Origin of the sequence: Streptomyces sp. AM 2-1-1, assembly GCF_029167645.1 — a bacterium.
Taxonomy (GTDB): domain Bacteria; phylum Actinomycetota; class Actinomycetes; order Streptomycetales; family Streptomycetaceae; genus Streptomyces.
The window spans coordinates 2,755,292-2,811,910 of sequence record NZ_CP119147.1; the positions used below are offsets into that span (position 1 = coordinate 2,755,292).

Below are 56,619 nucleotides of genomic sequence, written 5' to 3' on the forward strand. Positions count from 1 at the left end.
ACCGCATGCCGAACTACGTCATCCGGCGCAGCGCCACCCTGCTCAACGAGCACGGCAAATCGGTGCGGGGCGCCCGCATCCTCCTGCTCGGCGTCACCTACAAACCGGACAACGCCGACCAGGAGGCGGCACCGGCCCGCGAGATCGCGAGCCGGCTGACGGACCTGGGCGCCCAGATCGGCTACCACGACCCGCACGTCCTGGACTGGCGCGTCCGCGACGTCCCCGTCCCCCGGGCCGACTCGCTGTACGAGGCGGCGGCAGCGGCCGACCTGACGCTGCTCCTCCAGCACCACCGGACGTACGACCTCCAGGGCCTCGCGGTGAAGGCGCAGCTGCTCCTCGACACCCGGGGCGCCACCCCTGCGGGGGCCGCGCACCGGCTGTGAGGCGGAGGGAGCGGGTGCGGGCGGCAGAAGGGTCGGGATTTCACTGGGCGGTGTCGTAAGGGGCTGCTAGCCTGCGGCGTCACCTTTCGCACAGTCGTGCGCATCCGTCGCACACTCGTGCGCGCATTCGTCCCAGGGGGGATCTCCACCATGAGCCAGCCCGTGCCGCCGTCCCACCAGCCCCAGCAGCCCGCCGACGGGCAGCCCGTCGCCGGCAACCCGTACGCGGCCGAGCAGCCCACGGCACCGACCACCGACGCTCCGCCGGCGCCTCCGCACGGCGCGCCGGCCGCCCCCGCCCCGGGCGCCCCCACCGGAAACCCCTTCGCCGCCCAGCAGCCCGGAGCGCCGACCGGAAACCCGTTCGCGGGCGGTCAGCCGGGGCAGAACGGCCCGTTCCCCGGCGCGCCCTTCGCACCGGCGGCTCCGGCCCGCAACAACCTGGGCCTCGGCCTGCTCGGCGCCCTCGTCGCGGCCGTCGTCGCCGCCGGCCTCTACGGCGCGATCATCGGAGCCACCAAGCACGAGATCGGCTACGCGGCCATCGGTGTCGGCTTCGTCGTCGGCCTCGCCTCGGGCAAGCTCGGCGGCCGCAACCCGGTGCTGCCGGTGGTCAGCGCGGTCTTCGCCCTCGTCGCGGTCTACTTCGGCCAGCTGCTCGGCGAGGCGATGATCGCCGCCAAGGACCTTCCGGTCACCGTCTCGGAGCTGTTCTTCGACCACTTCGCCCTGCTGAACGAGGCCTGGAAGGCCGATTTCGACTTCATGGGCCTCGTCTTCTTCGTGATCGCCGCGTTCGCCGCGTTCTCCGCCGCCAAGAAGGTCTCCGACTGACCCGGCGGGCACGGCGAGGAGGGCCCCGACCATCTGCGGTCGGGGCCCTCCTCCGTGCGGATGCGGTGCGGGATCAGCGGCGGTGCTGCGAGTCCGCCACGGTGACCTCGACGCGCTGGAACTCCTTGAGGTCGCTGTAGCCGGTCGTGGCCATCGCGCGGCGCAGGGCGCCGAAGATGTTCATCGAGCCGTCCGGGGTGTGCGACGGACCGGTCAGCACCTCCTCGGTCGTACCGACCGGACCCAGGTCCACCAGCTTGCCGCGCGGCACGTCCTCGTGGACGGCCTCCATGCCCCAGTGGCGGCCGCGGCCCGGAGCGTCGGTGGCGCGGGCCAGCGGGGAGCCCATCATGACAGCGTCCGCGCCGCAGGCGATGGCCTTCGGGAGGTCGCCGGACCAGCCGACGCCACCGTCCGCGATGACGTGCACGTACCGGCCGCCGGACTCGTCCATGTAGTCGCGGCGGGCACCCGCCACGTCCGCCACCGCGGTCGCCATCGGCACCTGGATGCCGAAGACGTTGCGGGTGGTGTGGGCGGCGCCGCCGCCGAAGCCGACCAGCACACCCGCCGCGCCGGTGCGCATCAGGTGCAGGGCGGCGGTGTACGTGGCGCAGCCGCCGACGATCACCGGGACGTCGAGCTCGTAGATGAACTGCTTGAGGTTGAGCGGCTCGGCGGCACCGGAGACGTGCTCGGCGGAGACGGTCGTGCCGCGGATGACGAAGATGTCCACCCCGGCGTCGACGACGGCCTTGGAGAACTGGGCGGTGCGCTGCGGCGAGAGCGCGGCGGCGGTGACGACACCGGAATCGCGCACCTCCTTGATGCGCTGCCCGATCAGCTCCTCCTGGATCGGCGCGGAGTAGATCTCCTGGAGGCGGCGGGTCGCGGACTCGACCGGCATCTCGGCGATCTCGTCGAGCAGCGGCTGCGGGTCCTCGTGGCGGGTCCAGAGACCTTCCAGGTTGAGGACGCCGAGTCCGCCGAGCTCACCGATGCGGATGGCGTGCTGGGGGGACACGACGGAGTCCATGGGAGCGGCCAGGAACGGCAGCTCGAAGCGGTAGGCGTCGATCTGCCAGGCGATCGAGACCTCCTTCGGGTCCCGGGTCCGGCGGCTCGGTACGACAGCGATGTCGTCGAATGCGTATGCCCGGCGGCCGCGCTTGCCGCGCCCGATCTCGATCTCAGTCACGATGTGTGGCCTTTCCCTCTACGTCTGCGCTGACCAGTATCCCCGACACGTGTCGGAGGCGGCGTCCGGCCATGATCCGCCAGACACCGCTGAGGGGCGGCCCGGGAAACCCGGCCGCCCCTCCCGCACCCCGTCGGTGGGTGCTACTTCCTGCTGTAGTTCGGCGCCTCGACCGTCATCTGGATGTCGTGCGGGTGGCTCTCCTTGAGACCCGCGGAGGTGATGCGGACGAAGCGGCCCTTGCTCTCCATCTGGTCGACGGAGGCGGCGCCCACGTAACCCATCGTCTGGCGGAGGCCGCCGACGAGCTGGTGGAGGACGTTGCCCAGCGGACCGCGGTAGGGCACCTGTCCCTCGATGCCCTCGGGGACGAGCTTGTCGTCCGAGGACACCTCGGCCTGGAAGTACCGGTCCTTGGAGTACGACCGGCCCTGACCGCGGGACTGCATGGCGCCCAGCGAGCCCATGCCGCGGTACGACTTGAACTGCTTGCCGTTGATGAACATCAGCTCGCCCGGGGACTCCTCGCACCCCGCGAGGAGACTGCCCAGCATCACGCTGTCCGCTCCCGCGGCGAGCGCCTTGCCGATGTCGCCGGAGTACTGCAGGCCGCCGTCGCCGATCACGGGGACCCCCGCGGCGCGCGCGGCGAGCGCGGCCTCGTAGATCGCGGTGACCTGCGGGACGCCGATGCCGGCGACCACGCGGGTGGTACAGATCGAGCCGGGTCCGACGCCGACCTTCACGCCGTCCACGCCGGCGTCGATCAGTGCCTGGGCACCGTCGCGGGTGGCGACGTTGCCGCCGATGACGTCTATGCCGACGCTCGACTTGATCTTCGCCATCCAGGAGAGGGCGTTGCTGTTGTGGCCGTGCGAGGTGTCGACGATCAGGAAGTCCACCCCGGCGGAGGCGAGCGCCTGGGCGCGGTCGAGCGCCTCGGGGCTCGCGCCGACCGCCGCGCCGACCAGCAGACGGCCTTCGGCGTCCTTGGCGGCGTGCGGGTACTGCTCGGCCTTCTTGAAGTCCTTGACCGTGATGAGGCCCTTGAGGATGCCGGCGTCGTCGACCAGCGGCAGCTTCTCGATCTTGTGGCGACGGAGCAGCTCCATCGCCTCCACGCCGGAGATGCCGACCTTGCCGGTGACGAGCGGCATCGGCGTCATGACCTCGCGCACCTGGCGCGAACGGTCGGACTCGAAGGCCATGTCACGGTTGGTCACGATGCCGAGGAGCTTGCCCGCGGCGTCGGTGACCGGCACCCCGCTGATACGGAACTTCGCGCAGAGCGCGTCCGCCTCGCCGAGGGTGGCGTCGGGGTGCACGGTGATCGGGTCGGTGACCATCCCGGACTCGGACCGCTTCACCAGGTCGACCTGGTTCACCTGGTCCTCGATGGAGAGGTTGCGGTGCAGTACGCCGACGCCGCCCTGACGGGCCATCGCGATGGCCATCCGCGACTCGGTCACCTTGTCCATGGCGGCCGACAGCAGGGGGATGTTCACGCGCACGTTGCGGGAGATGAGGGACGAGGTGTCGACCGCGTTGGGCAGGACCTCGGACGCGCCCGGCAGCAGCAGCACGTCGTCGTATGTCAGCCCGAGCGTGGCGAACTTCTCAGGCACTCCGTCGACGTTTGCAGTCATGACACCTTCCCCAAATGGTCTTGATCGGTGCGGATGTCCATGCTAACGGCCTTCCGGGGTGTCTCATTCCACGAGCAAGATCACCCGCGCTTTCCGTAGCTTCCTACGGGGAGCCGGGCGCCGTGCGTGCCCGGGCCCGCTCCCGCCGGGCACCCACCGGTGAGGTGGGGATCACTGCTCCGCGAGGGCCCGGAGCCGGCTGAGCGCGCGGTGCTGGGCGACGCGGACCGCGCCGGGGGACATGCCCAGCATCTGTCCGGTCTCCTCGGCGGTCAGGCCGACCGCGACCCGCAGGACGAGCAGCTCGCGCTGGTTCTCCGGGAGGTTGGCGAGGAGCTTCTTGGCCCAGGCCGCGTCGCTGCTGAGCAGGGCGCGCTCCTCCGGGCCGAGGGAGTCGTCGGGGCGTTCGGGCATCTCGTCGGACGGGACGGCCGTGGAACCCGGGTGGCGCATCGCGGCGCGCTGCAGGTCGGCGACCTTGTGCCCGGCGATGGCGAAGACGAACGCCTCGAAGGGGCGGCCGGTGTCACGGTAGCGGGGCAGCGCCATGAGGACGGCGACGCACACCTCCTGCGCGAGGTCCTCGCCGAAGTGACGGGCGTCACCGGGCAGCCGGTTCAGCCGGGACCGGCAGTACCGCAGGGCGAGAGGGTGGACGAGGGCGAGCAGATCGTGGGTGGCCTGCGCGTCGCCGTCCACGGCCCGGTGCACCAGGGCAGCGATCACCGTCGTCTCGTCGTCACGCATCGGACCATGGTGCCCCGGTGCCGACCGGTCCGCGTCATCGCGTTCCGAGTTGTGCACCGAAGCGTTACGAGCGGGTGCGCCGGATGTCATGTCCTGCGCCCTCCCCTTCCGCTGGATCCGCTGGACCGAATCGTTCCCGAGGAACTCCACAGTTCAAGGATGCGTCATCGGCCGGGAAGCGTCACCCATCGCCTCCGCGACCGTTCCGCCACGGGTGGGCCGCCCCGTCCGCGCCGTCCGTGGCCCCGTCCGCGGGTCGGCGGACGGGGACGGCTCCGGCACGGGGGACGGTCACGCCCAGAACCTGTCGGGTGGCCTCCGACCGGCCGGCCGCGCCCGGGCACGCACGCTTCCCACCGGGTCGAAAAGCCCTGATGGCTCCGGCTACGAGGCCGTCCCGGCGCCTCGGCCCCGTACGCACCCGACCGCGTCCACCACCCGGTCGGAGGGCGCCCGACAGTCTCAGCGCACCAGACCCCAGCGGAATCCGAGGGCCACCGCGTGGGCGCGGTCCGAGGCCCCGAGTTTCTTGAAGAGTCTGCGGGCGTGGGTCTTGACCGTGTCCTCGGAGAGGAAGAGCTCGCGCCCGATCTCCGCGTTGGATCGGCCGTGGCTCATGCCCTCGAGCACCTGGATCTCCCGCGCGGTGAGCGTGGGGGCCGCGCCCATCTCCGCGGACCGCAGCCGGCGCGGGGCGAGCCGCCACGTCGGATCGGCCAGCGCCTGGGTCACGGTGGCCCGCAGCTCGGCACGCGAGGCGTCCTTGTGCAGGTAGCCGCGGGCGCCGGCGGCGACCGCGAGCGCGACCCCGTCCAGGTCCTCGGCAACCGTCAGCATGATGATCCGCGCCCCGGGGTCGGCGGAGAGCAGCCGCCGGACGGTCTCCACTCCCCCCAGGCCGGGCATGCGCACGTCCATCAGAATCAAATCCGAACGGTCGGCTCCCCAGCGGCGGAGGACTTCCTCGCCGTTGGCCGCCGTCGTCACTCGCTCGACGCCGGGCACGGTCGCAACCGCACGACGGAGCGCCTCTCGGGCGAGCGGGGAGTCGTCGCAGACGAGGACGGATGTCATGACCGTCCTCCGCAGCTGATGCGCGTCACCTTGAGCCTCCAGGCTGATACAAGTCGTCACCTGTGCGGTTGACCCCCTCGGACATGTGCCCGAGCCGGTTCGTCGCCAACCGCCTCCGCACTCTCAACGATGGTCACTCGAAAGAGTTACGGGTCGGACCGTAGGGTTCGGCACTCTACGTGAAGGGCCGCACACGGAGCGGATCGGCGCGGGCCCTTCACTCTTCAACCGAAACTTCACGGGTCGGCGTGCCCTATTTGGCGGCTTTTCTTCCCTTTTGCTGGTGTCTGTGACTAGATTCGCAATCAGTCATATTTACATCTACTACGACCGTAGATGTGCGGTCGCGGCTCGGTCACTGAGGAACTGAGGAACCGAGGAACCGAGGATCGGCCACCGACGGACGACGACGGACTGCGATTGCCGGGACGACGTCTCCGGCAGAGCACGGTTTCGAGGGGACAAGCAATGGCAGATTTCTCCCGCCTTCCCGGGCCCAACGCGGACCTGTGGGACTGGCAGCTGCTCGCGGCCTGCCGAGGGGTCGACAGCTCACTCTTCTTCCACCCCGAGGGCGAACGCGGAGCCGCCCGGAGCGCCCGCGAGACCTCGGCGAAAGAGGTGTGCATGCGCTGCCCGGTACGCGCCGAGTGCGCCGCCCACGCGCTGGCGGTGCGCGAGCCCTACGGCGTGTGGGGCGGCCTGACCGAGGACGAACGCGAGGAGTTGATGGGCCGGGCCCGCAACCGGCTGATCACGGCCGCGCACGCCGCCCCGCCCGCTGCGGCCGTGCACGCCGCCGCCGCGGACGACGCCGGCCCGGCCGACGGCGCGCATCAGGACTGACCCGCTCGCCGTCCCGTACCGCAGTAACGTTTCCGCAGTTCCGCGCCCACCCTCCGTGACCGGGCACCCGCACGGCTCGCACGGAAGGGCGCTCCGTCGTGCGTTCAGCGGGCCGCGGCCAGGGAGAGCTGGTCCAGGGTGGCCGCCACCGCCGGGACCCGCGCCAGGTCCGGCAGGGTCAGGGCCACGATCTCGCGCTCGATGGCCGGCTCCACCGTCACGGTCACGGCCCCCTTGGGGCGTACCGACTCGATCGCCAGTGCGGGCAGCACCGCCACGCCGAGACCGGCGCCGACCAGTCCGATCACGGCGGGGTAGTCGTCGGTGGCGAAGTCGATGCGCGGGGTGAAGCCGGACTCCTCGCACACTTCCACGAGCTGGCGGCGGCAGCGGGGGCAGCCGGCGATCCAGGGTTCGCCGGCGAGTTCGCCGATGCCGATCGCGTCCGTCCCGGCCAGCCGGTGGTCCTCGGGCAGCAGCCCGATCAGCCGGTCCGCGAGCAGCGGGCGGACCACCAGGTCGTCCCACTCCACGCCCGGGTCGCCGTACCGGAACGCCAGGGCGATGTCGCAGTCTCCGTCCCGGAGCATCTCCACCGATCGCGGCGGTTCCGCCTCCACCAGCGAGACCTGGGTGCCGGGGTGCTCGGCGCGCAGCGCGGCCAGCGCACTCGGGACGAGGGTGGAGCTCCCACTGGGGAACGAGACGAGCCGCACCCGCCCCGCGCGCAGCCCGGCGATGGCGGCGACCTCCTCCTCGGCGGCGGTCAGCCCCGCGAGGATGCCGGAGGCGTGCCGCACGAGGGCCTCGCCCGCCTGCGTGAGCCGCATCTCCCGGCCGGTACGGATCAGCAGCGGCGTGCCGGCCGACGTTTCCAGCGCCTTCATCTGCTGGCTGATGGCCGGCTGGGTGAAGCCCAGTTCGCGGGCGGCGGCGGAGAACGAGCCGGTGGTGGCGACGGCGCGCAGGACACGGAGATGGCGGGCTTCGATCACCTCTCCACCATAAGCGTCGCTTCTGAACGTCGCGAATAATGGGGAGGTGACTTTGAGTGCCGCAGCGCCGCCGCCTGCGATCCACTGCGGACATACTCAATGGCTCGAAGTTCATGGATCGGCTCGGATGCCGCGTGAAAGGATCTGCTTGCCGCAGGCCACACGGTCGAGATGAGCGCACATGCCCTGGAGACAGCTATGACGACCGGCCCCGGCGGGCTCGACGCACAGCCCACTGCCACCACCTACGAGCTCGGCGACCTGATCCCTCTGGCGTGGGGCGGGCGAATCCGCGTGCCCCACTTCCAGCGCGACTTCCGCTGGCAGAGCAAGGACGTCCTCCGCCTGTTCGACAGCATCGTCAAGGGGTATCCCATCGGCAACCTGCTGCTGTGGGTCCGCAGGCAGCAGTCGGAGAAGTTCATGCTCGGCAAGCTCCGGCTGACGGCTCCGGCGCACGACGAGTCGCTGTGGGTCGTGGACGGTCAGCAGCGCCTGACGAGTCTCGCGAACGCGCTGAGCCCGGTGGGTCACGAGTACAAGCCCTTCAACGTGTACTACGACCTCGCGGAGAGGGAGTTCGTGGAGAGCCCCCACTCCCTGGAAGCGCACCACATCGCTCTCCCCGTGCTTTTCGATCTCAAGAAACTGCTCACCTGGTTCCGGACCGACGGCCTGGGCGCCGCCGATCACTTCGACGAAGCCGAGCGGGTGGCCACCGCACTGCGGCAGTACAAAGTCCCCGCCTACCTCGTCCGCCACGACGACAGAGCTGTCCTGACCGACATCTTCGACCGCATGAACAACTTCGGCCGCAAGCTGAACCGCGGCGAGATCTTCTCCGCCCTGTACTCAGGTGAGGAAAAGGGCTCGGACGAGCGCCTGACTCTGGCCAAGATCTCCGACAACGTGGCCGCCAGGACCGGCTTCGGCAGTATCGATACCGGAACCATCCTCGCGTCGGTCCTCGCGCGTCGCGGCCCGGATCCCATGAGGGACATCCGTGTCGAATTCTCCCTGACCGGCCGCCGCACACAGTCGGAATTCCCGGACGAAGACGAGCCCACGGCCTTCTCCCAGGGAGAGGAAGCTCTGGTTCGCGCAGCCAATTTCCTGATCCAGGAAGCCGGAGTCCCCCACATCTCCCTGTTGCCCTACAGGGCCCTGCTCGTCACCCTCACCCGGTTCTTCGCGCACTTCCCGCATCCGGGAAGGAACAACATCAGGCTGCTGCGAAGGCTGTACTGGCGGCTCTCCCTGGTCGGGCCCATGGTCTTCAGAGGGAGTTTCACGCAGTTCAGTCGCACCCTCGGCGGGAAGATCCGGCCCGGCGACGAGGAGGGCTCTCTCCACGCCATGCTGGCCACGATCGCCGATGCGGCCCCGGTCCGTCCCAGCGCCGATCGCTTCCGCACCAACGAGGCGACGACGAAGATCATTCTGAGTGCGTGGTGGTCGCTGGGCCCGCGTTCGCTCACCACCGGCGAGGAACTGGACGCCCAGAGTCTGAACGCCCTGCTGGAGCAGGACAGGACGGCGGCGAATGCCGCTCCCATGATCTACCCCCGCTTCGGGGATGCGCGGTCCCGGTTGTCGCCCGCCAACCGCCTCTTCCTGCCGACCAACATGGACCCCGTATCAGAACTCCCGGCGGCCCTGGCGATGCAGCCGCCGGAAATCGAGGACAGGGATTGGGACGCGGTACTGGCCTCGCACCAGCTCAACCGCGAGGTCGCGGAGCTGGCCAACCGGGATCGCGATTCTTTTCTGGCGAAGCGCCAGGACACCATCCGGGAACAGTTGGTCCGCTTCATCGACCACATGGCGGAGTGGGACTACGAGGACACGCCCACGTTGGATTCTCTCGACTTGGACGATGAATTCAACGAGAGCGAAGAGCCCGACATTCCGATTGTGCCCGAGGGGTACTGATCGCCGTACGGAGACCGATCGACAACCGAACGGACAACTAGGATCATGGGCGCCACCAGCGAGAATTATTATGCGGTTCTCCTTCATGGGCTACGCGTCGGGACGCTGTGTCAGAAGGGTGACTACACACGCTTCGTCATGAGCGATCGCTACCTTGACGACCCCCAGCGTTCCGTTCTGGGACTGCGATTCGAGGAGAATCTCAGAGCGCCCTACGCATCCGCCCTGCGGCTGCCCAAATGGTTCTCCAACCTCCTCCCCGAGGGTCCCCTTCGCGAATGGATCGCGGACGATCGGGGGGTCTCGCTGGATCGGGAGATGGAGCTCCTGGCCCAGGTCGGCCACGATCTGCCGGGAGCCGTCCAGATCCTGAAGGCGGAGGGGCCCGAAGAGGACTGGGAGTGGCAGGACCCCTCCGCAGGAGGAGACGTGTCCGCGGGAGGAGCGGACGGACCTTCGCCGTGGCGCTTCTCGCTGGCAGGGGTGGCGCTCAAGTTCTCGATGCTGTCGCACGGAGACCGGCTCACGGTGCCGACGGGGGGTGAGATCGGCGACTGGCTGGTCAAGTTCCCCGACTACCGGCACGCCGATGTCCCGCGCAACGAGTACGCGATCATGTCACTCGCCAAGTCCGTCGGCATCGACGCGCCCGAGGTACGTCTGCTCCACCGTGACCAGCTCGAAGGGCTGCCCCATCGCATGTGGCCCAACTCCGAGGTGTGGGCGTACGCGGTGCGGCGTTTCGATCGCACGGCGGACAGGAAGCGCACCCGTATCCACATCGAGGACTTCGCACAGGTACGGGACAAGTACCCGCAGGACAAGTACATGTCGTCCTTCGAAACCGTCGCCGCCATCTCCTACCGCAAGCGGGACGTGGCCTCCCTTCGTGAGGCCGCGCGTCGAATCGCCTTCTCCGTGGCCGTCGGGAACGGCGATGCGCACCTCAAGAACTGGTCCCTCATCTATGCGGACGGCCGCAACCCTTCGCTGTCCCCGGTCTACGACCTGGTCTCGACCGTTCCGTACGCCCCGGGAGACGAGACGGAGGATCTGGGACTGAAATTCGGCGGAAGCAAGCGCTTCGACCGTGTCGGACTCTCCGCCTTCGAGCGGCTGGAGGGCGCCCTGGACCGGAGATTCGGCACCACCGACGCCCATCTCGCCGCAGTCGCGGGCGACGTGGCACGAGCGGTCCGCGAGAACTGGGGCTCCCACGAAGAGGTGCTGACGACCAATCCCTCGCTGCACAGCGCAGTGAGTTCCTGGATCACCGAGTCGACCGCCCGTCTGCTTGCCGTCTGACAGGACGATCGGACGCGGGCGCGGCTCCGCGTCGAGCGCCTTCCGCGATCGAGACGGCACTTCTGAGAAGACGCTCTCCCCAGCGGTCGTCCGCGTGCTGGTCGATGGGTGCGCCCGGCGGGTGGGGCCACCCTGCTCCGAACGACTCACCCCGTACGACGCGCACGGTCTTAGCATCTCCCCATGCAGCTGCTGACCGTGAACCTCGGAACGCCCCGGTACTCCGCGCACTCCAGCGCTCCCGACGGCCTCACCGGCATCGACAAGCGGCCGGCCGCGGGCCCGGTACGGGTGACCGACCCCGGCCCCAAGGGGACCGGCGGCAGCGGTCTGGCCGGGGACGCGGTGTGCGACCTGCGCCACCACGGCGGGAGCGACCAGGCGGTGTACGCCTACGCACGGGAGGAGCTCGACGCCTGGGAGGAGAAGCTCGGCAAGCCGCTGCCCAACGGCATCTTCGGCGAGAACCTGACGACCCGCGGCGTGGTGGTCAGCGAGGCGCTGGTCGGCGAGCGGTGGCGGATCGGCCCGGACCTGGTCCTGGAGGTGACCGACGGCCGTATCCCGTGCCGGACCTTCGCGGGGCACCTCACGGAGGAGCGCTGGGTGAAGCGCTTCAGCGAGGAGGCCGCGACCGGCGCCTACCTGCGGGTCATCACCCCGGGCTCCGTCCGGGCCGGGGATCCGGTCGAGATCGTCCACCGCCCGGACCACACGGTGACCGCGGCCCTGGCGTTCCGCGCGTTCACCGACCGCACCTTGCTCCCGAGCCTCCTCCCGGCGGGCGAGGCGCTGCACGCGGAGGCGCTGGCGGCGGCGCGGGAGTACGTGGCGGAGCAGGAGCTCCGAGGGGCCGTCGGCTGAGACGGAAGGGGTCCCCGCACACGCGGTGTGCGGGGACCCCTTCGTACGGCTGCGGGTCAGGCGGCCTCGACGGCGGTCTTCCCGGGCGAGGCGGCCGGGTCGGTCCCGCTCTCCGCGGCCGGGCGGACGAGGCCCGGGATGAAGGCGGCGACGGCGGCGGCGACGAGGGCGACCGCGCAGCCGATGGTCAGGCCGACGCGGAAGCCGTCCTCGGAGGCGAGCGAGTGGCCGCCCAGGTCGATGGTCATCTGCGCGAGGACCACACCGATGACGGCCGAGCCGATGGTCGTACCGAGCGAGCGCATCAGGGTGTTGAACCCGTTGGCGGCAGCGGTCTCGGAGATCGGGACCGAGCTCATGATCAGGGCGGGCATGGCGCCGTAGGCGAGGCCGACGCCGCTGTTGATGACGATGCCGACGATCATCAGGCCCCAGGCGGAACCCATCAGCAGGAGGGAGATGCCGTAACCCGCGGAGATGACCAGGGCGCCGAGGACGAGCGCGATCTTCGGGCCGCGGGCGTTGATCAGCTTTCCACCGAGCGGCGAGACGATCATCATCATCACGCCGCCGGGAGCCATCCAGAGGCCGCAGGCCAGCATCGACTGCCCGAGGCCGTAACCGGTGGCCTCGGGGAACTGGAGCAGCTGGGGCGCGATCAGCATGAAGGAGTACATGCCGACGCCGACCAGGATCGAGGAGATGTTGGTCATGAGGACGCGTGGGCGCGCGGTGGTCCGCAGGTCGACCAGCGGGTCGCGGGTGCGGAGCTCGTAGAAGCCCCAGACACCCAGCGCGACGACCGCCAGAGCGAGGAGACCGAGCGTGGTGCCCGAGCCCCAGCCCCAGTCGGCGCCCTTGGAGATCGCGAGCAGCAGCGAGACGAGTCCTATGGCGAGCCCGATCGCTCCGGGAGCGTCGAAGCGCTGGCCCTTCGCGGCGGCCGGGACGTCGGGGACGAAGGTGTAGATCATCCCGGCGACGATCGTCGCGAGGACCGCGGCACCCCAGAACAGGACGCGCCAGCTGGCGTACTCGGCGACGGCGGCGGAGATCGGCAGGCCGAGGGCGCCGCCGATGCCCATGGAGGCGCTGACCAGGGCGATCGAGCCGCTCAGCTTCTCGGTGGGGACCACGTCACGGAGCAGCGCGATGCCGAGGGGCACCATGCCCATGCCCATGCCCTGGAGTCCGCGTCCGACGATCATCGGGACGAGGGAGGAGGCCAGTGCGCAGACCACGGATCCGATGATCAGCGGAACGCTGCACGCGAGAAGCATCCGGCGCTTGCCGATGAGGTCGCCGAGGCGGCCCGAGACCGGCACGCACACGCCCGAGACGAGAAGCGTGATGGTGATGACCCAGGCCGCGTTGGATGACGAGGTGTGCAGGATCTGCGGGAGTTCCGCGATCAGGGGGGTCACCAGGGTCTGCATGACCGCGGCGACGGTGCCGGCCAGGGCCAGCGTCGTGATCACGCCGCCTGCGCGGGCCGTGGGCTGGGGGGCGTCCATAACGCGATTCCTCGATGTGGGTCGGGGCCGTGGGCCGGGGCCTGCGGGGTGCAAAGAATGAGCATCGTACAGGCCTATTGCATCATGCATGTGATGTGCCCGATGCATATCTTTGTGCAAAGATATGCCCGGGACGCCCTCGGGGCACGGGGCAGCGGCCCGGCAGGAGACTGGAGGCATCCCGCTCATGGACAGGGCCGTCGAAGACGTCGAGTACGAGCAGATGCTGCTCAACCGCCACGGACTGAACCAGCGGAAGGGACGCCGTGAGAACGGCGTCCTGGAGCGCAGCGCGTACATCCTGCTCAGTCGCATCCGCGTCCAGGGGCCCATGTCCGTCGGGGAGTTGAGCGAGGCCTTCGATCTCGACGCCTCCACGCTCAACCGCCAGACCGCGGCTGCCGTGCGTGCCGGACTCGTGGAGCGCATCCCCGACCCGGCGGGCGGCGTGGCCCGCAAGTTCCGCATCACCGCCGAGGGCAGACGCATCCTCGACGAGGAGCGCGAGGGAACGGTCGCCTCCCTGGGCCGGGTCATGGCCGACTGGCCGTACCAGGACGTCGCCGCCTTCGCCGGCTACCTCCGCCGCTTCAACACCGACCTCGAACGGCTCGGCGGACGACCCTGGCCCAGGCCCTGAGCGCGGGGCGGCACGACGGGGCGCCAGGGCCTGCCGGGTGCGGGGTCCGCCTGCTCCGGTGCGGGGTCCGCCCGCTCCGGTGCTGGGTCCGCCCGCTCCGGTGCTGGGGTTCGCCCGCCGGAGCGCCCTCCTGTCGCTCCCCGTGGTCGATGAGGTGTCGCGGCGATCGGAGGCGCGCGATGCGTCCGCACGGGGCCGCGCCGCCGCGGCTCCGACCCCTTCGGGAGGTCGGAGCCGCGGACGGTGTTGGTGCCCGGAGCCGGACTCGAACCGGCACGCCCCCGAGGGGCAGCGAGGTTTAAGCTCGCCGTGTCTGCGTTCCACCACCCGGGCTGGCGCGCGGCTCCGCGTCGGGTCTCGACCCTATCCGGGGGCGTCCCCCACCAGCGGAGCGGTAGCGCGATGTTGTCTTATTTTATTGACCGCTTGATGGGTCGTCAGACCACGTCCCGAGGTCATGACCATGGACCCGTCCCGATCATGGTCCCCAGCCCCGGCACACGGGATTGACGGAAAGTCGCCGCACTCTTACGGACCAATGCGCCGGATCTCCACCACCGTTCGCCAGGGCCCCGCCACCCCCGCACCACCCCGGTCCCCGCCCCCGTGCTCCCCGGGCGCCCCGACCGCGCCTCCCCGCCGCCCGTCCGGGGACCGCCCGGGGACCGCCCGGGGGCCGTTCAACGGCCCGTCCGGCACCTCCCCGGCACCTCCCCGGCGCCTCTCCCGTCAGCAGCCGACGGTGTCGTTCACGCAGCGCAGCACCGGCTTCCTCGTCAGGGCGTCCGGGTCGGCGAGCCGTGCCCCGGTGACCCGGAAGACGGTGGTCTCGCCGGGGAGCAGGGTCACCAGCATCCTGTCCACCCGGGCTGCCGGGGCCAGGCGGTCGGGGAAGAGCGCGAGGTCGCGCAGGAGGGTGCGGGCGGTCACCCGGACCTCGTACCCCTCCGGGGCCGCGCCGTCCTCGGGGTACGGAGTGACGGTCGCCGTCCAGCGGGCCGGGGGGAGGTCCAGGGCGGTGTCCTCCGCGTAGAACTCCACGGTCCGCTCCTCCCCCAGCCGTACCACCAGGAGTTCGCGCGCCGGGTCGGCCGGCTGTGCGACGGACGGTGGGAGGGGTACCCGGGTGGCGTCCCGGGCGGCCGTGGCGACGGGCAGCCGCTCCTCGGCCAGCACCGTGCCGTCCAGCGCGTGCCGGGTCAGGTGGAGGGTGCCGTCCCAGGGTGCGGCGGCGTCGTTGACCAGGTGAAGGGCGGAGTCGCGGAGGACGGCGAGGCGGTCGGCGTAGACGGAACGCAGGGCGTACCACAAGGGCTTGCGGCGGCCGTCACCGTCGAGGGCGGACCAGGAGACGACCGGCCAGCAGTCGTTGAGCTGCCAGACGATCGCGCCCGTGCAGTACGGGGCCTGGGAACGGAAGTGGCGGATGCCGAAGGCGACGGCGCGGGCCTGGTTGAGCTGGGTGAGCCAGTGCCAGTCGTCGAAGGCGTCCGTACCGGTGCCGCCCGGTCGCGGGAGGTGGTCGCCGAGACCCCGCAGCAGTTTGGCGTCGCCGTCCTCCGCCTTCTGGTGGTGGCGTACGTACGGGGCGTCGGGCGCCAGTTCGCCGCTGACCGCGCGCCGGAGGGTGGCGTACGCGGGCGGGCCCTGGAACCCGAACTCGGCGACGAAGCGGTGGGCGTGGTCGGCGTAGTGCCGGTAGTCCACCCGGTTCCACACGTCCCAGAGGTGGACGGTGCCCAGCGACGGTTCGTTCGGGGGGAGTTCGGGCGACCCGGAATAGGGGGAACCGGGCCAGTACGGGCGGGTGGGGTCGAGTTCGGCGCAGATCGCGGGGAGCAGGTCGTGGTAGTAGCCGTGGCCCCAGGTACGGTCGCCGAGCTCCTCGGCCCAGCCCCAGTCGGCGTGGCCCTCCAGGTTCTCGTTGTTGCCGCACCACAGGACCAGCGAGGGGTGCGGGGCGAGCCGGTCGACGTTCTCCCGGGCCTCGGCGGCGACCTCGTCGTACAGCGGCTGCTCCTCCGGGTAGGCGGCGCAGGCGAAGGGGAAATCCTGCCAGACCAACAGGCCCTTCTCGTCCGCGAGTTCGTAGAAGTCGTCACTCTCGTAGAGGCCGCCTCCCCAGACCCGTACGAGGTTGACCCCTGCCGCGACCGCTTCGTCGAGGCGGTCGGAGAGGTGGTGCCGGGTGATCCGGGACGGGAAGCAGTCGTCGGGGATCCAGTTCACCCCGCGGACGAAGACCGGCTCGTCGTTGACCGCGATCCGGAACGCCTCACGCTCCAGCGAGACCGTGCGGAAGCCGGTCCTGCCCTGCCAGGTGTGGTCGCCGAGCCGGACGGTGACGGTGTGGAGCGGCTGGTCACCGTGGCTGTGCGGCCACCACCGCTCGGCCCGCGGGACGGCCACCACCAGGGTGGCGGCGGACTCGCCGGCCGGGACCGTGAAGGGGTGCCGCTCCCCGGCGACGTCGGCGTACGCGGTGAGGGCCCCGCCCTCCTCGCCCCCGGCACCCCGGCGGTCCACCGTGAGGGTCGCCGAGAGTCTCGGCACCCCGTCCGGGTCCACGTCGCCGAGGAGCTTGACCCCGGCGATCCGGGGGCCGGTCCAGCTCTCCAGGGCGGCCGGGCGCCAGATGCCGGAGGTGACCAGGGTCGGCCCCCAGTCCCAGCCGAAGTTGCACGCCATCTTCCGGATGAAGGCGTACGGCTCCGCATAGGCGCCGGGCCGGTCGCCGAGCCGCTCGCGCAGGGCCTCCGCGTAGGCGTACGGGGCGGTGAAGCGGACTTCCAGGGTGTTGGCCCCCTCGCGGAGCAGGTGTTCGGCCGGGAAGCGGTAGGAGCGGTGCTGGTTGGCGGTGCGGCCGAGCTCGGTGCCGTTGAGGGTGAGCGTGGCGACGGTGTCGAGACCGTCGAAGCAGAGGTCGGCGCGGTGCTCAGCGGCGGCCGGCCGGTGGAAGGTGGTGGTGTACGTCCAGTCGGTGCGGCCGATCCAGCCGAGCCGGTTCTCGTTGTCGTCCAGGTACGGATCGTCGATGAGCCCCGCGGCGAGGAGATCGGTGTGGACGCAGCCGGGGACCGTGGCGGGTACGCCGTCGGCCGGGAGGGACACGGGGACGGGGCCGCCCGCGCGGAGCGTCCAGCCTTCGGCGAGGGGCAGTCGGTGGAGTGTCACGCGGGGGTCCTTCCGCAGTCGGGGAGTCCGGCGCAGGCCACGAAGTGGTCGTCCTCCGCCTCGTGGAGACCGGCGGAGTCACCGGGGTCCGCCGCGCCCCGGTGGTACGCGCAGCTCTCCACCGGCTCCGGCGGGTCCCAGGGGGTGTTGAGCCGGGGGACGGCGGCCAGCAGCGTCCGGGTGTACGGGTGCAGGGGGTTGCCGAACACCTTCTGGGTGTCGCCGCGTTCGACGACCCGGCCGCGGCGGAGCACCACGGTCCGCTCGGCGAGGTAGGTGCCGAGGGAGAGGTCGTGGGTGATGTAGAGGACGCCCAGCCCGCGTTCCTTCAGCCCGGCCAGCAGGTTGAGGACGTCGATGCGGGTGGAGGCGTCGAGCATGCTGGTGATCTCGTCGGCGACCAGGAAGCTCAGGTCGAGCAGGAGGGCGCGGGCGATGAGGAGGCGCTGGAGCTGGCCACCGCTGAGCTGGTGGGGGTAGCGGCCGAGCACCTGCCCGGGGTCGAGGCGTACGTCCCGGACGGCCTTCTCGACGCGCTGCTCCCACTCCCGGTCGGGGACTCCGGGATGGTAGGCGCGGCGGATCATGGCGAAGACGCGGTCGGCCTTGAAGACGGGGTTGTAGCAGGAGAAGGGGTCCTGGAAGACGCCCTGGACGCGGCGGTAGAAGTCCTTGCCGGGGCGGACGGGGGTGCCGTCCAGGGTGAGGCTGCCGCCGGAGACCCCGGTGAGGCCGAGGACCATGCGGCCGATGGTCGATTTTCCGCTGCCGCTCTCGCCGATGAGGGAGACGACCTCACCGGGCGCGGCGTCGAAGGAGACCCGGTCGACGGCGGTGACCGAGCCGCCGCCGAAGGCGCCCGCGCGGTAGGTCTTGGTGACTCGGTCCAGGGTCAGCATCATGCCTTCCAGCACGCGACGGAGTGGCGGGGGGCGATCTCGACGACCGGCGGCTCCTCGGCGCACCGGGCGTCGGCGAGCGGGCAGCGGTCGCGGAAGCGGCAGCCGGCCGGCGGGTCGAGCAGGGAGGGCGGGGAGCCGGCGATCCCGCTGAGCGGCCGGTCGCGGTGGCGTACGCCGACCTGGGGCAGCGAGCCGAGCAGCATCCGGGTGTACGGGTGGCGGGGCTCGGCGGTGAGGGTCCTGGTCGGCGCCTTCTCGGCGAGCTTCCCCGCGTACATCACCATGATCGAGTCGGCGATCTGCGAGGTGAGGGCCAGGTCGTGGGTGATGAAGAGCATGCTGGTGACGAGGCCCGCGTCGCGGAGCCCGGTGAGCGCGGTGACGACGGCCTTCTGGGTGGAGACGTCGAGGGCGGAGGTCACCTCGTCGGCGATCAGGACGGCCGGGTCGAGCAGGGTGGAGATCACCATGACGGTGCGCTGCTTCATGCCGCCGGAGAGCTCGATCGGGTAGCGGTCCAGCACGTCCCGGTCCAGGCCCACCAGGTCGAGCCGGCGGTGGAGTTCGGCGGTGTCCACGCCCACCCCGCGCGAGGCGAGGAGTTCGCGGATCATGCGGCCGATGCGCCGGGTCGGGTTGAGGGCGCTCATCGAGTACTGCGGTACGAGCGAGATCCGGTGGAAGCGGAAGGCGTTCATCGCCCGGTCGTCGGCGATCGGCACGGCGTCGCCGTCGAGGGTGACAGTGCCGCCGGCGTGGCGCATCCGTCCGTCCAGCCGGATCAGCGACTTGCCGAGGGTGGTCTTGCCGCAGCCCGACTCGCCCGCCAGGCCGAGGATCTCGCCGTCGGCCACGTCGAAGCCGACGCCGTCCAGCGCCCGGACCTCGCCGCGCAGGGTGCGGTAGTGGACCCGCAGGTCGGTGACGGTCAGCGTCATGTGCTCAGGACTCCCTCAGCTTCGGGTTGAAGACCTCGTCGAGGCCGACGTTGGCGATGTACAGGGCGCCGACGATCGCGGTGATCCCGGCGCCGGGCGGCACGAACCACCACCACATGCCGAGGCTGAGCGCGCTCCACTGCTGGGCGCTCTGGAGCATCAGGCCGAGCGAGACGCCGCCGGTCGGACCGAGGCCGATGAAGTCGAGCGAGGAGGCGATGAGGACGGAGCCGCCGAAGAGCAGGATGAACATCATGAAGAGGTAGGAGCTCATGTTGGGCGCGATCTCGCGGAACACGATCCGCCAGGTGCCGTTGCCGCTGAGCCGGGCCAGGTCCACGAACTCGCGGGTGCGCAGGGTGAAGGTCTGGGCCCGGATGGCGCGCGCCGCCCAGGGCCAGGAGGTGAGCCCGATGAAGACGCCCTGCACGGGTACGGAGCGCACCCCCAGGTACGCGTTGATGATGAGCAGCACGGCGAGCGCCGGGATCACCAGCACCACGTTGGTGACCATGGTGAGGAGCTCGTCCAGCACGCCGCCCCGGTAGCCGGCGAAGAAGCCGACGAGCATCGCGACGACGGCGGCGATGGCCCCGCCCACCACGCCCACCAGGAAGGTGGCGCGCAGCCCGTGGACGAACTGCGCGTACACGTCCTGGCCGAAGGTGGTGGTGCCCATCCAGTACGTGGAGTCGGGCGGCGCGGCCTGCGGGCCGCCGTAGGCGTTCGGGTCGGTGGTGTCGAGCAGGGGCGGGCCGATCAGCCCGAGGAGGAGCAGGGCCAGGACGACGGCGGAGCCGATGAGCAGTTTCGGGTTGCGGACGGCGTAGTGCAGGGTCTCGCGGACGGAGCCGGCCGGCTTCTTCTCCGCGGTGGGTGCGGTGGGTGCGGAGGGGCCGGCGTCGCCGCCGGCCGGTCCGGGCGGCGCGCTCATGACTGGCCTCCTGCCATGCCGGTACGGGTCCGGGGGTCCACGAGGACGTAGACGACGTCGATGACGAAGTTGGCGATCAGTACGCCGATGACGATGAAGAGGAACGCCCCCTGGAGCAGGAAGAAGTCCTGGTTCTGGATGGCGGCGAGGATGAGCGAGCCGAGTCCGGGATAGGCGAAGACGATCTCGGTGACCAGCGCTCCGGCCACCAGTACGCCCAACTGCAGGGCGAGGCCGGTGATCTGGGGCAGCACCGCGTTGCGGAACGCGTAGCGCCGGATGAGCCGCTGCGGTGCGCCGAGGGCGGAGAGGTAGGAGGAGTAGTCGGACTCCAGCTCGTAGATGATCATGTTGCGCATGCCGATGGCCCAGCCGCCGAGGGCGACGAGGAAGAGCGAGAGGAACGGCAGTACCCAGTGGTGCGCCAGGTCGGCCACGAAGTCCAGGCTCCAGCTGGGCTGGATGTCCAGGCTGTAGCCGCCGGAGATCGGGAACCATCCGGCCTTGGAGCCGAGGGCCCAGGCGAGGATCACCGCGATCCACATGTACGGCATCGCGGTCAGCAGGTAGCCGGCCGGCAGCACGGTGTTGTCGAGCACCTTGCGGCGGGCCGCGAGCGCGCCGGCCCAGTTGCCGGCGATCCAGCTGAGCAGCACCGCCGGGAGCATCAGCCCCAGGGTGTACGGGAGGGCGTCGAGCAGTACGTCGGAGACGGGGGTCGGGAAGACCCATACGGAGATCCCGAAGTCGCCCTGGAGCAGGGCGCCCCAGAAGTGGAGGTACTGCTGCCAGACGGGTTCGTCGAAGCCGAAGAGGTTGTTGTAGTAGCCGCGCATCGCCTCGGCCGCCTCCGGCTGGGAGACGCGGGCGCGGGAGACCATGGACGCCACCGGGTCGCCCGGCATGAAGCGCGGGATCATCCAGTTGACGGTGACGGCGACGACGAACGTCAGCGCGTAGACCAGGAGTTTTCGGGCGAAGTAGCGGCGCAAGGGAGCTCCCGTCGAGGTGCCCCGCCGGGCGCGCGCGTGTCAGGGCGGCGCGCGCGGCGGGGCGGTCAAAAGGCCGGGCGGCGGCGTGGGCGCCGGGCGGCGTGAGGGCGGCGAAGGCGGGGCGGCCGGGGCGGTACGGGCGCTGGGGCCCGCGGTACCGGACCGGCCGCGGGGCTACTTCGCCGGCTTGAGCTGGGTCAGCATCTCGAAGCCGCCCATCTCCAGCCAGTTGCGCCAGAGCGCCGGCGCGTGGGTGGGCGCTCCCTCGGCGTCCGAGGGCCAGTTGGTCCAGGTGCCGGTGGTGGACTGCGACCAGAGGCCGTTGTACCAGAGCGGGATGATCGGCATCTCGTCCAGCTGGATCTTCTGGAGCCGGCTCGTCACCGCCTTCATCCCGGCGGCGTCGTCGGTCGGCACCCCGCCGAGCCGCTGGACCAGCTTCCACGCCTCCGGGTTCTCGTACCGTCCGAAGTTCACCGTGTTCTGCTGCTTCTGGACGGGGAGCTGGAACATGTACTCGTAGTACGTCCACGGGGTGTTGGAGAGCTGGCGGTCGTTGTTGATGACGAGGTCGAAGTCGCCCTTCGCGCGCTGCTCGCTGAGGGCGTTCTGGTCGGGGAACTCCGTGGTGACCGAGATGCCCGCCGCCTTGGCGCCGGCGGCGATGACCTTGGCTGCTTCCATCCAGTCGGTCCAGCCGGTGGGCACGGCCAGCTTGAGGCTGATCTTCGACCCGTCCTTGTTCTCGACCAGTCCGTCGCCGTCCTTGTCACGGTACCCGGCGTCGGCGAGGGTCCGCTTCGCGCCGGCGGTGTCGTACGAGAACCCGTCGGAGGCCACCACGCCCTTGTCGACGTAACTGTCCCACTGCGGGAGCAGACCGGTCGGGTCGGCCTTCTTGACCAGGTCGCCGTAGACGCCCTTCACGATCTTGTCGATGTCCACGGAGGCGGCGAGCGCCTTGCGGAAGGCGGCGTCGTCCAGCGGCGTGCGGGTGGTGTTGGGGACCAGCCAGGCGGTGTTGGCGGAGAGCATGTAGGGGGGCTCGTCGTAGTACGACACGACCTTCTTGGACTTGACCAGCGAGGAGGCACCGGGCAGGAAGTTGTTGCTCAGGTCGAGCTGCCCCTGGCCGAGCTGGCCGATGACGACCTCGTTGCTCGGGTTGGAGACGTCGACGATGTAGCGCGGCGCGGGCGTCATGCCGAGCGCCTTCGTGCCCCACCAGTCGTCACGCCGCTGCCAGACCACCCGGTCCTGGGACTTGCTCTTGAGGGTGTACGCCCCGCTGCCGACCGGCTTGTCGTTGACCCCGTTGAGGATCTCCTCCTCGGAGCGGCCGCTCCACACGTGCTCGGGGACGACCGGCTGGCCGTAGAGGGTGAAGTCCCACTCCTGGTAGTGGGCCTCCTCGAAGGTGAACCGGACGGTCGTGGCGTCGACCGCCTCGGCGCCGGAGAGCCAGCTCCACAGGGAGTGGAAGGAGGACGCCTCGATCTTTCCGAGGCCGTAGGAGTAGGCGACGTCCTTCGCGGTGAGCGGTTCGCCGTCGGCCCAGGTGATACCGGCCCGCAGCTTCACCTCGTAGGTCTTCGCGTCCTTCCAGCCGCCGGACTCGGCGAGCCAGGGGTTCAGCTTCCCGGTGTTCGGGTCGAAGTGGAACAGCGTCTCGTAGACCAGCCCTTTGGTGCCGGTGGCGTGGTCCCAGCTGCGCAGCGGGTTGTAGTTGGCCGGAGGCCCCCACTGCGTACCGGTGGTGTAGAGCGTCTCCTCGCGCGGTAACGCTCCGCCCTGCGTGCCGCCCGGACCCTTGCCCGTCACCGGACTCCCCCCGGTGCACGCGGTGGCGGTGAGCGCGATCACGGCGAGTGCGGTGGCGATCCGCACCCGGATACCCGTCCCCATAGCCCTTCCTCTCCCCGCCGTTCCTGCGAGCGGAGTCACTGAACCGGGTAAGTGCCGTGAAGGTATGAGGGCCCGGGAAGCGTGTCAAGGGTGTGCGCGGGAGCGCTCCCACCCTTGCCGGTCAAAGGAGTTGACGGTACCTTCGAGCCCGGACGGGGGTCCCGGGGAGGCATTCGGGCAGGCGGGGGCGACACGGTCCGGCGAGGGCCGACGGCTACGATGCCGGTCGACACGAACCGGTTAAGTGAGGTCCCCTTGCCCAAGAACCGCCCGACGATCGCCGACATCGCGCTGCGCGCCGGGGTCTCCAAGGTCGCGGTGTCCTACGCGCTCAACGACCGCCCGGGGGTCTCCCCCACCACGCGTGCCGCCATCAAGGCCATTGCCGAGGAGATCGGCTGGCAGCCCAACAGCGCGGCCCGCGCGCTCACCCGCGCCCGCGCCGAAACGGTCGGCCTCGCGCTCTCCCGCCCCGCCCGGATGCTCGGGGTGGAGCCGTTCTTCATGGAGCTGATCAGCGGCATCGAGAGCGAACTCTCGGCGCGGGGCTGTGCGCTGCTGCTGCAGATGGTGAGCGGCCCGAGGCAGGAGCTGGAGGTGTACCGGCGCTGGTGGGGCGAGGGACGGGTGGACGGGATCTTCCTCGCCGATCTGCGGGAGCCGGCCCCGGGCGAACCGGACCCGCGCGTCACCGGCGTCGCCGGTCTCGGGCTGCCGGCCGTCGCGATCGGCCACCCGTCCGCGGCCGGACCGCTGACCCCGGTGTGGTCCGACGACGCGGCGGCGCTCCGCGACACGTGGTCCTATCTGCACGCGCTCGGCCACCGCCGGGTGGCGCGCGTCGCCGGGCTGGCGGAGCTGACCCACACCCTGCTGCGGGACCGGGCGCAGCGGGAGATCTGCGCCGACCTCGGCCTGGGGGCCCCGGTGGTGGTGCACACCGACTACTCGGGCGACGAGGGCGCGCACGCGACCCGCCGGCTCGTCAGCTCCCCCGAGCGGCCGACCGCGATCGTCTACGACAACGACATCATGGCCGTCGCGGGTCTCTCCGTCGCCCAGGAGATGGGGCTGGACGTGCCCGCCGACCTCTCGCTCGTCGCCTGGGACGACTCGCAGCTCTCCCAGGTGGTCCGGCCGCCGCTGACCGCACTGGGCCGGGACGTCGCGGCGTACGGGGCGCTGGCCGCGCGGACCCTGCTGACGCTGGTGACCGAGGGCGCGGCCGAGGGCCGCGAGGACGCCACCGCCCGGCTCGTGCCACGCGGATCGACGGCGCCGCCGCGCTGACCTGCCCTGATGGCCGGCGGTGGGGATGTCATACCGCAGGAGGAGACGGGGCCCGCGCCGTGCGACTCAAGTGGGCCACCGAACGGGCACCGGGGCTGACGACCGGAGCACCGGGGACACGGAGGATGGAAGGGCCCGAAGGTGCCGCCGGTACCGGGGCGCCGGCCCGGTGCGTCCTCCCGGGCAGGCGGCCGGTGCGGGGGTGCCCGGGAGTCCTCCCCGTCCCCGTCCTCCCAGGAGCGCCCCCATGACCACCGCACCCCCCGTCCCCCGTGCCACCGGCGTCGCCGCGCGCGCCACGGAGCTGTCGAAGGTCTACGGCCAGGGCGAGACCCAGGTGGTCGCCCTGGACCGGGTCTCCGTGGACTTCCCGCAGGGTGAGTTCACCGCGATCATGGGGCCGTCCGGCTCCGGCAAGTCCACGCTGATGCACTGCGTGGCCGGGCTCGACACGTTCAGCTCCGGGTCAGTGCGAATCGGCGGGACCGAGCTGGGCTCGCTCAAGGACAAGCAGCTCACCCAGCTCCGCCGGGACAAGATCGGCTTCATCTTCCAGGCGTTCAACCTGCTGCCGACGCTCACCGCGCTGGAGAACATCACGCTGCCGATGGACATCGCGGGCCGCAAGCCGGACGCGGCCTGGCTCCAGCAGGTCATCGACATGGTGGGACTCTCGGACCGGCTCAAGCACCGGCCGACCCAGCTCTCCGGCGGCCAGCAGCAGCGCGTCGCGGTCGCCCGCGCCCTCGCCTCGCAGCCCGAGATCATCTTCGGCGACGAGCCGACCGGCAACCTCGACTCGCGGTCCGGTGCGGAAGTCCTGGGCTTCCTGCGCAACTCCGTGCGCGAACTGGGCCAGACCGTCGTGATGGTGACCCACGACCCGGTGGCCGCCTCCTACGCGGACCGGGTCGTCTTCCTCGCGGACGGCGCGGTCGTCGACGAGATGGCGCGGCCCACGGCCGACGGGGTGCTGGACCGGATGAAGGCGTTCGACGCCAAGGGCCGCACCAGCTGAGCCGGGGACCGGCCCGGTCCCGTACTCCGTAACGCCCCCCCGGGCACGCCACGCCCTCCTTCGGACCTCATCCCAGGACACCCACATGTTCCGTACCGCCCTGCGCAATGTGCTCGCGCACAAGGCCAGGCTGTTGATGACCGTGCTCGCGGTCATGCTCGGCGTCGCCTTCGTCTCCGGCACGCTGATCTTCACCGACACCCTCGGCAACGCCTTCCGCAACCAGTCCGCCAAGAGCTACGACGACGTGGCCGTGGCCGTGTCGACGGCTTCCGGCCGCCATGACGACAGCGCCGCCGGCCTCGACGCCACGACCCTGGAGAGGATCCGGGCGCTGGACGGCGTGGCCGGCGCCACCGGGCGGGTGTCCGGCTTCGCCGGGGTCGCCGACCGGGACGGCAAGCTCATCGGCAACGGCTGGTCGACCACCGGCGGCAACTTCGCCCCCGGCGAGGACGGCGAGGACGCCTCCTACACCTTCACCTCCGGCGGCGGCCCGGCGAAGGACGGCCAGATCGCCCTGGACGCCTCCTCCGCCGGCAAGGGCCGCTACCACGTGGGCGACCGGGTGCGGGTGGCGACCAACGGGCCGGTGAAGGAGTACACCCTCACCGGCGTCTTCACCACCGAGGACGGGGCGGTCAACGCGGGCGGCAGCCTGGTCCTCTTCGAGGAGGCCACCGCGCAGCGGCTGTTCCTGCGGCCCGGGGAGTTCCAGGAGGCCACGGTCGCCGCGGCGCCCGGCGCCTCGGACGCGCAGCTGCTCGCCGAGGTGAAGACCCTGCTGCCGGAGGGCGCGGAGGCCCGGACCGGACAGGCCCTCGCCGACGAGCAGGCGGAGCAGATCGAGGACGGGCTGGGCAACCTCGACACGATCCTGCTGGTCTTCGCCGGCATCGCGCTCTTCGTGGGCGTCTTCCTCATCGCCAACACCTTCAGCATGCTGATCGCCCAGCGCACCCGTGAGCTGGCCCTGATGCGCGCCGTCGGCGCCTCGCGCCGGCAGGTCAAGCGCTCGGTGCTGACGGAGGCGGCCCTGGTGGGGCTCATCGCCTCGGCGATCGGCTTCGCCCTGGGTGTCGGCCTCGCCGCCGCGCTGCGCTCGGCGATGGGCGTGATCGGCGGGAAGATTCCGGCGGGACCGCTGGTGGTCGCGCCGGGCACGGTGCTCGCCGCGTTCGGCGTGGGTGTCGTGATCACGGTCCTCGCCGCCTGGCTGCCCGCCCGACGGGCGGCGAAGATCGCCCCGGTGGCCGCCATGAGCAGTGTGCACGCGGTGGCGAGCACCCGTTCCCTGGTCGTGCGGAACTCGATCGGCGGCGCCGTCACCCTGCTGGGTACCGCCGGGATCGTCGGCGGCGCGGCGACGGGGGGCACGAACGGCCGGGTGCTGATCGCGGGCGGCGCCTTCCTGGCGCTGATCGGCATCATCGTGCTGATCCCGCTGCTGTCGCGGCCTGCCGTCGCGCTGGTGCGCCCGCTGCTGACCAGGGTGTTCGGGGTCTCCGGGAAGCTGGCCGCACAGAACGCGGTGCGCAACCCGCGCCGTACCGGGGCCACCGCCTCCGCCCTGGCGATCGGGCTGACGCTGGTCACCGGCATCTCGGTGCTGGGCGTCACGCTCGGCCAGGCGGTCGACCGGATGACGACGGACAACATCAAGGCCGACTACATGGTCTCGATGGCGAGCGGCGACGCGCTGGACCCGGCCGCCCTGGAGGCGCTGCGGAAGGCGGACGGCGTCACCGCCGTCTCCCCGCAGCAGGCGAACTGGCTGACGCTCGGCGGCGAACAGCACGCGGCGTCCGGTGTCACCCCGGGGGACATCGAAGAGGTCTTCGCCCTCAAGACGGTCACCGGCTCGCTGGACTCGCTCGCCGCGGGCCGGATCGCGGTCGATGCGGACACCGCGCGGACCAACCACTGGAAGACCGGTGACACGCTGCCGGCGACCTTCGAGGACGAGAAGAAGGGCGAGGTGACGATCGGGGCGACCTACGAGTCGAACGAGTTCCTCTCCTCCCCCGTCCTGCTCCCGGAGGAACTGGCGAACGCCCACAGCGAGGTCCCCGACATCCGGGAGATCTGGCTGACGACGGACGGCGGCGCCTCGGCCGCGAACGAGCGGGCCGTGGTGGACGCGCTCGGCGACAACCCGGCGATGAGCGTGATGGACCGCCAGGACATGCGGGACATGTTCGGCGGCTTCATCAACCTGGCGCTGAACATCATGTACGGCCTGCTGGCGATGGCACTGCTCATCGCGGTGCTCGGGGTGGTCAACACCCTGGCCATGTCGGTCTTCGAACGCAAGCAGGAGATCGGGATGCTGCGGGCGATCGGCCTGGACCGGGCCCGGATCAAGCGCATGATCAGGCTGGAGGCCGTGGTCATCTCGCTCTTCGGCGCGGTGGTCGGCGTGCTCCTGGGGACGTTCCTGGGCTGGGCGATCGGCCGTACGATCGCCTCCGCGATCCCGCACTACGAGCTGGTGATCCCGTGGGCCCGCATCGGGATCTTCCTGGTGCTCGCCGCGCTGGTGGGTGTCCTCGCGTCCCTCTGGCCCGCCCGCAGCGCCGCGCGGCTGAACATGCTGACGGCGATCAAGACGGAGTGACGGGACGGCCGTCGGGGAGAACCGGCGGCCGTGGGGGAGAACTGGGGGCCGTCGGGGAGAACCGGCGGCCGTGATGGAGGACCGGGGGCCGGAGACCGCGTGGGACGCGGTCTCCGGCCCTTGTGCGCGGGGCGACCGGCAGTGATCGGTACGTGCGCGGGCAGGTGGGTCAGTCGGTGGCGGAAGCCGTCCAGCGGCGGGCGCGGGCGGGCATGCCGGAGTGTCCGGTGTCGGTCGGCCGGACGGCGAGGATCTGGTTGACGCCGATCTTGTTGTGCTCGAAGGAGAGCGCGGAAGCGGCCATGTAGAGCCGCCAGACCCGGGCCCGTCCGGGCGAGGTGGCCGCCACCGCGGCGGCCCAGTTCCCCTCCAGGTTGGCCACCCACTGACGCAGCGTCAACGCGTAGTGCTCGCGCAGCGCTTCGACGTCCCGCGCCTCGAAGCCGGCCTCCTCCAGGATGCCGAGCGTCCGCCCCACCGGGGCGAGTTCACCGTCCGGGAAGACATAGGCGTCGATGAACTCGTCGATGTGATAGGCCTCTTCGTCCTTCTCGGGCCGACGGGCGATCTGGTGGTTGAGCAGGCGGCCACCGGGCTTGAGGAGGGCGAAGAGGTCGTCGGCGTACTCCCGGTAGCGGACGGATCCGACGTGTTCGGCCATACCGATGGAGGAGATGGCGTCGTACGGTCCGTCGCGCACGTCCCGGTAGTCCTGCACCCGGATCTCGACCCGGTCCGTCAGCCCTTCCTCGGCGACCCGCTTGCGGGCGTAGGTGGCCTGTTCGGCGGAGAGGGTCACGCCGGTGACGACGGCGCCGTACTCGCGGGCGGCGTGGACGGCCATCGAACCCCAGCCGCATCCGACGTCCAGGAGGCGGTCGCCCTCCTTGAGGGCGAGCTTGCGGCAGACCAGGTCGAGCTTGTCGCGCTGGGCGTCCTCCAGGGTGCCGCCGTCCTCCCAGTAGGCGCAGGAGTAGACCATCGACGGGCCGAGGACCAACGCGTAGAAGTCGTTGCCCACGTCGTAGTGGTGGCTGATGGCCTCCCTGTCCCGGCGCCGGGTGTGCAGCGGGCCGGTGCGGCGGAGGTGCATCTCCTCGCGGGGCGGGGCGGGCGGGGGGTAGGGGCCCGCGAGCCGGGCGAGGCCCTTGGCGAAGGCCCGGACCTTCGGATCGCGCAGCGGGTGGACGGTGTCCTTGGCGTCGGCGCCCCGGTCCCAGAGGAGGGAGGCGATGCGGTCGAGGGCCTCGTACAGATTGCCCTCGACGTCGATCTCCCCGGCCACCCAGCCCCGGGCCAGCCCCAGTTCGCCCGGCTTCCACAGCAGCCGGCGCAGCGCGCGGCGGTGGCGGACGACGAGAGTGGGGGCATCGGGCGGTCCGGCTTCACTGCCGTCCCAGGCCCGGATCCGAACCGGAAGGGGTTCTCCGAGCAGTTCCGTAAAAAGAGCGGTCAGCCGCGACGCGGCGTCTGCCATGGCGCACACCTCCGTGGTGGTGTTTCCCAAAAATGCCCATATGCGTGCACATGCATCATCGCCTCGCCGATGAGCGCCAGCGCCACGGCGGGGTGACACCTGCGTCAACTGTGGCCGGGACGGCCCTCATCCCGCTACCGGGCAATACTTGAGCAAAGTACATGTAACAGCCAAGGACTTCTGGGGGCCTCTCCCCGATCCGGACGCGAGATCCACGCCCCGCTCCGGGCCCGTCCCGTCACGCCCGGAGACGCCGAAGGGGCCGCCCGCACCACGGATGGCGGGCGGCCCCTTCGGGCGTCGTACGGGTACGGCTACCGGCGGCCGGCACCGACGCGCGGTGACGGAACCGGGTGGGGCGGGGTCAGGCCTTCGCCTTCTCGCCTTCGGCCTTCACGGCGGCGGGAGCCGGAGCCGGCTTCGCGGCCTCGTAGAACTCCTCGCGCGGCGTCTCCATGGCGCCCAGCGAGACGACCTCACGCTTGAGGAACATCGCGAGGGTCCAGTCGGCGAAGACACGGATCTTGCGGTTGAACGTCGGCATCGCCATGCCGTGGTAGCCACGGTGCATGTACCAGGCGAGACGGCCCTTGAGCTTGATCTTCACCTTGCCCAGGACGATCATCGCGACGCCCTTGTGCAGGCCGAGACCGGCGACCGCACCCTTGTTGGCGTGCTCGTACGTCTTCTGCGGGAAGCCGCGCATGCCCGAGACGACGTTGTCGCCGAGGACCTTGGCCTGGCGCAGCGCGTGCTGGGCGTTCGGCGGGCACCAGGCGTTCGGGTTGCCGGCCTTGCGGCCGACCATGTCCGGGACCTGGGCGTTGTCGCCGGCGGCCCAGATGTAGTCGGTGCCCTGCACCTGGAGCTTCTCGCTGGTGTCCACGTGACCACGCGGGCCGAGCGGCAGGCCGAAGCGGGAGAGCGCCGGGTTCGGCTTCACACCGGCGGTCCACACGATGGTGCTGGAGTCGACCTCCAGGCCGTTCTTCAGCACGACGTGACCGTCGACGCAGCTGTCCATGGAGGTGGAGAGGTAGATCTCCACGCCACGGCTCTCGAGGTGCTCCTTGCCGTACGCACCCAGCTTCGGGCCGACCTCGGGAAGGATCTTGTCGGCGGCGTCGACGAGGACGAAGCGCATGTCCTCGCGCTTGACGTTCGTGTAGTACTTGGCCGCGTCCCGGGCCATGTCCTCGACCTCACCGACGGTCTCCGCACCGGCGAAGCCACCGCCGACGAAGACGAAGGTCAGCGCCTTGCGGCGGATCTCCTCGTCGGTCGTGGAGTCGGCCTTGTCCAGCTGCTCCAGGACGTGGTTGCGCAGGCCGATGGCCTCCTCGATGCCCTTCATGCCGATGCCCTGCTCGGCGAGGCCGGGGATCGGGAAGGTGCGGGAGACCGCGCCCATCGCGATGACGAGGTAGTCGAAGGGCAGCTCGTAGGCCTCGCCGACGATCGGCGCGACCGTGGCGACCTTGCGGTCCTGGTCGATGGTCGTCACACGACCGGTGAGAACCTCAGCCTTGGGCAGCACGCGTCGCAAGGGGACGACGACGTGCCGAGGCGAGATGCTGCCTGCAGCAGCTTCGGGAAGAAAGGGCTGGTACGTCATGTACGAGCGCGGGTCGACGACCGTGACGGTCGCCTCTCCGTAGCGCATCTTCTTGAGAATGCGTCGAGCTGCGTACAGGCCTACGTACCCACCGCCTACAACGAGGATCCTGGGACGCTCCGTGGTGCTCATGCAATCGAGTATCCACCCCACCCGGGGGGGTAGCTCGTGAGCCCCTTCACAAGGTACCCGGCCCCCTCTGCTACACTGCGCCGCCCGCGTGACCCAGATCATGGTCAACACGGGGAACCCCAGCACTGCGGAGAACGTTGTTCACCACTTGTGAGCTGGTCCTTGGCCCCGCCGCGACAGCCCCGCGCCCGCCTCCCACCCGTTCCACTCCTCCCGCGCGCGGGAGGAGTGGGACGCCCGCGCGTACCGCACGAAACCTCCTCACGGGCCCATTCGCACCCCGGAGAGGGAAGAACTTGCCCCGCACGGGCCGAAATCCTTGTGAAGAAGTTCACGAACCTCGTTCCGACGCCTCCCCGAACGCCTCTGCGAAGGCCGCCCGAGCGCCCAGTAAAGCATCAGAGGTGCAGGCCGGGACCCATGTGAGCGCGCGAATCCCGGGAGGTGAGCGTGCACCCGGGGAACGCCCGCGACGGTGGCCCCGCGGGGGTCCGGCAGCGGGAGCGCCGCCGGACGAGCGGGCCCGCCGGGGACGCCCGCACACTGGAGGTATGACGAAGCGAACCGTCACGGTCCAGGACGCCTGCGCCGACCCCGCGGCCTCCATCGGCCACGCCGAGCGGGGCGAACCCACCGTGATCACGCGCGACGGCGAGCCGGTGGCGGCCGTGGTGCCGATCGCGGACTTCGAGGCCCTGGAGGAAGCGGCCGACGTCCTCGACATGGAAGCGGTGCTGGCGGGGGTCGACCCCACCACGACCGTGGCCGAACTGCTCACGGACGTCCTCACCGAGCGACCGGACGAGAAGCGGTGAGCCGGGCACCGGGGCCCTGACCCGTAACCACCCGGAGGGGGCAGTGTCCGCGTACCCCCGACACGCCGGCCCGACGAACGGCCGCAGCGGTACGGAAAGCCCGCACCAGACCGGTCCCGTCCCTCCGCGTCCCCGTCACGGCACCCCGACCGGGCGGTGTCCACCGCCGTGACTGAGGACGGGCGGCCCCGAGTGATGCCTCCGGGGCCGCCCGCTCACTCGTGGGACCCCGTTCACTCAGCGGGTCGGCTCACCGAGCGGGCCGCTCACCGCTGCGGGCTGCTGTCGAGAAGACGATCCCGTCGGTTGAACTTGTCGGCTCCTCAGGTCTCCACCGGCTACGGGTCGGGAAGCACCGGGTCGCCTACCAGGTCGAGAACGACCGACTCGTGATCCTCGTCGTCAAGGTCGGTGACCGGCGCGACGTCTGCCGGAGCATCGGATCGCTCCCAATCGCTTCCAAAGTGCTCTTCGCCCGACCCGGCGGGTGTACACACTTGCGCGTACACTTTTCTCATGACTGAGACGACCGCTACCGTGCGAGAAGCCCGCGCTCACCTTGCGGACCACATCAATCGCGCCGAGGAGGGCACGCCCACGGTGATCACCCGCAACGGGGAGCCTGTTGCCGCTGTGGTCCCGATCTCCGACTTCTACGCACTGGAGGATGCGGCGGACGTCCTGCTGACGAGGGAAGCGGAAGCGGTCCTGGCCCAAGGCGGCCCGACCGTGACCATGGCCGAGCTGCTGGCCGATCTCTTCACCGAACGCTCCGAAGGCGCGGCGTGAAGTACGCGTTCCGGTTCACCGCCACGGCGCAGCGACAACTCCGCGCCATCGACCGGCCTGCCGCCATGCGCATCCTGGCCGCGCTGACCGCACTCGGCGAAGACCCGTACCGCGAGGACGCCGACGTCAAGGAACTTGTCGGCTCCTCAGGTCTCTACCGGCTGCGGGTGGGGAACTACCGGGTCGCCTACCAGGTCGAGAACGACCGACTCGTGATCCTCGTCGTCAAGGTCGGTGACCGGCGCGACGTCTACCGGAACGTCTGAGACGCCGGACGGGCCCGGGAGCACCGTGGTGCCCCGAGCCCGCCCCCCGCCGGCCTCCGCTCAGCAGCTCATTCGCCGCAGAGCGTCGCCTCAGCAGATCATTCGCCGCCGCGCGTCGCCGCGCCCAGGGCGATCCCGTCCAGGATGTCGTGCTCGCTGACCACGATCTCCTGGGCGCCCGTGCGGCGCATCAGCGCCTGGAGGATCAGGGCGCCCGAGGCGATCACGTCGACCCGGCCGGGGTGCATCGAGGGGATCGCGGCGCGGTCGGCGTGGGTGGAGGCGAGCAGGCTGGTGGTGATCCGCTCCACGCGGGCGAGGGAGATCCGGGAGTGGTGGATGGCCTCGGAGTCGTACTCCTGGAGGTCCAGCGCGATGGCGGCGATCGTGGTGACCGTGCCGGCGAGGCCGACGAGGGTGGCGGCCTCGGTGAGCGGGACGGTCTCGGCGGCGAGGTCGAGGGCGGCCTCGACGTCGGCGCGGATCGCGGCGATCCGCGCCTCGGTCGGCGGGTCGATCCTCGCCCCGTCCTGGACGAGGTGGCGCTCCGTCATCCGTACGCAGCCGATGTCGACCGAGCGGGCCGCGCGGACCGTCTCGTCGCCGAGGACGAACTCGGTGGAGCCGCCGCCGATGTCGACCACCAGGTACGGGGAGGCGAGGCCGTGGCCGCTGTCGCGGTGGAGTTCGGTGGTGGCCCCGTCGAAGGAGAGCTGGGCTTCCTGGTCGCCGGTGATCACCTCGGGCTCGACGCCCAGGATCTCGTGGACGCCCCGGACGAAGTCGGCGCTGTTCTCGGCGTCGCGGGAGGCGGAGGTGGCGACGAAGCGGACGGTCCGGGCGCCGAGTTCCCCGATCACTCCGGCGTACTCGCGGCAGGCGGCGAACGTACGCTCCAGCGCCTCGGGCGCGAGACGGCCGGTGCGGTCGACTCCCTGGCCGAGGCGGACGATCCGCATCCGCCGGTCCAGCTCGGTGAAGCTGCCGGTGGCGGGGTCGACGTCGGCCACGAGCAGCCGGATGGAGTTGGTGCCGCAGTCGATGGCCGCGACCCGGGTCGCGGTCGTGCCGGTCGCGCTCACGCGGGCCCCCCGGCCGGCTTCCCGGCTGCGCACGGCGTGACGCAGGGACCCTTCGCCCACCACTCGGGGAGCAGGGCGATGGCCTCGTCGCCGAGCGGGTTCACGCCGGGGCCGGCGGCCAGCGAGTGGCCGACCAGGACGTGCAGGCACTTGACCCGGTCCGGCATGCCGCCGGCGCTCGGGAAGCCCTCCAGGACCTCGATGGCGTCGCGGCGGGCGAGGTAGTCCTCGTGCGCGGCGCGGTAGGCGGCGGCCAGCTCCGGGTCGCTGCCCAGACGGTCGGTCATCTCCCTCATGACGCCGTTCGCCTCCAGCGTGCCGATCGCGGAGGCGGCGCGCGGGCACGTCAGGTAGAACGTCGTGGGGAACGGCGTGCCGTCCTCCAGACGGGGCTGGGTCTCCACCACGTCCGGATTGCCGCAGGGGCAGCGGTGCGCGATGGCGCGCAGCCCGCGCGGCGGCCGTCCGAGCTGCTGCTCGAACGCGGCGATGTCCGCGTCGGTGGGCGGAGTGGATTCGGTCTGCGGAGGGGGCGTGTCCATGCCTGCCTTGGTTCTGCTCGAAGGTACCGCTGCGAACTGCTGCGAGGTGGTGCTGCTGCCAGGTGGTGCTGGGGGTGCGGTGCTGCTGCGGGTCCGGCGGGGCGCCGGGGCGCGGTGCCGCTCGGACCAGTGTGCCTGGCCCCGGAGGTCGCGCCTCAGTCGCCGTCGGAGCCGGCGGACTCGCCGGACGTGCGGGAGCCGTCCGCGCTGTCCACGCCGTCCCAGAGGTTGGAGTGCCAGGGCCGGCCGCCCGCGCCGGGCTCGCCCCGGTCGTCGCCGGCCGCGTCGGGGTCGACCACGGTGTAGCCGGTCTCGCCGGGGAGCACGTAGTGCAGGTGCTCGCGGGCGAGGCGCCGGATGTAGGCGTCGTCCTGGAGGCGGGCCTTCTCGTCCCGCAACTCCTCGGCGCGCTCCCCCGCGTCCGACAGCATCCGCTGCTGGTCGGCGATCTCCTCGCGCTGGGAGACGTACTGACGCATGGGGTAGGCGAGCGCCACGATCAAGGTGCAGACGATCAGTGCCAGGAACGCGGCCCGGCCGGTGAGGCGGGAGCGGTGGGCCTGGCGGCGGTTCTGGGAGCGGTAGACGCGGGCCGCCGTCTGCTCGCCCAGCAACCGCAGTCTCGTCGCGGTCGAGAACCGGTCGCGGTCCTTCACGGCCATGTTCACGCCTCCCCGTCACGCACGTCCGTCCCCGCACACGGTACGGGACCGAGTGCGGGGACGGACGGAGGCTGGTGGACCGGGCCCTCGGAGGGTGTCCCGCGGAACGGCATTCCGCGGGACATTTCCGTACGGGCCCGGGATCAGCCCTTGAAGCGGGGGAAGGCCGAGCGGCCGGCGTACACGGCGGCGTCGTCGAGGATCTCCTCGATGCGCAGCAGCTGGTTGTACTTGGCGACGCGGTCCGAGCGGGCCGGGGCGCCGGACTTGATCTGACCGCAGTTCACCGCGACCGCGAGGTCGGCGATGGTGGTGTCCTCGGTCTCGCCGGAACGGTGCGACATCATGCACTTGAGGCCGTTGCGCTGCGCCAGCTCGACGGCGTCGAGGGCCTCGGTCAGCGAACCGATCTGGTTGACCTTGACGAGCAGGGCGTTGGCCGAGCCCTCCTCGATGCCGCGGGCGAGGCGCTCGGGGTTGGTCACGAAGAGGTCGTCCCCGACGATCTGCACCTTGGCGCCGATCTTCTCGGTGATGATCTTCCAGCCGGCCCAGTCGTCCTCGAACAGCGGGTCCTCGAGGGAGACGATCGGGTACGCGGAGACGATCTCCTCGTAGTACTCGGTCATTTCGGCGGCCGAGAGGGACTTGCCCTCGAACTCGTACTTGCCGTCCTTGTAGAACTCGGACGCGGCGGCGTCGATCGCGAGGGCGACGTCGCGGCCGGGGACGAAGCCGGCCTCCTTGATGGCCTCGACGATGAGGTCGAGAGCGGCACGGTTGGAGTCCAGGTTCGGGGCGAAGCCGCCCTCGTCACCGAGGCCGGTGGAGAGGCCCTTGGACTTCAGGACCTTCTTCAGCGTGTGGTAGACCTCCGAGCCCCAGCGGACGGCTTCGGAGAAGGACTCCGCGCCGATCGGGGCGATCATAAACTCCTGGATGTCGACGTTGGAGTCGGCGTGCGACCCGCCGTTCAGGATGTTCATCATCGGAACGGGCAGCAGGTGCGCGTTCGGGCCGCCGAGGTAGCGGAAGAGCGGGAGGTCGGAGGCCTCGGACGCGGCGTGGGCCACGGCCAGCGAGACGCCGAGGATGGCGTTGGCGCCGAGCGAGCCCTTGTTCTCCGTGGCGTCCAGGTCCAGCATCGCCTGGTCGATCAGGCGCTGCTCGGTGGCGTCGTAGCCGACGAGCTCCGGGCCGATCTGCTCGATGACGGCGAGGACGGCCTTCTCGACACCCTTGCCCTGGTAGCGGTTCAGGTCGCCGTCGCGAAGCTCGACGGCTTCGAACGCGCCGGTGGAGGCGCCGGACGGAACGGCAGCACGGCCCGTGCTGCCGTCATCGAGACCAACTTCGACCTCGACCGTGGGGTTGCCCCGCGAGTCGAGGATTTCCCGGGCTACGACGACGTCGATGGACGGCACGAGCATCTCCTTCTGGAATGTGACGCTGACTGTGCGGGCTCTGGAGCCTTGCGACTAGGCAGTGTCCGGATCAGGGTCGGTCAGGACGCGGCGTCCGGCGCGGTGCGTCGCGAGGCGCCGGAGCGTCCTCATCTCGGAGCGATGCGGACGTTTCGGCAACGCCGCGAGGTTCCGTTGCCGGACTTCGTGACCCCGGCCATGATCCGCCGGACACTGCCTAGAGCCTAACCGGACACAGGAGATCGGTCGGCCGACCGTCCAGTGACACGACGAGCCTACACATTGTTTCCGTACGGAACATAACAGCGAGCGGTACGGCGCCCGGCAGTTCGCGGTACGGCGGGCGACGTGGGCCGCCGCCGGGCCTCCGTCCCCGTTCTCCCGCGTTCCTCCCCTCCCGCCGTGCCGCCTCCTCCGCGCCCATGTCCGCACCCGTCGGCGGGCGGCCGCTCCGTGCGGGAAAAGGCCCTGGCCCGGCGTGCGGGGGGAGTGCGCGCCGGGCCAGGGAGTGGAAGGGGGTGCCGCCGGACACCCCGGTTCCGGGAGGAGAGGTTCGTGCTTACTTCAGGTGGAGCTGCTGACCCGGGAAGATGAGGTCGGCGTCGTCGACGATGTCGTGGTTCAGCTTGAAGAGCTTCTGCCAGCCACCCTTGACGCTCTGCTTCTGGGCGATCGTGCTGAGGGTGTCGCCGGTGACGACCTTGTACTCGCCGTCGCCCTTCTCGACCTTGCCGCCGGTCGGCGTGGTGACGGTCTCGGACTTCTCGGACGCGGCCGGGCGGTCCTCGCTGCGGGAGGCCGTCTGCGACTCCGAGGCGCGGTCCGACTGCGGGGCGGCGGAACCGCTGCTCTGGCTGGAGCCGGTGCTCGTCGAGGTGTCGGTGCTCTTGGGGGTCTCGGCGGTCGAGGAGGAACCGGTGCTGACGCCCGGGTCCACACCGTCGTTGGTCAGGTTGCCGGCACCGGCGCAACCCCAGGCGCCCGGGCCCTGGAGGTCCAGCAGCACCTCGGCGGTGGCGATCTGCTGCTCCTTGGTGGCCAGGTCGGCGCGGGGGGCGTACTTGGTGCCACCGGCGGCGGCCCAGCTCGACTGGGAGAACTGCAGGCCACCGTAGTAGCCGTTGCCGGTGTTGATGGACCAGTTGCCACCGGACTCGCACTGGGCGACGGCGTCCCAGGTGGCGACGGAGGCGGCGGAGGCGTTGGTGGCGCCCATCAGCGGGAGGGCGATGGCGGCACCGGCGACGCCGGCGAGCGTGGCCATACGGACGGCCTTGGACGAGCGGCGGTGCTTACCGTTGGACAGCAGCATGGAACGTCTCCTCACCGACGCCTACGAGGTGAGCTGTCGGGTTCGGGCCAATGAGTTGCCCGGCGACACGTCCTTGCGTGTCGCTTCACCCCTAGCCGGTCCCGGCCTGCCCGTCGTTCGCGACGGGCCGTCCGATACCGGCGGCTTACCTGGGTCCCCCGCTCCTGCCTACGGCGCTTTACGCGTCTGTTCCCTTCGACCGACGGCAGGATTCGGCGTGACGATCGACGGGGCCCGCGGTGCGAGCGGTTCTGACCGTAAACACAGGCAACCCCGACATTCAATGATGGACATATCGGATAATCAGACCTTACTGGCCATGTCCGAATAACCGTTTCCGCAGGTCACGGCGGACGTTCGCGAAGTGCCGCGACCGCGACGCGCCCGAACAGCGAAGAGACCCATGTCTCACTTTCTCAAAAGTGGACATAGGCCCCTTAACTACCCACCCATTTGGGGGGTTTTCCCGGATTGGATCACTTGGTGGGAGCGGCCTCCGCGACCCCGGACGTGGCCTCCGCCGTACCGTCGGCGGCCCCCGTCGTCCCTGACGCGGCGTCCGTCGCACCGGCGGTGGCGCCCGGGGTGGCGGGGGCCGGCGTCGCGCTCAGGTCCAGCTCCTGGCCGGGCAGGATCAGATCGGGGTTCGAGCCGATCACGTCCTCGTTGGCCGCGTACAGATCGGTCCAGCCCTCGGCGAGGTTCTGCGTGTCGGCGATCGCCGAGAGGTTGTCCCCGGACCGGACGGTGTAGGTCCCGTCCGCGGCGAGCGTCGCGTCGTCGCGCGCGTCGGTGGCACCGCGCGAGGCGTGCCGGCCGGAGTCGCGCGAGGTGTCCGCGGCGGCCTCGCCCGCATCGGGCGTACCGCGGTGCTTGCCGCCCGTCGTGGAGTCGCCGGTCGCGGCGTCGGCCGCACCGGCCGTCGCGCCGTCCGCGGCGGCGTGCTTCCCGCTCTTCCCCGGCGCGGTGGCGCCCGGCGTGGCCGAGCCGGTCGGCGAGGGGGTGGCGGAGGCGTCGGAGCCCGGTGTGGCGGTGGAACCGGTCGTGGAGCCCGCCGCCGAGCCGTCGAAGGAACCCGAGGTGCCCGAGGAGCCGGCGGAGTCCGTCGACCTGGCGGCGCCGGGGGCACCGTCCGCGTCCGGGATCGTGCCGGCCGAGGCGCCCGCGTCCGCGGCGGAGGTGGAGCCCGGGTCCACCCCGATGAGGGAGCCGGCGGGAGCGAGCCCGCCGATCACCGCGCACCCGGGCCACGCCTGCGGGCCCTTGGCGTCGAGGACCTTCTCCGCCACGGCTATCTGCTGCGTACGGCTGGCGAGGTCCGCGCGCTGCGCGTAGTCGGTACCGCCGTAGGCGGCCCAGGTCTCCTCGGAGAACTGCAGTCCGCCGTAGTAGCCGTTGCCGAAGTCGGCGCTCCATGCGCCGCCGCTCTCGCATTCGGCGACCTTGTCCCAGGTGGTCGCGTCCGCGGCACCGGCGCCGGTCGCGGCGAGGAGCGGAATCGCCAGGGCGGAGCCTGTCACGCCGGCTGCGACGACGATGGCGGGTGCCTGGCGAGGGCGGCGGTGTCTGCCGTTCGCGGAGCCCATGGGAGTGCCTTCCGTGTGACTGACGGGTGAACTGATGCGTCGAACCGTGAACCTAGCGGGGTTCGAACGCGTGTCACAAGTCGATGCCTCGCGGATCACATCAACATCACAGAGTTGACGGAGCGTCACTTTCATCGAGCGTCCGACCCGGTGTGAACTCGACCGGAAGGGTGCGCAGTCCACGCATGATGAGCCCTCCGCGCCACCGCAAATCGGCCATTTCTCCCGCGAGCCGCAGGTCAGGAAGGCGCCTCAGCAGGGTGGCGAGGGCGGTCCGTCCCTCCAGCCGGGCGAGCGGCGCTCCCACGCAGTAGTGGATGCCGTGGCCGTAACCGAGGTGCGGATTGTCACGCCGTGCGAGGTCGAGCGTGTCGGGGTCCGCGAAGCGCGCGGGATCCCGGTCGGCCGCGGCGAGCACGACGAGGACGGGGTCGCCGGCCGCGATCCCCTCGCCGCCCAGGGTCAGCGGCTCGGTGGCGTACCGCCAGGTGGCGAGTTCCACGGGGCCGTCGAAACGGAGCAGCTCCTCGATGCCGGTCGCGAGCAGCTCCTCCTCCCCCGCTTCCAGCGACGCTTCGAGGCGGGCGCGCTCCTCGGGGTGGCGGAGCAGGGAGTAGGTGCCGTTGCCGATGAGGTTGACGGTTGTCTCGAAGCCGGCGAAGAGGAGGATGAAGGCCATCGCGGCGGCCTCGTTCTCCGTGAGGTGCTCGCCGTGGTCGCTGGTGCGGATCAGCTCCGAGATCAGGTCGTCGCCCGGGTTCTCCCGCTTGCGGTGGATCAGTTCCGCGAGGTAGGCCCGCATCCGCTTCACCGAGCGCGCCACGCCGCCGCGCGGGCCTCCGCCGTGGCGGATCATCATGCCCGCCCAGTCCCGGAAGTCGTCCTGGTCCTCCTCGGGCACGCCGAGCAGGTCGCAGATCGCGTAGATGGGGAGCGGGAAGGCGAAGTCGTGGATGAGGTCGGCGGTGCCCTCGGCGACGAACCGGTCGATGAGCCGGTCCGTCAGCTCCTGCACGCGGGGCGCGAACGCGGCGACCCGGCGCGGCGTGAACGCCTTGGACACGAGCCGGCGCAGCCGGGTGTGGTCGGGCGGGTCGATGTTGAGCAGGTGGGTCATCAGCTCGGCCTTGCGCTCCCCCGGGATCCCGGTCTTCCCCTTGGTGTGCGCCGGCCCGGCGTGGTGGACCGGGTTCTTGGAGAGCCGGTGGTCGGCGAGCGCGAGGCGCGCGTCGGCGTACCGGGTCACCAGCCAGGCCTCCACCCCGCTGGGCAGCGTGGTGCGGTGCACCGGGCTGTGCTCCCGGAGCCAGGCGTACGCGGGGTAGGGGTCGGTGGCGAACTCCCAGGTGAAGAGCTCGGGGGCGGCGGGCGCGCGGTGCGCGGGGCATCCGGCGGGCGCCTCGGGGGTGGGGTCGCCGGGAGCGGGGTCGCCGGGTGCGCTGTCGTTCACTGGTCGATCACTCGTCGACGGTACTCGGGGCGTGCACGCCCTCCGCGGCGAGGATGGCGTCCCGGTAGGCGCGGGCCGCCGCGCGCAGGGCCGCCTCCGGGTCGACGCCCTCGGCCTCGGCGCGGACGGCGAGGGCGAGGAGTTCGTAGCCGAGGGTGTCGCCGGTGGGCGGGGCGACCTCCAGGGTCGTTCCGCGGACCCGGCCGGCGAGCTTCGCCGCGAGCGCGAGCGCCGGCTGACCGAGCGGAACCCCTTCGGTGACCGAATCGCGTTGCTTCTCGACCGCCTTGGTGCGCAGCCAGTGCGCGTGGACGTCCTCGGGGGTCTCTGCGGTCGCGTCGCCGAAGACGTGCGGGTGGCGGCGGATCAGCTTCTCCACCAGTCCGCCCGCGACGTCGTCGACGGAGAAGGGCGCCTCCGCGTCCTCCTCGGCGATCCGGGCGTGGAAGACCACCTGGAGCAGTACGTCGCCGAGCTCCTCGCGGAGTTCGTCGCGGTCGCCGGCCTCGATCGCCTCGACCAGTTCGTACGTCTCCTCGATGGCGTACGGGGCGAGGCGGCGGTGGGTCATCTCCGAGGTCCACGGGCAGTCGCGTCGGATGACGTCCATGACCTGGACCAGGTCGAGGAGGCGCGCGCCCGGCAGGTCGTACGAGCCGGGGAGCAGCTCCAGGTCCGGCATGTGCACCCGGCCGGAGCCGCCGAGGCGGGCGAGCCCGTCGGTGAGCCGCTGGTCGCCCTCGCCGCCGACCAGTACCACCACGGTCCGGCCGCCGGCGCAGGCGTCGACCAGCTCCTCGGCGGTCGGAGCGGTGTGCTCGACGGTGACGCCGGCCTCGCGCAGGTACGGCAGTTGTACGTGGTCCGGGGCGCCGCAGAGCACGCGGTCGGCGGCGCGCAGCGTCTGCCAGGCGGGCCAGGAGAGCAGTCCGGGGGCGACCCGGTGGCTGGCGGTGAGGAGGACGACCCGGCCGGGTGCTTCAGCGTTCACCCCCCGAACCTACCCCGCTCGCGCACGGCGCCGCCGGGGGGCCGCCCCTGGCACGGACGCGGGCCGGGCCACCGGTCACCCCGCCGGGTCGGTCTCCACCTGGCCGGCCGCCGCGTCCTCGGTGCCGGGCGGCTTGGCGAGCCAGGGGGACTCGTAGGTGCCGAGGCGGACCTGCCGGTCGTCCCAGGCTCCGTAGCGCGGGTTGACGTCGATGTGCAGCGACTTCGACGCCTCGGCGAGCGCAGCGGTCACCTTCTGGGTGCCGGCCTCGGTCTGGAGGTCCGCGCCGAGCGCGGCGGCCAGCTTGGGGAGCTGGACCTCCTGGCGCAGGTCGCCGTCGATCTGGCCGGGGGAGATCCAGCGTTCCTGCAGCAGGGTCTCCCGCAGCTCGTCCTCGCCGCCGTACTGCGCGACGGCCGCCCGGTGCACCTGCTGGAGCTCCTTGCGGCTGACGGTCACCCCGTTGTCCTCGGCCGCCCGGTCGAGGACCCGGCCGAAGATCAGCCGGTGCAGGGCGGCGCGCGGGAGCTGGCCGGAGCCCTTCACCAGCTGGGCGGCCTGCGGCGAGTTCTGCTGCGCGCTCCGCACCTCGGCGACGTCCGCCTGGAGGGTGGAGACCTCGATCCGCTGCCCCCCGACGATCGCGGCGGCGCCGGGGTGGGCCTCGCTCCCGCAGGCGGTGAGGACGGGCGCGGCGAGCAGGAGTGCGGCGGAGAGGGTGAGCGCGGTGCGACGACGGCGGTGCAAAGGAGCCTCCCGATGAGAGTTTGTGCATCAGTGCACAAAGCCTTGCGGTGATCGATGTTAGGCAGTGGTGGCCATGGGGGCCACTGGTTCGACCAACGATTCGGGAGGAGTTGGGGATGTGGTGCGGCGGCGGCTCCCGCGCCGGCCCCGTCAGCCGCCGCGTACGACCCGCTGGTGCGTCAGCTGCCGGCGCAGTTCGGCGGGGAGCGGGTGGTGCGGCCCGTAGGAGCGCTCGGTGTCGTGGAGCAGGGCCTGCAACTGGGCCCGCCCGGCGGTGTGGTCGCCGACGGCGAGCAGCAGCAGTCCGATGCGGTGGCGGATGTCGAAGGACCGGCCGGGGTCGGTGGAGACGGTCCCGTAGGCGTTCTCGTAGTAGGGGAGGACCGCGCGGTACTCGTTGAGCGCGGCGCCCGTCTCGCCGAGCTGCTCCAGGCACTGGGCGGCGTCGTAGCGGTACTGGAGCGCCTGCGGGTCGCCGGGGCCGGCCTCGGCGGTGCGGTCGTCGGCGAGGCGGCGCAGCTCGGGCAGGGCGCGGCGGTACTGGCCGTCGTCCAGCAGGGTCGCCGCGTACTGCTTGCGGAGGATGCGGACGACCGGTGAGCGCTCGCCGTGTTCGGCGGCCGCGGTCGGCAGGATGGAGCCGAGGATGTCCACGGCCTGGGTGATCCGCCCCTCGCCGAGGAGTTGCTTGACCTCGTCGACGGCGCGCGCCACGTCCGCCCGGGCCGACGCCGGGCGCCGGGCCGGTACCGGCGGCGGACCGTAGCCGGTGGCCGGGGCGGGGGCCGGGGTGCTCGCCCGGTCGGGCCAGGGGGCGTGCGGGCGCAGGAACGGGCGAGTCGGGTCGAGCGGTCCGCCGGGGGCCCCGCGCGCGGGCAGCAGCGGGGCGAGTGCCTCGTACACCTCCTGCGCGGAGCCGGGGCGGGCCTGCGGGTCCTTGGCGAGCAGCCGCAGGACGAGGGCCTCCAGCTGCTCGGGGATGTCGGGCCTCAGGTGGCGGACCGGCAGCGGTGGTTCGTAGAGGTGGCGGTGGAGCACCCCGAGCGCGGTGGATCCGGAGAACGGCACGTCCCCGCTGAGCAGTTCGTGCAGCAGCACGCCGAGGGCGTACAGGTCGGTGTACGGGCCGACCGCGCCGCCCATCGCCTGCTCGGGGGCCATGTAGGCCGGGGAGCCGATGGGTGAGCCGGTGTGGGTGAGCCGGGTGGTGTCGGTGTCCAGGACGGAGGCGACGCCGAGGTCGAGGACGGTGACGGTGCCGTCGGGGCGGACCATGACGTTGCGGGGCTTGAGGTCCCGGTGGACGATCGGCACCGCGTGCACGGCGCTGAGCACCGCGCAGAGCTGGGCGGCGACCGCGACGGCCCACGGCCAGGGGTAGGGGTCGTGCTCGGCGAGGTGGTCGGCGAGGTCGGAGCCCTCCACGTACTGCATGACGAGGAAGAGGTCGTCGCCGTCGCCGCCGGCGTCGTGGACGGTGACCAGCCCGGGGTGGTCGACCTGGGCGGTCACCCGGCACTCCCGGGCGAACCTGCGGCGCAGTTCGTCGGCGTCCTCGCGGCCGCCGGGCGCGCCCATCCGGTCGGGGCGCAGCAGCTTCACCGCGACCCGGCGGTCGAGCCGCTGGTCGTACGCCGTCCAGACCTGGCCCATACCGCCCTGGCCGAGGATCGCGGCGAGTTCGTACCGTCCGGCGACGACGCGTCCGCTCACCGGCCTTCGCCCTCCTTGCGGAGGTAGTCACTCAGCTCGTCCAGCTCGGCGCGGACCTGGTCCAGCCGCTGCGGCGGGCCGGTGCGCCTCGGCGGCGGGGTGGGCTGCGTCTGCGGGGGCAGCGGGTGGGGCTGCTGCTGCGTGGCCGGCCGGTAGGCGGCGGCGTCCTGCGGGCGGTACGCGAGCGGCGGGGCACCGTACGGGGGCGTCGGTTGCGCGGGGCCGGCCGGCGGGTAGCCGTACCCCTGGGCGGGGCCGGCCGCCGGGTAGCGGCCGGCGGCCCACGTGCGGGCCCTGACGGCGGCGGGACCGTTCGGGCCGAAGTGCCGGATGTCGGAGAAGAGGTAGTACCAGGTGACGCCGCCGGGCAGGACGAGCAGCCAAGCGAGCATGGTGATGGCCTGGGCGTCCGTCAGCTCCTCGTCGCCGGCCGGGAGCGCGTCCACGAAGAAGCCGAAGCCCACGGTGAGCCCGAGGGAGAGGACGAACAGGACCCAGTCGCGCGGGCGGCGGGTCACGAGGGCCAGCCGCAGCATCGCCGCCCATGCCAGGAAACCGCAACTCAGCACGGCCAGAACCACGAAGACCACGCGAAGGACCGTCAGCGTCGCCGGGGAAGGGCGCGCCGTGGGAAGCTCCGGCGGATAGCCGTAGCCGTGCATGTGCCGCTCCCGGGAGGCGATGGGCGGATGTGTGGTGCGAGCGTATACACCCACGCGGGCAGCCGTTCCCTGGTTGTGCACAACGGGTGTGGCTCAGCTCACTGAAGGGGAGACCGTCCCGTCGGTGAGTCCGTCGTACATGCCCTGGACCAGCAGTCCGCCGAGGCGGCCCGCCGTGCGCAGCGCGTCCTCGAAGGCGGCGAGGGCGCGGAACTGCTCACCGTACCGGCGCTGTTCGTCCAGTGGCAGCCGGGGCAGCCGGATGCGGCGCGCGTCCAGCCGGGAGGCGGTGGAGGCGTGGCTGCTGGCACGGCGGTTGTTGGCGGTGCCGCGCAGGAAACCGGCGAGGAACCAGGGGTCGAGGACGGCCGGATCGGGGCGCAGCAGCTGAAGGTGGCGGCCGAGCAGGGCGCCGGCGGTGCTCCCGTCGACGACCCGGACGACGGACCCCCCGCCGAGTACGGGAACGACGACGTCTCCGGCACGCAGGACGACCGTGTCGTCGGCGGATTCCGCCGTGCCGGGGGTGCCTTCGGAGGTGGCGGCGCCGCTGGGCGGGGCGCCGACCAGCACGTCGTGTTCGGTGAGGACGGGCCCGGGACCGTGGCCGGGGCCGCCGGTGCTGAGCCGGAGGGCGCCCGCGCGGGCGAGTTCGCCCAGCGTGGTGAACGGGCGGGGCGTGGGCTCGACCGGCTCGGCGGGCGGCGGGGCCAGGCGGAGGGTGAGCCGGAGCTCGTCCGCCAGCCGAGCGCGTACGTCGGCGAGTTCGGCCGCACCGCCGCCCGCGGGCGACCGGTGGAGGTACCGGGCGGGGGTGAGGTCCACCTCGTCGTCGAGCAGCTCGATGACGGGTACGGCACGGCTCGGGCCTGCCGCGGGGGCGGCAGGTGCGGAGGCAGGGGATCCGGATGCCGACCGGGAGGCGGCGGACGCGCCGGGCGCGGGGCCGCCCGGTCCGGGGCCGGCGGCGTGCGCCCGCCAGGCGTCGAGCACCGTACGCCGGACCGCCGGCCAGTCGATCCGCTCCCGGCCGCTTCCGGCGGACCCCGCGGAGGTGGGCGCGGCGCCGGTGGCGGACGGCGTTCCGCCCGCCGCCGGGTCCGAGCCCTCCGCCGCGTCGACGAGTAGCAGCTCGGGTGCGGGCCGCACGCCGTGCCCCGGCTTGCGCAGGATCCACAGGTGGAGCGGGATGCCGTACGGCGGGGCCGTCCCGGCGGGCAGCGCGACGACGGCCCTCAGGGCGCCCCGGCGCAGCAGGTCGGCCCGGATGCGGCGGCCGGAGCGCCGGGAGGCGGCCGCCGGCGGCATCAGCAGCACGGCGGTGCCGCCGGGGCGCAGGCGGGCCAAGGCGTGCTGGATCCAGGCGAGTTCGGACTCGGCCCGGGCCGGATAGCCGTACTCCCACCGGGGGTCGTAGGCCAGTTCGTCGTGGCCCCAGTTGCGCTCGTTGAACGGCGGGTGGCAGAGCACGGTGTCGGCCGAAAGACCCGGGAAGGCGTCCGCGCGCAGGGCGTCGCCGGTACGCACCACGAGCGGCGGTGCGGACGGCGCCGCGCCCGCACCGGCGCCCAGGGCGAGGCGCAGCGCGGTGAGGGAGGCGAGTTCGGGGTCGACCTCCTGCGCGTAGAGGGCGGCGGCCCGTCCGACGGCGCGCAGCAGCGCCCCGGTCCCGGAAGCCGGGTCCAGGACGACCGGGGCCGCGGCCTCCCCGGCCGGCCGGCCGGTGCCCTCGGCGGGGACGGCGAGGTCGGCCATGAGCGCGGCCAGCCCCGGTGGGGTGAGGGTGTACTGGCGGGGATTGGCGTCCAGTTGGCGGTGGAACAGGAACTCGAAGGCCTGGCCCGCCCCGGATTCCGCCGCCAGCGCGGCGGCCCCGCGCAGCAGCGGTACGGACGGCGCCAGCGACTCGGCGGTGGGCACCCGGAGGGCCCGGACCGCGGCCGGGGAGACGCTCTCGCCGCCGCCCGCGCCCCCGGGCGCGGCACCGGTGGCGTCGGCAGCCCGGAGGGCGCCGGCCCCGTCCGCGCCCCCGGGAGCAGGCGGCCCGAACCGGGCGTCGAGTACGGGGGCGAGGGCGTCGGGCAGCAGGCGGGCGACCCGCGCGTCCGACACCGCCGCCAACTCCAGCCACACGGTGGGGCGGTCGCGGACGAGCAGCAGGGCGCAGCCGACGTGGACCAGGGCGGCGGCGACACCGGCCGGATGCCCGGTGAGCTGCTGCCACACCCGCTCCCTGAGCGGCACTTCGGCGAGCTTCCCCTGCTTCCGTAGCCACTCCTCCACATCGGCCAGGGCGAAGGAGGGACTGCTCTCCGTGCCGCCGACCGGCCGGGGGAAGTCCGCGTGTCGCCGCCGCCAGTTGCTCACGGCCGCCCGTCCGACCCCGGCCAGGCGGGCGATCCCGGCGGCGGTCACCTCTGAGGCGTTCTCCGGCACTGTGCTGTCTCCCTGGTCCGAACCGTCACCGTTCGCGCTGTGCGGGCGAGCATACCGAGATGCGCCGCACCCATCGATTCACAGTCTGTCTTTCACCATTCACACAACCTCACGTTGACTCGGTTCACAAGCTCTGCTGTGATGGAGCCGTGCCCGCACCGGTGACGTCCACCGGTGCGACAGCCCGGCCGCACCCGACTGCCGTTTTCCTCCTGGCTGTCCCGGTGCCACCGGTCGAGCCTCGCCCACCCCGTCTTCCGTCTTCTGTCTTCCGTTTCCGACTTCTCCTGGAGTACCGCCATGCGCCGAGTCGCGCGTACCGCCGCTGCCGCCGTCTGCACCCTTTCCGTGCTCACCCTCGCCGCCTGCGGCAGCGAGGGGGGCGACACCGCCACGGACGCGAAGAAGGATGGGCCCAAGTCGTCGGCGGCCCCGGCGAAGGATGAGCCGTTCGCGGACATGTCGGGCCCCGAGGTCGTCAACGCGGCACTCAAGAACATCCGCAAGGCGACCTCCCTGCACCTCGCGGTCGACATGAAGACGACCGACGCCCCCATGAAGGCCGACTTCTCCACCAGCATCGGCAGCGGCAAGTGCACCGGCACGATGGACATGGGCACCGGCGGCTCGATGTCGATCATCAAGATCGGCGAGACCGTCTACATGAAGCTCGACGAGACAATGCTGCGCGCCCAGTCCGAGGGTGAGTCGGAGGCGGACACCCAGGCCGCGGTGGACATGGTCGCCGATCACTGGATGGCCGAGAAGGCCTCCGACCCGGACACCAAGGACGTGATCGAGTTCTGTGAACTGGAGTCGCTCCTCAAGGAGTTCGAGGACGGCGACACGGAGGCGAAGAAGGCCGGCCAGACGACCCTCGACGGCACTCCCGCCCTCCGCCTGACCGAGAAGGACGGCAAGGAGACCTACACGATCCTGGTGTCCACCGAGGGCGATCCGCAGCTCCTCCAGGTCAGCTCCACGGGCGGCGACGAGCCGATGACGATGACCATCTCGGACATCGACAAGCCCGTCGTGGCGGAGAAGCCGGCCGCCGAGGACATGGTGGACCTGGGCTGAGTCCCGGGTCCCGGGAACGGCCCCGGGCGGGCGCGGGGGGGACGCGCGGGGCAACTGGGCGTCGGAGGGCGCCCGGGACGGGGGGCGGACAGCGCCGGGTCGGGGGGCTCGGCGCTGTCCGGCAGGTCACGTCCCGTACGCCCACGCCCTCCGGGCAGGGGCCCGGGTTCACACCGTCAGGACGCGCACTGCTTCAGCATCATCGCCTTGTCGGCCGTGGTCACCGGCAGTTCGTACTTGAGAGAGACCTGGGCGAAGCGGAGCGCGTACGAGCAGCGGATCGGCTTGTACGGCGGCAGCCAGGTGGCGGGGCCGGAGTCGCTCTTGGAACCGTTGGTGGGGCCGTCGACCGGGATGAGGTTGAGCGGGTCGTTGGCGATCTGCTGGCGCTTGGCGTCGCTCCAGCGCGAGGCTCCCATCTGCCAGTCGTAGGACAGCGGCATCACGTGGTCGATCTGGATCTTCGTGGCCTTCGCCTTGGTCCACGCGATCGTCCCCCCGGTGTACGGGTCCTTGAGCGTCAGCGAGGCCACCACGCAGTCGGAACCGCTGCGGTAACGCACCTTCTGGCCGTCACGCTTGAGCAGGTCGTTGCGGGTGTCGCAGCCGTTGCGGGCGAGCGCTATGCCGTTCACCGAGTCCTTCCACGCGGAGCCGAACTCGTCGCGGTCGTAACCGGTCTTCGGGCCGCGCCCCTTGGTGAGCACCTTGTCGATGACCTTCCGCGCCTCGGCCCGGTCCGCGTCGCTCGTCAGCGGGGCCAGGCCGGGCTTCGTACCGTCGGGGTTGTCCAGCGGGCTCGCGCCGAAGCCCTCGGCGGACTGCGCGCCGTCGTTCGCTCCGGCGCCCGGTGTCCCCTCCGGGACGGCGAGTTCGTCGGGGTCGCATCCGGCCAGGGCCAGCACGGCGACCGCGCTCAGGGCGGGCAGCGCCACCCGGTACGTACGGTGGGTACGGAGAGACATCACTGGCAGCCGTCCTGACGGGGAGAGAGCCGAACCCGGGAATCCTACGGACGTCTTCCCCGCCGGTGACGGTTCATGACGGGTGGATCTCCTGGGGTGATGCTCCCTCAGCCGCCGTGGCCGCCTCCGGCCGTGCGCGTCGGTCCGGGGCCCGCGGGGACCGCCTGACGCGGCCTACCGGCGACGGCTTCCCCGCTTCTCCGCGCAGCCGACGCAGAGGGTGGCCTCCGGGCGGGCTTCGAGCCGGGCGGGCGCGATCGCCTCACCGCAGCTTTCGCACCATCCGTAGGCGTCACGGTCGAGTCGTTCCGCCGCCCGGTCCAGTTCGGCCAGTTGGTCGTCGGCCCGGGCGAGGAGGGCGGCGACATGAGCCCGTTCGAACGCTGTACTGGAACCCTCCGGGTCGTGCTCGTCGTCGACCGCCACCAGTGCGTTCGCCTCGACGATCCCGTCGAAGTCGCGCCGCAGCGCCTCGATCCGCGTACGCGTCGAGGCGCGTTCCGCCGCGATCCGCGCGCGTACGGCCTCCGGATCCGCGACGGACCGGCCGGCGCACTCCGGGGAACCGGGCCGAGGGGCGGGCGATGCGGCGGACATATGACCCATACGTCACCCAACGCGCAGCTCCGACCGCTCATTCCACCCCGCCCTCCGCCGCCGCCCGCACCCCCGCTCCGGTCCGGCCGGTGTTCCGCCCGGACCGGCGCCTCACACCTTCCCGATGCCGAGGGTGTTCTCCGAGGGCAGCAGCCCGGAGCCGATGGCCGCCAGCCACGGGGTTCCCAGCAGCTCTGCCAGTCGGGCGCGGTCCGGCTCGCCGAGTGCGCGCCACGGTCCGGCGGCCGACTCGTCGGTGCGCAGCTCCACCTCCGTGCGCAGGGCCTGCCCGGCCTCGGTCGCCGTACCGTCCCCGGCCAGCAGCCCGCGGGCCACCAGCCCCGCCCGCGCGGCCGCCCACTCCCGCTCGCTCCACCCCCGGCTCGCGAACACCGCCACGGGCGCCGCGCCCACGGCCGCGAAGGAGACCAGCGATTCGACGGGGTCGAGGCCGGCCGCCCGGAGCGCGGCGAGGTGTCCGTCGCCCCGGTGCTCCCGCAGGACCGTGGCCGCCTGCCAGAGCACGAGGTGCGGAGCGTCCGGCCACGGGAGCGCGGCGTTGGCGGCGCCGAGCGCCGGGCCGCCCGCGGGGAGGGCGCCGACGGCTTCGGCGGGCACGGCTTCGGCCGCACGGCGGGCGAGCGCCGCCGCCTCGGCCACCTCGGGCCCGTCGATCCACTCCCCCAGCAGCGCCCGGTACGTACGGTCCACGGCGCGCAACCGCGCGGCCAGCACCGCTTCCGGGGTGGCGGTGGCCCAGATGCCGGGAACGTGGGCGCGCACCATCTCGGGGCTGAAGCTGTGGAACGCCTCGGTGACGTACTCCGCCGAAGGACCGGCGGAGGCCTCCGCGGCGTCCGCGGAGGCCGCCGGCGCGGCTCGCCAGGCGAAGTAGCTGGGCCAGCGTTCCCCGATGTCGTACCCGAGCGCGGCGGCCTCCTCGAACGCCTCCGGCGCGTAGTAGAGCACGGCGTGCAAGGGCTCCAGCAGATGCCACATCTGCCGGACGCGCCCCGGTTCCTCGGACATGATCCCCACCTCCGCGAGCGAGCACGAGTCCATCTAGTCACTGTCTAGATCTCCCAGAGTGCGCGGTGCCCGGGAACTTGTCAATGACTAGATCGGGCGTACGGTACGGATATGAGCACCGATGAGCCCCAGGGCGCCGACTCGCGCGAGGGCGCCACCCACCGGACGGGCGCCGGCCCCCAGCCCTCGTACCACCACGGCGACCTCCGGCGCACGATCCTCGCGGCGGCCGTGGACGTCATCGCGACGGAGGGACCGGCCGCCCTCAGCCTGCGCGACCTGGCCCGTCGGGCGGGCGTCTCGCACGCCGCGCCGGCGCACCACTTCAAGGACCGGACGGGTCTGCTGACGGCCGTCGCGACGGAGGCGTACACCCTGTTCGCGGACTCCTTGTCCGAGGTGACGGGCCTCAGGGAGAAGGGGGCCCGGTACGTACGGTTCGCCACCGGCCACCCGGCACACTTCCAGGTGATGTTCCAGCCCGACCTCTACCGGACCGACGACCCCGCCCTGGTCGCCGCGCGGGAACGGGCCGCCCGCACGCTCCGTGAGGGCGTCGCGGACCTGCCAGCGGGCACCGAGGAGACCACCGGCTCCCCCGACTCCACCGGCTCCCCCGACTCCACCGATGACGAGGAGGCCCGTCGTACGGGCGTGGCCGCCTGGTCCCTGGCGCACGGCTTCGCGGCACTGCTGTTGAGCCACAACCTGACGGGCTTCCTGGGCGACCGCGACCCCGAGGAGGCGTTCCGGTCGGTCGCGGACGCGGTGTTCGGGGGCGGCCGCCGGTGAGGGTGCGGCCCGGGCGGTGCTCCGGAGCGGGGCCGGGGCCGGCCGGAGCTCCCGCGTCCGGAACCCCGCGCCGGACGGTGGCCGCTCAGTTCCCGCGGACCGCCCCGCGTGCGGTGATCCGGAGGAACAGCAGGGCCGCGACGGCCAGTGCGGCCCCCAGGGCGTACACGAGGGTCGCCCCGTGCGGGAGCGCGAGCCCGCCCAGCACGGTGCCGAGGCCGATGCCCAGGTAGATGCCGGACGAGTTGAGCGAGACCACCAACGGCGCTTCCTGCGGCGCGACCTCGATGAGCCGGTGCTGCTGTGCGGGCGTCTGGCACCAGCTGCTCGCACCCCAGAGCAGGACCAGCGGACCGACCACGGCCGGCAGGGAGACGTGGGTGGCGGCGATCCAGGCCGGCAGGGCGAGGGAGAGGGCCATGGCGACGTATCCGGCGGTCAGAACCCGGACCGAGCCCCAGCGGTCCGTGGCGTATCCCGAGGCCAGGTTGCCGAGCACGGCGCCGAGGCCGTACAGGAAGAGCATCCAGAGGTCGGCACCGTCGGGCACCCGGACCGCCCGGAGAACCGGAACGCTGTAGGCGTAGGCGGTGTAGGCGGCGCCCATCCCGAGCACGGTGAGCGGCAGCACGGCGAGCACGGCCGGCCGGCGCAGGACGGCGAGCCGGGTGCGCAGCGGCACACGGGCGTTGCCCGGCAGCACCGGCATGATCAGACGGACGCCGAGGGCGATGAGCAGGCACAGTCCGGCGACGATGCCCAACGCGGTGCGCCACCCCAGCCAGTGGCCGGCCAGGCTGCCCAGGGGTACCCCGAGCGCGGTGGCGACGGTCAGACCGCCGATGACCACGGCCAGGGCCCGCGCCCGGAGTTCGGGGCGTACGAGCGCGGCGCCCACCGCACCCGCGGTCGGCGTGTAGGCCGCCGCACCGGCGGCCGCGACGATCCGCCCGGCGATCAGCACGGCCAGGTCGGGGGCGAGCGCCGAGCAGAGGTTGGCGAGCCCGAGGGTGATCAGCGCGCCCACCAGCAGGGCCCGGCGCGGCAGCCGCGCGGTCACCGTGGCGAGCACCGGGGAGAGGAGGGCGTAGGCGGCGGCGAAGACCGTGATGGACTGCCCGGCCGCTGCCGTGGACACGTGCAGTTCACCGGCCATGGACGGCAGGAATCCGGCGACCACGAAGGCGTCCGTGCCGACGGCGAAGGTGCCGAGCGCCAGCACCAGGATGGAGGAGAGCCCACCCCGTTCCGGTGATTCCCGGCCGTCGGTCCGCTGTCGGCGGGCGGACGGTATCGAGACACTGGGCATCCAGATTCTCCTCCTGCGCGGGCACTGCTTCGTCGGGTGTCGTGGGTCGGTCGGGCGCCGGAGCCACCGCCCTCGGCCGCTCGCACGCGCCTCGGCGGCTCACATGTCTCAGCAGCTCGAACGCGCCTCAAGGCTCGTACGCGCCGCCCCGGGGCTCGTACGTCTCAGCGGCTCGTACGCGCGAAGTGGCGCCGCGTGCGTTCGGCGGAGGCCGCCGACGCGTCGGCCATGAGGTCCGCCAGCGTCTGTGCGGCCAGCTCCCGGCGCCAGACCATCTCGGCCCGGCGCATCGCACTGGCGATGCCGCAGGGCCGCCGGAACTCCGGAGCCGCGGCGCTCGCCCCTCCGGCCCGCTGCCGGATCTCGGTGCACCGGAAGACGTCGTCGGGGCCGTCGATGGCGGCGACGACGTCCATGAGCGTGATCCGCTCGGCGGCCCGGGCCAGCCGGAAGCCACCCCGGGCCCCCGGGGTGGAGGTGAGGATGCCCGCCCGGTCCAGCGCCTGCAACTGCTTGTTGAGGTAGGCCGGCGGCAGCTCGAAGAAGGCCGCGAGCCTCGCCGTCGGCACCGCCTCCGCATCCCCGAGCCACGCCAACGTCAGGCAGCAGTGCAGCCCCCACTCGACTCCCGCGCTCATCCGCATAACCAGGACACTACACGTCCAGGTTCCGTCCGGCGGAGCAATTGTCGTGTTCAGCGCCCCACTTGACGCGTACCGCAGGGCCCCTGCTGCCCGGCACGGCGGGCGGCCCCGCCCTCCGCCTCGCCGTGCGCGGAGGGCGCCACGCCGCTCTCCGCCCCCTCCACCGGCGGGTAGAAGCGACGGGCCCAGCGCCGGAACGGGCCGATCGGCCCGTCGCCGTGGGCGAGGCCGGGCGGCTGGAGGTACTGCTTGTGGTTCCAGATCGGGAAGTCCGCGGCCGTGAACTCACAACTGGAGCGGAACACGGCCCGGTCCAGCAGCCGGGCGGCTGCCCGGCTCACCGTGCGGGCGAGCGGGGCGGGCAGCCGGGAGGGCTCGGTGAAGGCGATGCGGTTGCGCTGCCGGAACTGCATCCGGTGCGGCCCGACGGCGGTCGGCAGCACCATCGTGCACATCCGCAGGCCGAGCCGTGGAGTGTGCACGTCGGCGTGGAGGCACCCGAGGCCGTATCCGTCCACCTCGATGTCGACGACGAAGTCGCCGAGGAGCGGCGCCGATTCGTGGGCGCGCATGGAGACGTGGAAGCCGGCGTCGTCGTAGGCGACCGGCGCGCCCATCTCCGCCCGCCGCCAGCCGTGCAGGGTGGCGAAGTGCCCGAGATCAACGGAGTTCTCGATGACCTCCTGGACGTTCCCGGCCAGCTCCCACGAGGCTTCACGGGCCGGACGGTGACCGATCTCGTGCCACGGCGGTACGAACCAGTCGGGGTCCCGGCCGTCGTGGTGCCGCCAGACGAGGACGGCCCCGTTGACCTCGTGCACCGGCAGCCGCGTCAGCGGCGTCCTCGGCGGTGGGGTGTCGTACCCCGTACGCACACAGGTGCCGTCCGGGCCGAAGGCGAATTGGTGGAACGGGCAGACGAGATCGTCCCCGTCGACGCGAGCCAGCCCGAGGTGGGCGCCGAGGTGGGGGCAGTACGGCCGGATGGCACGCAACCCGCCCGACCGGAGCCGGTAGAGCACCACGTCCTCCCCCGCCAGGGGCCGGGTGAGGACGGTGCCCGGCTTCAGCTCGGACGAGAAGGCGAGCGCGGACCAGCCGCTGGGGTAGGGCAGGGCGGGCGCGGCGGTGGCATCGGCCGGCGTCGGCCCCTCGGTGATGGTGCGCGTGTACGGACGGGGCAGTCCCACGATGTACCCTCCCGGGCCCGGGTGCAGCGGTCGTCCGAAGGCTGCCCATCCGCCCTGCGCGACTCCCGCCCCGGAGCGAAGCCCACCCGAAGGTGGTGGCTACACGCAGCTGTTGACGGAGAAGCACTGCCACTCGACCCGGGCCCTGTCCTCGCCCCGCAGGAGGAGTTGGCGGCCGTTCTGGCAGGTCACGATCTGGTTGAAGACGGGTTCGACGATGGCCTTGCGGCGACTGTAGGCGGCCTTGGCCGGCTTGGTCCGCAGCTTGCGGGCCATGCGCTCCCTCAGCGGGGCGTTCGCCGGCGTCCGTCCGCGCGGTGCGGGCGGTACCTGTTCGTCGTGGGCCAGGCGCCCGGTAGCCATGAACGTGTCCGTCCCGTGCGCACGTTGACGGTCCTCCGCTGCCCGCAGGTTGGTCCTGGAGCAGTACCCGGCATCGACCCGAGTGCCTGCTTGGGGTGGACGCCGGTGTTCTGGGCGGCCTGTTCGAGCACCGTGGTGCGATGCAGCGCATCCGCCACGTCGGCGGCGGTGATGACCTGGTGTTGCGCGTCCACGGTAATCAGCCCGGCTCACGGCCAGGTCGAGGACGTCGTCGACCGGGTCGACGACGAACCGGGCGAGGTGGTCCCGGGGCAGCCAGCCGTCCAGCGGCGGGGCAGGAGCAGAACCCGGTGCGGGTCGAATGCCCTGAACCGCTTGTCCACGCCTGCCGGACGGCCCTGGGGCGGCTGCCTCTCCGCCGGCTCGGCGTCGAACAGCCCATGCCCACGCCGCATACCGCGATCCTTCCCCCACCACGATCGCCAACCAGAGGCGGGCGCTGCCAGCCCGGATGATCCACGTGCGATCCGGTCGCCCCACGTGATACCCCTCCCTGCTATGGACGATCTTGTGACAGCGCGGCTCGTGCTTCATCCGATGACGGTCAGCGAGGCTCAGCGAGTGGTGGCGGGCGAGATGGACAGCGGTGTCCGGTGGGCGCCCGGATATCCCACCGAGGGGGACGTGTCCGCCGCCAGGCGCTTCCTGGGCACCTGCGCAAGCACCGGTGATCCCCAGCCGTTCGGCAACTATGAGATCCGTCGCCGCGAGGACGGTACGGCAGTCGGCGGCGTGGGCTTCCACGGAGCTGCCGACGTGAACGGCGGAGTCACGATCGGCTACGGCCTCATCCCGTCAGCGCGAGGCCAGGGATACGCCTCCGAAGCCCTCCGCGAACTGCTGCGGTTCGCGCGGGCACACGGCGTCACCCGCGTGAAAGGCGACGCCGACCACGACAACATCGCATCCCAGCACGTCATGACGGCAGTCGGCATGCGGCCGACTGGACAAGACGAACGCGTCAGGTACTTCGAGATCGTCTGGGCCGACGAGACGGAAAATACTGACTTACGCTCCTAGCCGCCCGGGACCGGAGTCTTCTTCCGCGCACCGCGCCCAGTCCCTTGCGCCACCACCAACGGACAGTAGGAGTCGGTGAATTCACAGGGCTCGCCGCCCACGGCGACGACCCTCCGCCGGACCACGGCCGTTTCACCGCGGACGAGCCCCAGGA

48 protein-coding genes, 1 tRNA gene, 2 pseudogenes and 1 riboswitch (1 of these 52 running past the window's edge) are annotated in these 56,619 nt (G+C 71.8%); of the genes and pseudogenes, 17 read left to right on the plus strand and 34 right to left on the minus strand.

The annotated features are described in order from the left end of the window. Both PZB77_RS11620 and PZB77_RS11625 read left to right on the plus strand, forming a co-directional pair. On the plus strand, positions 1–389 hold the final stretch of the coding sequence (locus PZB77_RS11620) for a nucleotide sugar dehydrogenase (protein ID WP_275492511.1). 868 nt of this gene lie to the left of the window's left edge; 389 of the gene's 1,257 nt are visible here — the last part of the coding sequence; its start codon lies off the left edge, out of view; it ends in the stop codon at positions 387–389. A 150-nt stretch (positions 390–539) separates the two neighbouring features. After that, the gene (locus tag PZB77_RS11625) at positions 540–1,223 is read left to right on the plus strand and encodes a hypothetical protein (RefSeq protein ID WP_275492512.1); all 684 of its coding nucleotides are present in this window, start codon (positions 540–542) and stop codon (positions 1,221–1,223) included. 73 nt (positions 1,224–1,296) lie between these two features. Here PZB77_RS11625 and PZB77_RS11630 read toward each other — a convergent pair whose 3' ends face one another. From PZB77_RS11630 to PZB77_RS11645, 4 genes are all read right to left on the minus strand, one after another. Beyond that, entirely contained in the window at positions 1,297–2,421 is a 1,125-nt protein-coding gene (locus tag PZB77_RS11630) for a GuaB3 family IMP dehydrogenase-related protein (protein ID WP_275492513.1), read from the minus strand. A 143-nt stretch (positions 2,422–2,564) separates the two neighbouring features. Continuing rightward, the gene (gene guaB / locus PZB77_RS11635) at positions 2,565–4,067 is read right to left on the minus strand and encodes an IMP dehydrogenase (RefSeq protein WP_275492514.1); all 1,503 of its coding nucleotides are present in this window, start codon (positions 4,065–4,067) and stop codon (positions 2,565–2,567) included. A gap of 171 nt (positions 4,068–4,238) precedes the next feature. Continuing rightward, on the minus strand, positions 4,239–4,814 hold the full coding sequence (locus PZB77_RS11640; protein ID WP_275492515.1) for a sigma-70 family RNA polymerase sigma factor: 576 nt from the start codon (positions 4,812–4,814) through the stop codon (positions 4,239–4,241). A gap of 462 nt (positions 4,815–5,276) precedes the next feature. Beyond that, entirely contained in the window at positions 5,277–5,888 is a 612-nt protein-coding gene (locus PZB77_RS11645; protein ID WP_003948568.1) for a response regulator transcription factor, read from the minus strand. A 468-nt stretch (positions 5,889–6,356) separates the two neighbouring features. Here PZB77_RS11645 and PZB77_RS11650 point away from each other — a divergent pair, with 468 nt between their 5' ends. After that, positions 6,357–6,734 carry a WhiB family transcriptional regulator gene (locus PZB77_RS11650; RefSeq protein WP_275492516.1) on the plus strand — a complete coding sequence of 126 codons (378 nt, stop codon included), beginning with the start codon at positions 6,357–6,359 and terminating at the stop codon, positions 6,732–6,734. 104 nt (positions 6,735–6,838) lie between these two features. Here PZB77_RS11650 and PZB77_RS11655 read toward each other — a convergent pair whose 3' ends face one another. Beyond that, the gene (locus PZB77_RS11655; RefSeq protein WP_275492517.1) at positions 6,839–7,729 is read right to left on the minus strand and encodes a LysR family transcriptional regulator; all 891 of its coding nucleotides are present in this window, start codon (positions 7,727–7,729) and stop codon (positions 6,839–6,841) included. A 171-nt stretch (positions 7,730–7,900) separates the two neighbouring features. Here PZB77_RS11655 and PZB77_RS11660 point away from each other — a divergent pair, with 171 nt between their 5' ends. From PZB77_RS11660 to PZB77_RS11670, 3 genes are all read left to right on the plus strand, one after another. Then, positions 7,901–9,661, plus strand: a complete 1,761-nt coding sequence (locus PZB77_RS11660) for a DUF262 domain-containing protein (protein ID WP_275492518.1) — start codon at positions 7,901–7,903, stop codon at positions 9,659–9,661. Positions 9,662–9,706: 45 nt separating this feature from the next. Continuing rightward, on the plus strand, positions 9,707–10,966 hold the full coding sequence (locus PZB77_RS11665) for a HipA domain-containing protein (RefSeq protein ID WP_275492519.1): 1,260 nt from the start codon (positions 9,707–9,709) through the stop codon (positions 10,964–10,966). 183 nt (positions 10,967–11,149) lie between these two features. Further along, a complete protein-coding gene (locus PZB77_RS11670) occupies positions 11,150–11,830 on the plus strand; it encodes an MOSC domain-containing protein (RefSeq protein ID WP_275492520.1) in 681 nt (226 codons plus the stop codon). 56 nt (positions 11,831–11,886) lie between these two features. Here PZB77_RS11670 and PZB77_RS11675 read toward each other — a convergent pair whose 3' ends face one another. After that, the gene (locus PZB77_RS11675) at positions 11,887–13,344 is read right to left on the minus strand and encodes an MFS transporter (protein ID WP_275492521.1); all 1,458 of its coding nucleotides are present in this window, start codon (positions 13,342–13,344) and stop codon (positions 11,887–11,889) included. A gap of 187 nt (positions 13,345–13,531) precedes the next feature. On the opposite strand from PZB77_RS11675, the gene PZB77_RS11680 reads away from it, so the two are divergent. Continuing rightward, positions 13,532–13,984: a MarR family transcriptional regulator gene (locus PZB77_RS11680; protein ID WP_275492522.1), complete on the plus strand. Its 453-nt coding sequence runs from the start codon at positions 13,532–13,534 to the stop codon at positions 13,982–13,984. A gap of 247 nt (positions 13,985–14,231) precedes the next feature. On the opposite strand, the gene PZB77_RS11685 is transcribed toward PZB77_RS11680, so the two are convergent. The 7 genes from PZB77_RS11685 to PZB77_RS11715 all read right to left on the minus strand — a co-directional run bounded on the left by PZB77_RS11685 (position 14,232) and on the right by PZB77_RS11715 (position 22,829). Continuing rightward, positions 14,232–14,317 (minus strand) — tRNA-Leu (locus PZB77_RS11685). A 396-nt stretch (positions 14,318–14,713) separates the two neighbouring features. Then, positions 14,714–17,158 (minus strand): glycoside hydrolase family 2 protein, encoded by a 2,445-nt coding sequence (locus PZB77_RS11690; protein WP_275492523.1) that lies wholly within the window; start codon positions 17,156–17,158, stop codon positions 14,714–14,716. Continuing rightward, positions 17,155–18,072, minus strand: a complete 918-nt coding sequence (locus tag PZB77_RS11695; protein WP_275492524.1) for an ATP-binding cassette domain-containing protein — start codon at positions 18,070–18,072, stop codon at positions 17,155–17,157. Before PZB77_RS11695 ends, PZB77_RS11690 begins: the two co-directional genes overlap by 4 nt. Continuing rightward, the gene (locus tag PZB77_RS11700) at positions 18,057–18,998 is read right to left on the minus strand and encodes an ABC transporter ATP-binding protein (RefSeq protein ID WP_275492525.1); all 942 of its coding nucleotides are present in this window, start codon (positions 18,996–18,998) and stop codon (positions 18,057–18,059) included. Before PZB77_RS11700 ends, PZB77_RS11695 begins: the two co-directional genes overlap by 16 nt. A 4-nt stretch (positions 18,999–19,002) precedes the next feature. After that, positions 19,003–19,932, minus strand: a complete 930-nt coding sequence (locus PZB77_RS11705; RefSeq protein WP_275492526.1) for an ABC transporter permease — start codon at positions 19,930–19,932, stop codon at positions 19,003–19,005. Beyond that, positions 19,929–20,924 (minus strand): ABC transporter permease, encoded by a 996-nt coding sequence (locus tag PZB77_RS11710; protein ID WP_275492527.1) that lies wholly within the window; start codon positions 20,922–20,924, stop codon positions 19,929–19,931. The genes PZB77_RS11705 and PZB77_RS11710 overlap by 4 nt, the downstream gene beginning before the upstream one ends. A 174-nt stretch (positions 20,925–21,098) precedes the next feature. Beyond that, entirely contained in the window at positions 21,099–22,829 is a 1,731-nt protein-coding gene (locus tag PZB77_RS11715; protein WP_275492528.1) for an ABC transporter substrate-binding protein, read from the minus strand. Between the two features lie 255 nt (positions 22,830–23,084). Between PZB77_RS11715 and PZB77_RS11720 the strand changes: the two genes are divergently transcribed. The 3 genes from PZB77_RS11720 to PZB77_RS11730 all read left to right on the plus strand — a co-directional run bounded on the left by PZB77_RS11720 (position 23,085) and on the right by PZB77_RS11730 (position 27,754). Continuing rightward, the gene (locus PZB77_RS11720) at positions 23,085–24,119 is read left to right on the plus strand and encodes a LacI family DNA-binding transcriptional regulator (RefSeq protein WP_275492529.1); all 1,035 of its coding nucleotides are present in this window, start codon (positions 23,085–23,087) and stop codon (positions 24,117–24,119) included. 247 nt (positions 24,120–24,366) lie between these two features. Then, entirely contained in the window at positions 24,367–25,137 is a 771-nt protein-coding gene (locus PZB77_RS11725; RefSeq protein WP_275492530.1) for an ABC transporter ATP-binding protein, read from the plus strand. 85 nt (positions 25,138–25,222) lie between these two features. Further along, positions 25,223–27,754 carry an ABC transporter permease gene (locus tag PZB77_RS11730; protein WP_275492531.1) on the plus strand — a complete coding sequence of 844 codons (2,532 nt, stop codon included), beginning with the start codon at positions 25,223–25,225 and terminating at the stop codon, positions 27,752–27,754. A gap of 169 nt (positions 27,755–27,923) precedes the next feature. Here PZB77_RS11730 and PZB77_RS11735 read toward each other — a convergent pair whose 3' ends face one another. Together PZB77_RS11735 and PZB77_RS11740 are read right to left on the minus strand one after the other, a co-directional pair. Further along, positions 27,924–29,231, minus strand: a complete 1,308-nt coding sequence (locus PZB77_RS11735) for a cyclopropane-fatty-acyl-phospholipid synthase family protein (protein ID WP_275492532.1) — start codon at positions 29,229–29,231, stop codon at positions 27,924–27,926. A gap of 364 nt (positions 29,232–29,595) precedes the next feature. Next, entirely contained in the window at positions 29,596–30,978 is a 1,383-nt protein-coding gene (locus PZB77_RS11740) for an NAD(P)/FAD-dependent oxidoreductase (protein WP_275492533.1), read from the minus strand. Positions 30,979–31,529: 551 nt separating this feature from the next. Between PZB77_RS11740 and PZB77_RS11745 the strand changes: the two genes are divergently transcribed. The 4 genes and pseudogenes from PZB77_RS11745 (at position 31,530) to PZB77_RS11760 (ending at position 32,848) form a co-directional block, all read left to right on the plus strand. Further along, positions 31,530–31,793, plus strand: a complete 264-nt coding sequence (locus tag PZB77_RS11745; RefSeq protein WP_275492534.1) for a type II toxin-antitoxin system Phd/YefM family antitoxin — start codon at positions 31,530–31,532, stop codon at positions 31,791–31,793. 311 nt (positions 31,794–32,104) lie between these two features. After that, positions 32,105–32,233, plus strand: a pseudogene (locus tag PZB77_RS11750) (type II toxin-antitoxin system RelE/ParE family toxin); the annotation flags it as partial. Positions 32,234–32,309: 76 nt separating this feature from the next. Next, positions 32,310–32,582 (plus strand): type II toxin-antitoxin system Phd/YefM family antitoxin, encoded by a 273-nt coding sequence (locus PZB77_RS11755; RefSeq protein ID WP_275492535.1) that lies wholly within the window; start codon positions 32,310–32,312, stop codon positions 32,580–32,582. Then, positions 32,579–32,848: a type II toxin-antitoxin system RelE/ParE family toxin gene (locus tag PZB77_RS11760; protein ID WP_275492536.1), complete on the plus strand. Its 270-nt coding sequence runs from the start codon at positions 32,579–32,581 to the stop codon at positions 32,846–32,848. The genes PZB77_RS11755 and PZB77_RS11760 overlap by 4 nt, the downstream gene beginning before the upstream one ends. A 98-nt stretch (positions 32,849–32,946) precedes the next feature. Here PZB77_RS11760 and PZB77_RS11765 read toward each other — a convergent pair whose 3' ends face one another. The 12 genes from PZB77_RS11765 to PZB77_RS11820 all read right to left on the minus strand — a co-directional run bounded on the left by PZB77_RS11765 (position 32,947) and on the right by PZB77_RS11820 (position 47,455). Continuing rightward, the gene (locus PZB77_RS11765) at positions 32,947–33,930 is read right to left on the minus strand and encodes a Ppx/GppA phosphatase family protein (protein ID WP_275492537.1); all 984 of its coding nucleotides are present in this window, start codon (positions 33,928–33,930) and stop codon (positions 32,947–32,949) included. Continuing rightward, the gene (locus PZB77_RS11770; RefSeq protein WP_275492539.1) at positions 33,927–34,472 is read right to left on the minus strand and encodes a DUF501 domain-containing protein; all 546 of its coding nucleotides are present in this window, start codon (positions 34,470–34,472) and stop codon (positions 33,927–33,929) included. The genes PZB77_RS11765 and PZB77_RS11770 overlap by 4 nt, the downstream gene beginning before the upstream one ends. A 155-nt stretch (positions 34,473–34,627) precedes the next feature. Next, the gene (locus PZB77_RS11775) at positions 34,628–35,134 is read right to left on the minus strand and encodes a septum formation initiator family protein (RefSeq protein ID WP_275492540.1); all 507 of its coding nucleotides are present in this window, start codon (positions 35,132–35,134) and stop codon (positions 34,628–34,630) included. A gap of 143 nt (positions 35,135–35,277) precedes the next feature. Further along, positions 35,278–36,564, minus strand: coding sequence for a phosphopyruvate hydratase (eno, locus tag PZB77_RS11780; RefSeq protein ID WP_275492541.1), 1,287 nt, complete (start codon positions 36,562–36,564; stop codon positions 35,278–35,280). 553 nt (positions 36,565–37,117) lie between these two features. Then, positions 37,118–37,870, minus strand: coding sequence for a transglycosylase family protein (locus tag PZB77_RS11785; RefSeq protein WP_275492542.1), 753 nt, complete (start codon positions 37,868–37,870; stop codon positions 37,118–37,120). 3 nt (positions 37,871–37,873) lie between these two features. Further along, positions 37,874–38,056: riboswitch (cyclic di-AMP (ydaO/yuaA leader) on the minus strand. 290 nt (positions 38,057–38,346) lie between these two features. Next, positions 38,347–39,456, minus strand: coding sequence for a transglycosylase family protein (locus tag PZB77_RS11790; RefSeq protein WP_275492543.1), 1,110 nt, complete (start codon positions 39,454–39,456; stop codon positions 38,347–38,349). Positions 39,457–39,562: 106 nt separating this feature from the next. Next, entirely contained in the window at positions 39,563–40,906 is a 1,344-nt protein-coding gene (locus tag PZB77_RS11795; RefSeq protein ID WP_275492544.1) for a cytochrome P450, read from the minus strand. A 7-nt stretch (positions 40,907–40,913) separates the two neighbouring features. Further along, on the minus strand, positions 40,914–41,897 hold the full coding sequence (locus PZB77_RS11800) for a nucleoside triphosphate pyrophosphohydrolase (RefSeq protein ID WP_275492545.1): 984 nt from the start codon (positions 41,895–41,897) through the stop codon (positions 40,914–40,916). A gap of 75 nt (positions 41,898–41,972) precedes the next feature. Next, positions 41,973–42,644 (minus strand): SurA N-terminal domain-containing protein, encoded by a 672-nt coding sequence (locus PZB77_RS11805; RefSeq protein WP_275492546.1) that lies wholly within the window; start codon positions 42,642–42,644, stop codon positions 41,973–41,975. Positions 42,645–42,794: 150 nt separating this feature from the next. Beyond that, complete coding sequence (locus tag PZB77_RS11810) at positions 42,795–44,357, minus strand: serine/threonine-protein kinase (protein WP_275492547.1); 1,563 nt, start codon at positions 44,355–44,357, stop codon at positions 42,795–42,797. After that, positions 44,354–45,073, minus strand: coding sequence for a hypothetical protein (locus tag PZB77_RS11815; RefSeq protein ID WP_343299860.1), 720 nt, complete (start codon positions 45,071–45,073; stop codon positions 44,354–44,356). Before PZB77_RS11815 ends, PZB77_RS11810 begins: the two co-directional genes overlap by 4 nt. A 39-nt stretch (positions 45,074–45,112) precedes the next feature. Then, the gene (locus tag PZB77_RS11820; protein WP_275492548.1) at positions 45,113–47,455 is read right to left on the minus strand and encodes an N-6 DNA methylase; all 2,343 of its coding nucleotides are present in this window, start codon (positions 47,453–47,455) and stop codon (positions 45,113–45,115) included. A gap of 300 nt (positions 47,456–47,755) precedes the next feature. Between PZB77_RS11820 and PZB77_RS11825 the strand changes: the two genes are divergently transcribed. After that, positions 47,756–48,535, plus strand: coding sequence for a hypothetical protein (locus tag PZB77_RS11825; protein ID WP_275492549.1), 780 nt, complete (start codon positions 47,756–47,758; stop codon positions 48,533–48,535). A 176-nt stretch (positions 48,536–48,711) separates the two neighbouring features. On the opposite strand, the gene PZB77_RS11830 is transcribed toward PZB77_RS11825, so the two are convergent. The 3 genes from PZB77_RS11830 to PZB77_RS11840 all read right to left on the minus strand — a co-directional run bounded on the left by PZB77_RS11830 (position 48,712) and on the right by PZB77_RS11840 (position 51,126). Next, on the minus strand, positions 48,712–49,500 hold the full coding sequence (locus tag PZB77_RS11830; RefSeq protein WP_275492550.1) for an HNH endonuclease family protein: 789 nt from the start codon (positions 49,498–49,500) through the stop codon (positions 48,712–48,714). Positions 49,501–49,674: 174 nt separating this feature from the next. Next, positions 49,675–50,097, minus strand: a complete 423-nt coding sequence (locus PZB77_RS11835) for a TraR/DksA family transcriptional regulator (RefSeq protein WP_275492551.1) — start codon at positions 50,095–50,097, stop codon at positions 49,675–49,677. Between the two features lie 111 nt (positions 50,098–50,208). Then, the gene (locus tag PZB77_RS11840; protein WP_275496022.1) at positions 50,209–51,126 is read right to left on the minus strand and encodes a hypothetical protein; all 918 of its coding nucleotides are present in this window, start codon (positions 51,124–51,126) and stop codon (positions 50,209–50,211) included. 111 nt (positions 51,127–51,237) lie between these two features. Here PZB77_RS11840 and PZB77_RS11845 point away from each other — a divergent pair, with 111 nt between their 5' ends. Then, entirely contained in the window at positions 51,238–51,918 is a 681-nt protein-coding gene (locus PZB77_RS11845; RefSeq protein ID WP_275492552.1) for a TetR/AcrR family transcriptional regulator, read from the plus strand. 85 nt (positions 51,919–52,003) lie between these two features. Here the strand turns inward: PZB77_RS11845 and PZB77_RS11850 are convergent, their stop codons facing one another. The 4 genes and pseudogenes from PZB77_RS11850 to PZB77_RS11865 all read right to left on the minus strand — a co-directional run. Beyond that, positions 52,004–53,227 (minus strand): MFS transporter, encoded by a 1,224-nt coding sequence (locus PZB77_RS11850; RefSeq protein ID WP_275492553.1) that lies wholly within the window; start codon positions 53,225–53,227, stop codon positions 52,004–52,006. 164 nt (positions 53,228–53,391) lie between these two features. After that, a complete protein-coding gene (locus tag PZB77_RS11855) occupies positions 53,392–53,871 on the minus strand; it encodes an Rrf2 family transcriptional regulator (protein WP_275492554.1) in 480 nt (159 codons plus the stop codon). A 50-nt stretch (positions 53,872–53,921) separates the two neighbouring features. Then, positions 53,922–55,061 carry a Rieske 2Fe-2S domain-containing protein gene (locus tag PZB77_RS11860; protein ID WP_275492555.1) on the minus strand — a complete coding sequence of 380 codons (1,140 nt, stop codon included), beginning with the start codon at positions 55,059–55,061 and terminating at the stop codon, positions 53,922–53,924. Between the two features lie 126 nt (positions 55,062–55,187). Beyond that, positions 55,188–55,618: pseudogene (locus PZB77_RS11865) on the minus strand (transposase); the annotation flags it as partial. Positions 55,619–55,943: 325 nt separating this feature from the next. Between PZB77_RS11865 and PZB77_RS11870 the strand changes: the two are divergent. After that, the gene (locus tag PZB77_RS11870) at positions 55,944–56,465 is read left to right on the plus strand and encodes a GNAT family N-acetyltransferase (protein ID WP_275492556.1); all 522 of its coding nucleotides are present in this window, start codon (positions 55,944–55,946) and stop codon (positions 56,463–56,465) included. Positions 56,466–56,619: the final 154 nt, after the last annotated feature.

Excerpts from the sequence above, each read along its gene's own strand:
- PZB77_RS11725 (WP_275492530.1), top strand. The coding sequence starts at position 24,367 with ATGACCACCGCACCCCCCGTCCCCCGTGCCACCGGCGTCGCCGCGCGC.
- PZB77_RS11670 (WP_275492520.1), top strand. The coding sequence starts at position 11,150 with ATGCAGCTGCTGACCGTGAACCTCGGAACGCCCCGGTACTCCGCGCAC.
- PZB77_RS11835 (WP_275492551.1), bottom strand. The coding sequence starts at position 50,097 with ATGTCCGCCGCATCGCCCGCCCCTCGGCCCGGTTCCCCGGAGTGCGCC.
- PZB77_RS11650 (WP_275492516.1), top strand. The coding sequence starts at position 6,357 with ATGGCAGATTTCTCCCGCCTTCCCGGGCCCAACGCGGACCTGTGGGAC.
- PZB77_RS11855 (WP_275492554.1), bottom strand. The coding sequence starts at position 53,871 with ATGCGGATGAGCGCGGGAGTCGAGTGGGGGCTGCACTGCTGCCTGACG.
- PZB77_RS11645 (WP_003948568.1), bottom strand. The coding sequence starts at position 5,888 with ATGACATCCGTCCTCGTCTGCGACGACTCCCCGCTCGCCCGAGAGGCG.
- PZB77_RS11675 (WP_275492521.1), bottom strand. The coding sequence starts at position 13,344 with ATGGACGCCCCCCAGCCCACGGCCCGCGCAGGCGGCGTGATCACGACG.
- PZB77_RS11640 (WP_275492515.1), bottom strand. The coding sequence starts at position 4,814 with ATGCGTGACGACGAGACGACGGTGATCGCTGCCCTGGTGCACCGGGCC.
- eno (WP_275492541.1), bottom strand. The coding sequence starts at position 36,564 with ATGCTCGTGCCGTCCATCGACGTCGTCGTAGCCCGGGAAATCCTCGAC.
- PZB77_RS11740 (WP_275492533.1), bottom strand. The coding sequence starts at position 30,978 with ATGAGCACCACGGAGCGTCCCAGGATCCTCGTTGTAGGCGGTGGGTAC.
- PZB77_RS11870 (WP_275492556.1), top strand. The coding sequence starts at position 55,944 with ATGGACGATCTTGTGACAGCGCGGCTCGTGCTTCATCCGATGACGGTC.
- PZB77_RS11735 (WP_275492532.1), bottom strand. The coding sequence starts at position 29,231 with ATGGCAGACGCCGCGTCGCGGCTGACCGCTCTTTTTACGGAACTGCTC.
- PZB77_RS11785 (WP_275492542.1), bottom strand. The coding sequence starts at position 37,870 with ATGCTGCTGTCCAACGGTAAGCACCGCCGCTCGTCCAAGGCCGTCCGT.
- PZB77_RS11845 (WP_275492552.1), top strand. The coding sequence starts at position 51,238 with ATGAGCACCGATGAGCCCCAGGGCGCCGACTCGCGCGAGGGCGCCACC.
- PZB77_RS11680 (WP_275492522.1), top strand. The coding sequence starts at position 13,532 with ATGGACAGGGCCGTCGAAGACGTCGAGTACGAGCAGATGCTGCTCAAC.
- PZB77_RS11625 (WP_275492512.1), top strand. The coding sequence starts at position 540 with ATGAGCCAGCCCGTGCCGCCGTCCCACCAGCCCCAGCAGCCCGCCGAC.
- PZB77_RS11660 (WP_275492518.1), top strand. The coding sequence starts at position 7,901 with ATGAGCGCACATGCCCTGGAGACAGCTATGACGACCGGCCCCGGCGGG.
- PZB77_RS11745 (WP_275492534.1), top strand. The coding sequence starts at position 31,530 with ATGACGAAGCGAACCGTCACGGTCCAGGACGCCTGCGCCGACCCCGCG.
- PZB77_RS11755 (WP_275492535.1), top strand. The coding sequence starts at position 32,310 with ATGACTGAGACGACCGCTACCGTGCGAGAAGCCCGCGCTCACCTTGCG.
- PZB77_RS11730 (WP_275492531.1), top strand. The coding sequence starts at position 25,223 with ATGTTCCGTACCGCCCTGCGCAATGTGCTCGCGCACAAGGCCAGGCTG.
- PZB77_RS11850 (WP_275492553.1), bottom strand. The coding sequence starts at position 53,227 with ATGCCCAGTGTCTCGATACCGTCCGCCCGCCGACAGCGGACCGACGGC.
- PZB77_RS11790 (WP_275492543.1), bottom strand. The coding sequence starts at position 39,456 with ATGGGCTCCGCGAACGGCAGACACCGCCGCCCTCGCCAGGCACCCGCC.
- PZB77_RS11770 (WP_275492539.1), bottom strand. The coding sequence starts at position 34,472 with ATGGACACGCCCCCTCCGCAGACCGAATCCACTCCGCCCACCGACGCG.
- PZB77_RS11665 (WP_275492519.1), top strand. The coding sequence starts at position 9,707 with ATGGGCGCCACCAGCGAGAATTATTATGCGGTTCTCCTTCATGGGCTA.
- PZB77_RS11825 (WP_275492549.1), top strand. The coding sequence starts at position 47,756 with ATGCGCCGAGTCGCGCGTACCGCCGCTGCCGCCGTCTGCACCCTTTCC.
- PZB77_RS11840 (WP_275496022.1), bottom strand. The coding sequence starts at position 51,126 with ATGTCCGAGGAACCGGGGCGCGTCCGGCAGATGTGGCATCTGCTGGAG.
- PZB77_RS11705 (WP_275492526.1), bottom strand. The coding sequence starts at position 19,932 with ATGAGCGCGCCGCCCGGACCGGCCGGCGGCGACGCCGGCCCCTCCGCA.
- guaB (WP_275492514.1), bottom strand. The coding sequence starts at position 4,067 with ATGACTGCAAACGTCGACGGAGTGCCTGAGAAGTTCGCCACGCTCGGG.
- PZB77_RS11775 (WP_275492540.1), bottom strand. The coding sequence starts at position 35,134 with ATGGCCGTGAAGGACCGCGACCGGTTCTCGACCGCGACGAGACTGCGG.
- PZB77_RS11830 (WP_275492550.1), bottom strand. The coding sequence starts at position 49,500 with ATGTCTCTCCGTACCCACCGTACGTACCGGGTGGCGCTGCCCGCCCTG.
- PZB77_RS11715 (WP_275492528.1), bottom strand. The coding sequence starts at position 22,829 with ATGGGGACGGGTATCCGGGTGCGGATCGCCACCGCACTCGCCGTGATC.
- PZB77_RS11700 (WP_275492525.1), bottom strand. The coding sequence starts at position 18,998 with ATGACGCTGACCGTCACCGACCTGCGGGTCCACTACCGCACCCTGCGC.